General features: G+C 64.2%; 42 protein-coding genes and 6 pseudogenes. 19 read left to right on the top strand and 29 right to left on the bottom strand.

The window, feature by feature from the left end:
- From FUT88_RS05370 to mltG, 6 genes are all read right to left on the bottom strand, one after another.
- Positions 1-556 (bottom strand): ankyrin repeat domain-containing protein (locus tag FUT88_RS05370; RefSeq protein WP_147214128.1); only part of this gene is annotated, 556 nt, incomplete at its 3' end.
- On the bottom strand, positions 540-1,343 hold the full coding sequence (locus tag FUT88_RS05365; RefSeq protein ID WP_147214127.1) for a TatD family hydrolase: 804 nt from the start codon (positions 1,341-1,343) through the stop codon (positions 540-542). The genes FUT88_RS05370 and FUT88_RS05365, both read right to left, overlap by 17 nt.
- Positions 1,344-1,395: 52 nt before the next feature.
- Positions 1,396-1,815 carry a PilZ domain-containing protein gene (locus FUT88_RS05360; RefSeq protein WP_027681441.1) on the bottom strand — a complete coding sequence of 140 codons (420 nt, stop codon included), beginning with the start codon at positions 1,813-1,815 and terminating at the stop codon, positions 1,396-1,398.
- Positions 1,816-1,857: 42 nt separating this feature from the next.
- Positions 1,858-2,868: a DNA polymerase III subunit delta' gene (locus tag FUT88_RS05355; RefSeq protein WP_147214126.1), complete on the bottom strand. Its 1,011-nt coding sequence runs from the start codon at positions 2,866-2,868 to the stop codon at positions 1,858-1,860.
- A gap of 81 nt (positions 2,869-2,949) precedes the next feature.
- Complete coding sequence (tmk, locus tag FUT88_RS05350; RefSeq protein WP_147214125.1) at positions 2,950-3,567, bottom strand: dTMP kinase; 618 nt, start codon at positions 3,565-3,567, stop codon at positions 2,950-2,952.
- A complete protein-coding gene (gene mltG, locus FUT88_RS05345) occupies positions 3,564-4,562 on the bottom strand; it encodes an endolytic transglycosylase MltG (protein WP_147214124.1) in 999 nt (332 codons plus the stop codon). The genes tmk and mltG overlap by 4 nt, the downstream gene beginning before the upstream one ends.
- Before the next feature lie 132 nt (positions 4,563-4,694).
- On the opposite strand from mltG, the gene FUT88_RS05340 reads away from it, so the two are divergent.
- The 3 genes from FUT88_RS05340 (at position 4,695) to FUT88_RS05330 (ending at position 6,983) form a co-directional block, all read left to right on the top strand.
- Positions 4,695-5,735, top strand: coding sequence for a YgfZ/GcvT domain-containing protein (locus tag FUT88_RS05340; RefSeq protein ID WP_147214123.1), 1,041 nt, complete (start codon positions 4,695-4,697; stop codon positions 5,733-5,735).
- A 13-nt stretch (positions 5,736-5,748) separates the two neighbouring features.
- Complete coding sequence (locus FUT88_RS05335) at positions 5,749-6,039, top strand: DUF4936 family protein (RefSeq protein WP_147214122.1); 291 nt, start codon at positions 5,749-5,751, stop codon at positions 6,037-6,039.
- 128 nt (positions 6,040-6,167) lie between these two features.
- The gene (locus tag FUT88_RS05330) at positions 6,168-6,983 is read left to right on the top strand and encodes an NRDE family protein (RefSeq protein ID WP_147214121.1); all 816 of its coding nucleotides are present in this window, start codon (positions 6,168-6,170) and stop codon (positions 6,981-6,983) included.
- 12 nt (positions 6,984-6,995) lie between these two features.
- Here FUT88_RS05330 and FUT88_RS05325 read toward each other — a convergent pair whose 3' ends face one another.
- Positions 6,996-7,898 carry a sterol desaturase family protein gene (locus FUT88_RS05325; RefSeq protein ID WP_147214120.1) on the bottom strand — a complete coding sequence of 301 codons (903 nt, stop codon included), beginning with the start codon at positions 7,896-7,898 and terminating at the stop codon, positions 6,996-6,998.
- 100 nt (positions 7,899-7,998) lie between these two features.
- Between FUT88_RS05325 and FUT88_RS05320 the strand changes: the two genes are divergently transcribed.
- Positions 7,999-8,904 (top strand): LysR family transcriptional regulator, encoded by a 906-nt coding sequence (locus tag FUT88_RS05320; RefSeq protein WP_147214119.1) that lies wholly within the window; start codon positions 7,999-8,001, stop codon positions 8,902-8,904.
- Here the strand turns inward: FUT88_RS05320 and FUT88_RS05315 are convergent.
- From FUT88_RS05315 to FUT88_RS05305, 3 genes are read right to left on the bottom strand one after another with little or no spacing between them, the layout of a single operon-like run.
- On the bottom strand, positions 8,894-9,346 hold the full coding sequence (locus FUT88_RS05315; protein ID WP_147214118.1) for a GNAT family N-acetyltransferase: 453 nt from the start codon (positions 9,344-9,346) through the stop codon (positions 8,894-8,896). The genes FUT88_RS05320 and FUT88_RS05315 overlap by 11 nt on opposite strands.
- A 9-nt stretch (positions 9,347-9,355) precedes the next feature.
- Positions 9,356-9,793 (bottom strand): acyl-CoA thioesterase, encoded by a 438-nt coding sequence (locus tag FUT88_RS05310; RefSeq protein ID WP_147214117.1) that lies wholly within the window; start codon positions 9,791-9,793, stop codon positions 9,356-9,358.
- Positions 9,794-9,816: 23 nt separating this feature from the next.
- Positions 9,817-10,797, bottom strand: a complete 981-nt coding sequence (locus FUT88_RS05305) for an alpha/beta hydrolase (RefSeq protein WP_147214116.1) — start codon at positions 10,795-10,797, stop codon at positions 9,817-9,819.
- Between the two features lie 110 nt (positions 10,798-10,907).
- Here FUT88_RS05305 and FUT88_RS05300 point away from each other — a divergent pair, with 110 nt between their 5' ends.
- On the top strand, positions 10,908-12,056 hold the full coding sequence (locus FUT88_RS05300; RefSeq protein ID WP_024975654.1) for an iron-containing alcohol dehydrogenase: 1,149 nt from the start codon (positions 10,908-10,910) through the stop codon (positions 12,054-12,056).
- Positions 12,057-12,066: 10 nt separating this feature from the next.
- On the opposite strand, the pseudogene FUT88_RS05295 reads toward FUT88_RS05300, so the two are convergent.
- The 12 genes and pseudogenes from FUT88_RS05295 to FUT88_RS05240 form a co-directional block, all read right to left on the bottom strand.
- Positions 12,067-12,992, bottom strand: a pseudogene (locus tag FUT88_RS05295) (alpha/beta fold hydrolase).
- Between the two features lie 36 nt (positions 12,993-13,028).
- Positions 13,029-13,931, bottom strand: a complete 903-nt coding sequence (locus FUT88_RS05290; protein ID WP_147214115.1) for an SDR family oxidoreductase — start codon at positions 13,929-13,931, stop codon at positions 13,029-13,031.
- Between the two features lie 54 nt (positions 13,932-13,985).
- Positions 13,986-14,947, bottom strand: a pseudogene (locus FUT88_RS05285) (glutathione S-transferase family protein).
- Between the two features lie 27 nt (positions 14,948-14,974).
- A complete protein-coding gene (locus FUT88_RS05280) occupies positions 14,975-15,823 on the bottom strand; it encodes a class II aldolase/adducin family protein (protein WP_147214114.1) in 849 nt (282 codons plus the stop codon).
- Between the two features lie 96 nt (positions 15,824-15,919).
- Positions 15,920-16,930: an NADP-dependent oxidoreductase gene (locus FUT88_RS05275; protein ID WP_147214113.1), complete on the bottom strand. Its 1,011-nt coding sequence runs from the start codon at positions 16,928-16,930 to the stop codon at positions 15,920-15,922.
- Positions 16,931-16,974: 44 nt separating this feature from the next.
- Positions 16,975-18,378, bottom strand: coding sequence for a serine hydrolase domain-containing protein (locus FUT88_RS05270; protein WP_147214112.1), 1,404 nt, complete (start codon positions 18,376-18,378; stop codon positions 16,975-16,977).
- 89 nt (positions 18,379-18,467) lie between these two features.
- The gene (locus FUT88_RS05265; RefSeq protein ID WP_012762007.1) at positions 18,468-18,902 is read right to left on the bottom strand and encodes a PaaI family thioesterase; all 435 of its coding nucleotides are present in this window, start codon (positions 18,900-18,902) and stop codon (positions 18,468-18,470) included.
- Positions 18,903-18,934: 32 nt separating this feature from the next.
- Complete coding sequence (locus FUT88_RS05260) at positions 18,935-19,717, bottom strand: SDR family oxidoreductase (RefSeq protein WP_012762008.1); 783 nt, start codon at positions 19,715-19,717, stop codon at positions 18,935-18,937.
- 25 nt (positions 19,718-19,742) lie between these two features.
- Positions 19,743-21,611: an acyl-CoA dehydrogenase gene (locus tag FUT88_RS05255; RefSeq protein WP_147214111.1), complete on the bottom strand. Its 1,869-nt coding sequence runs from the start codon at positions 21,609-21,611 to the stop codon at positions 19,743-19,745.
- Positions 21,612-21,773: 162 nt separating this feature from the next.
- A complete protein-coding gene (locus FUT88_RS05250) occupies positions 21,774-22,952 on the bottom strand; it encodes an acetyl-CoA C-acyltransferase (RefSeq protein WP_147214110.1) in 1,179 nt (392 codons plus the stop codon).
- Positions 22,953-23,010: 58 nt separating this feature from the next.
- Positions 23,011-23,652 (bottom strand): bifunctional nicotinamidase/pyrazinamidase, encoded by a 642-nt coding sequence (pncA, locus tag FUT88_RS05245; protein WP_147214109.1) that lies wholly within the window; start codon positions 23,650-23,652, stop codon positions 23,011-23,013.
- A gap of 39 nt (positions 23,653-23,691) precedes the next feature.
- A pseudogene (locus tag FUT88_RS05240) lies at positions 23,692-25,771 on the bottom strand (3-hydroxyacyl-CoA dehydrogenase NAD-binding domain-containing protein).
- Positions 25,772-26,129: 358 nt separating this feature from the next.
- Here FUT88_RS05240 and FUT88_RS05235 point away from each other — a divergent pair.
- Entirely contained in the window at positions 26,130-27,665 is a 1,536-nt protein-coding gene (locus tag FUT88_RS05235; RefSeq protein WP_147214108.1) for an amino acid permease, read from the top strand.
- Positions 27,666-27,743: 78 nt separating this feature from the next.
- Positions 27,744-29,270 (top strand): amino acid permease, encoded by a 1,527-nt coding sequence (locus tag FUT88_RS05230; RefSeq protein ID WP_147214107.1) that lies wholly within the window; start codon positions 27,744-27,746, stop codon positions 29,268-29,270.
- A 68-nt stretch (positions 29,271-29,338) separates the two neighbouring features.
- On the opposite strand, the gene FUT88_RS05225 is transcribed toward FUT88_RS05230, so the two are convergent.
- From FUT88_RS05225 to FUT88_RS05200, 6 genes and pseudogenes are all read right to left on the bottom strand, one after another.
- Entirely contained in the window at positions 29,339-30,058 is a 720-nt protein-coding gene (locus tag FUT88_RS05225; protein ID WP_012435575.1) for an ABC transporter ATP-binding protein, read from the bottom strand.
- Positions 30,058-30,846, bottom strand: coding sequence for an ABC transporter ATP-binding protein (locus tag FUT88_RS05220; protein ID WP_027681415.1), 789 nt, complete (start codon positions 30,844-30,846; stop codon positions 30,058-30,060). The genes FUT88_RS05225 and FUT88_RS05220 overlap by 1 nt, the downstream gene beginning before the upstream one ends.
- Entirely contained in the window at positions 30,843-32,177 is a 1,335-nt protein-coding gene (locus tag FUT88_RS05215; RefSeq protein ID WP_147214106.1) for a branched-chain amino acid ABC transporter permease, read from the bottom strand. The genes FUT88_RS05220 and FUT88_RS05215 overlap by 4 nt, the downstream gene beginning before the upstream one ends.
- Positions 32,178-33,125, bottom strand: a complete 948-nt coding sequence (locus tag FUT88_RS05210; RefSeq protein WP_147214105.1) for a branched-chain amino acid ABC transporter permease — start codon at positions 33,123-33,125, stop codon at positions 32,178-32,180. It lies immediately after the preceding gene.
- Positions 33,126-33,252: 127 nt separating this feature from the next.
- Positions 33,253-34,509: a branched-chain amino acid ABC transporter substrate-binding protein gene (locus FUT88_RS05205; protein ID WP_147214104.1), complete on the bottom strand. Its 1,257-nt coding sequence runs from the start codon at positions 34,507-34,509 to the stop codon at positions 33,253-33,255.
- Between the two features lie 218 nt (positions 34,510-34,727).
- A pseudogene (locus FUT88_RS05200) lies at positions 34,728-36,353 on the bottom strand (3-(methylthio)propionyl-CoA ligase).
- A 342-nt stretch (positions 36,354-36,695) separates the two neighbouring features.
- Here FUT88_RS05200 and FUT88_RS05195 point away from each other — a divergent pair.
- The 9 genes and pseudogenes from FUT88_RS05195 to FUT88_RS05155 all read left to right on the top strand — a co-directional run bounded on the left by FUT88_RS05195 (position 36,696) and on the right by FUT88_RS05155 (position 44,868).
- A pseudogene (locus FUT88_RS05195) lies at positions 36,696-38,284 on the top strand (protein adenylyltransferase SelO).
- Positions 38,285-38,442: 158 nt separating this feature from the next.
- Positions 38,443-38,829 (top strand): peptide-methionine (R)-S-oxide reductase MsrB, encoded by a 387-nt coding sequence (gene msrB / locus FUT88_RS05190; RefSeq protein ID WP_027681409.1) that lies wholly within the window; start codon positions 38,443-38,445, stop codon positions 38,827-38,829.
- A 43-nt stretch (positions 38,830-38,872) separates the two neighbouring features.
- Entirely contained in the window at positions 38,873-39,445 is a 573-nt protein-coding gene (locus FUT88_RS05185) for a septation protein A (RefSeq protein WP_147214103.1), read from the top strand.
- Positions 39,445-39,717, top strand: coding sequence for a BolA family protein (locus FUT88_RS05180; protein ID WP_065855099.1), 273 nt, complete (start codon positions 39,445-39,447; stop codon positions 39,715-39,717). The genes FUT88_RS05185 and FUT88_RS05180 overlap by 1 nt, the downstream gene beginning before the upstream one ends.
- Before the next feature lie 42 nt (positions 39,718-39,759).
- A complete protein-coding gene (locus FUT88_RS05175; RefSeq protein ID WP_147214102.1) occupies positions 39,760-40,557 on the top strand; it encodes a peptidylprolyl isomerase in 798 nt (265 codons plus the stop codon).
- Between the two features lie 290 nt (positions 40,558-40,847).
- Positions 40,848-41,828, top strand: coding sequence for an ABC transporter substrate-binding protein (locus FUT88_RS05170; RefSeq protein ID WP_147214101.1), 981 nt, complete (start codon positions 40,848-40,850; stop codon positions 41,826-41,828).
- Between the two features lie 175 nt (positions 41,829-42,003).
- A complete protein-coding gene (locus FUT88_RS05165) occupies positions 42,004-42,912 on the top strand; it encodes an ABC transporter permease (RefSeq protein WP_004626972.1) in 909 nt (302 codons plus the stop codon).
- A gap of 1 nt (position 42,913) precedes the next feature.
- Complete coding sequence (locus FUT88_RS05160) at positions 42,914-43,708, top strand: ABC transporter ATP-binding protein (RefSeq protein ID WP_102067261.1); 795 nt, start codon at positions 42,914-42,916, stop codon at positions 43,706-43,708.
- 59 nt (positions 43,709-43,767) lie between these two features.
- On the top strand, positions 43,768-44,868 hold the full coding sequence (locus FUT88_RS05155) for a J domain-containing protein (protein ID WP_147214100.1): 1,101 nt from the start codon (positions 43,768-43,770) through the stop codon (positions 44,866-44,868).
- Positions 44,869-44,944: 76 nt separating this feature from the next.
- Here the strand turns inward: FUT88_RS05155 and FUT88_RS05150 are convergent, their stop codons facing one another.
- Positions 44,945-46,018: a porin gene (locus tag FUT88_RS05150; RefSeq protein WP_102079821.1), complete on the bottom strand. Its 1,074-nt coding sequence runs from the start codon at positions 46,016-46,018 to the stop codon at positions 44,945-44,947.
- Positions 46,019-46,226: 208 nt separating this feature from the next.
- Here FUT88_RS05150 and FUT88_RS05145 point away from each other — a divergent pair, with 208 nt between their 5' ends.
- The 3 genes and pseudogenes from FUT88_RS05145 to FUT88_RS05135 all read left to right on the top strand — a co-directional run.
- Positions 46,227-46,907, top strand: a complete 681-nt coding sequence (locus FUT88_RS05145; protein ID WP_027681402.1) for a response regulator — start codon at positions 46,227-46,229, stop codon at positions 46,905-46,907.
- A pseudogene (locus FUT88_RS05140) lies at positions 46,904-48,321 on the top strand (sensor histidine kinase). Before FUT88_RS05145 ends, FUT88_RS05140 begins: the two are co-directional and overlap by 4 nt.
- A 518-nt stretch (positions 48,322-48,839) precedes the next feature.
- The coding region (locus tag FUT88_RS05135) for an ABC transporter ATP-binding protein (protein WP_147214099.1) at positions 48,840-49,663 on the top strand (824 nt) is incomplete at its 3' end.

Here is a 49,663-nt window from a genome sequence, read left to right as displayed (position 1 = left end):
CCTCGTCCAGCAGCAGCTTGACGGTCGTGATGTGCCCGCCCATGGCCGCCATCATCAGCGGCGTGGTCGCGTTGGGGCTTTCGGCATCGATATAGGCCGCGTGGTCGAGCAGGTATTTGACGATGTCGTCATAGCCGTTGGTGGCGGCGTAATGCAGCGCGGTCCAGCCGGTCTTGTTGACCTCCACGTCGTACGTTTCCACCATCAGCTTCACCATGGGCAGCAGACCCTGGTAGGCAGCCATCATCAGCGCGTTTTCGCCTGCGGCATTGGTGCGCTCGAAATCGATGTTCTTGGCGCGGATCAGCGCCTCGGCCACCTCGATGTTCTTCTCCTTGAGCGCATCCACCAGCAGCGGCGTGCCATCGCGGGTCTTCAGGTTCGGGTCGACGCCCTGCGCGACATATTTCTGCACCAGCGCCGGACGGTTGTATTCGACGGCGTTGCGCAGATCGTCCTGCGGCGTGGCGAGTGCGACACCCGACAACGCCATCGTCAACGCACCAGCGAGGCCGATTTTGTTCATTGCTTGCTTCAAGTTATCGCGGTATCGCATTGAATAGATTGAAGAAATTCTCGGTGGTAACGCCGGCAATCCGGTCCAGCGGTTCGCCGCGCAGCGTTGCCAGGAATTCGCCCACGTGGCGCACGTACGCCGGCTCGTTCGTCTTGCCGCGGAACGGCACCGGCGCCAGGTACGGCGAGTCGGTCTCGATCAGCATGCGGTCCAGCGGCACCTTCTTGGCGGTTTCCTGCAGATCGACGGCATTCTTGAACGTCACGATGCCCGAGAACGAGATATAGAAACCGAGGTCCAGCGCGGCCTTGGCCACGTCCCAGGTCTCTGTAAAGCAGTGCATGACACCGCGCGCGGCCTCGGCGCCTTCTTCGCGCATGATCGCCAGCGTGTCGTCGGCCGACGAGCGCGTGTGGATCACCAGCGGCTTGCCGGTCTGCTTCGACGCGCGAATATGCGTACGAAAGCGATCGCGCTGCCACTCCATGTCGGCCACGGTGCGGTCGCCCAGGCGGTAGTAATCGAGCCCGGTTTCACCAATGCCGACCACGCGCGGGTGGTCAGCCAGCGTCAGCAGGCGCTCGAGCGTGGGCTCTTCAATGGACCGGCCTTCTTCAACGTCCGCCTCGGCATCGGGATGCACGCCCACGGTGGCGTACACGTTCGGCTCCTGCTCTGCGATCTCCAGCACGCTCGGGAAGTCTTCGAGCGTGACGGAAATGCACAGCGCGTGGGTGACGCGGTTCTCGCGCATGCGCGTCAGCAGCTCAGGCAGGCGCGCGCGCAAGTCAGGGAAATTGATGTGGCAGTGGGAATCGACAAACATCGAATAATCAGAAAGTTACGGCGCAAACTTCGTGCGCCGTATCAGGTAAAAATCAGAGGGTTTGGGTCGGGCGCTGCGAGTTGATCTGCTTGCCCAGCACTTCTTCGATCACACGGCGCAGGACGCGGCACTGCTCATCTTCGCCAAGATGTACGCCAATGCCCGGCGTCTTGGCCGGCGTGCCTACGGGCGTGATCCAGGCCACCTTGCCGGCCACCTGATACTTCTGCGGGCGGTCCAGCAGCGAGAGCACGAGGAAGACTTCCTCGCCGATCCGGTAAGGGCGCTGCGTCGGCACGAAGATGCCGCCGTTCTTGAGGAACGGCATATACGCGGCATGCAGGCCGGCTTCATCCTTGATGGCCAGCGAGACGATGCCCGGACGGGTCGGTGCGCCCGGGGCCGTGCCGGCTGCAGCGGGTGTGCCAGGGGTGACGGGAGTGCCGGGCGTACGAAGAGGTGCAGTGCTCACAGGGTGTCCACAAAGTGCAAACGTTCAGGTGCAGGTTGGAATTCAGGCAGCGGGAAACAGCTGCCGGTAATCCATTAACAAGCTTTCGATGACAAGTCGCGCGGCAAGCGGATGCTGCTCGGTGCGGCGCCGCTCCGGCAAGGCACGCGCAAAACGTTCCAAGCGATCCAGCGGGATGCTGTTCGCGCAACGTTGCAGCGCATCGCGTTGCCCCGGGAAATAACGCGGACGCCCCGCCAGCCGTGCCGCCATCAGGTCAAAGACCCACCGGTGCATGGTACTGAGAACGGCAGGCACCGACAATTTCTGTAAATGATCTGCCGTGGCGAGTGCGTCCAGCTTTGCGCCCTGGCCCAGTTGTTCGAGCAGGAATTGCAGCAGCGGGCGGTCTTCGGATTCAGCGGCGGCCAGCGCGGCCAGCGGCGCATTGCCGAACTCGGCCAGCAGGTTTTGCGCATGCGGCACGCCTTGCTGCTCCAGCCACTGGCGCGCCGCCTCGGGCTGGGGCGGCTGCAGCGGAAACTGCCTGCAGCGCGACAGGATGGTCGGCAGGATGCGGTCGATGCGATCCGTCACCAGCAGGAAGACGGTGTTCTGCGGCGGCTCTTCCAGCGTCTTGAGCAGCGCGTTGGCGCCTTCGGTCTGCAACGCGTCGAGCGGATACAGCACGACCACCCGCAACCCGGCGCGGTGCGTGCCGACCCCCACCCCTTCGATGAGGTTGCGGACCTGCTCCATGCGGATGATCTTGCTCGGCGCCTTCTTCTTGCCGTCGGCGTCCTTCTCTGTCTCGGGCGCGTCTTCCATTGCTTCAGGGCGCACGAGATGGAAATCCGGATGGTTGCCCTGCGCAAACCAGTTGCACGCGGCGCACGTGCCGCACGGCTGGCCGTCGGCCGCCGGCGTATCGCACAGCAGGCTTTGCGCGAAATGCATGGCGAAATCGCGCTTGCCGGTACCAGCCTGGCCGTTGAGCAGAATCGCATGCGGTAACTTGGCCCGCATTGCTTGCAGACGAGACCAGTCAGCGGATTGCCAGGGATAAAGCATCATGAATCAATGGGTTACGTTAGATTGTTGATGCAGAGACTCGCCGTGAAACCATTATTTCCGTATCCGAAATTGCCTGCAGAATCAGAGCGTTGCAAGCACATTCTCTAAGTCTTTCTGGATATCGGTGCGCTCGCGGTTGGCGTTGAGCACGACAAAGCGATCCGGCTCCGCCGCTGCGCGGCGCAGGTATTCGGCACGCGTGCGGAGGAAAAACTGCGCGGACTCAGCTTCGAACTTGTCTGGCGTACGGGCATCGGCCAGGCGTGCAGCGGCAATTTCGGGTGCCAAGTCGAAGAGGATGGTCTTGGTCGGCTGCAGACCCTGCTGCACCCAGTGCTCCAGCACCTCCAGCCGGTCGATCGCCAAGCCCCTGCCCCCGCCCTGATAGGCGAACGTGGCATCGGTGAAGCGGTCGGAGATGACCCAATCGCCGGCGTCCAGGGCCGGTTGAATCACTTCGGCGATGTGCTCGCGGCGGCCGGCAAACATCAGCAGCGCTTCCGTTTCCAGGTGCATGCGTTCGTGCAGCAGCACTTCGCGCAGCCGCTCGCCTAGCGGCGTGCCGCCCGGCTCGCGGGTGACGACCACTTTTTTGCCCAGGGGCGCGAGCTTCGCCTGCAGTTGCTGTGCAAACCACGCGAGGTGCGTGCTCTTGCCTGCCCCGTCGATCCCTTCGAATGTGATGAACTTGCCGGTCATGGTTGGCCGCGCTGATATTTGTTGACGGCCCGGTTGTGGTCCGTCAGGTTGGTCGAAAACTGGCTGCTGCCGTCGCCGCGCGCCACGAAATACAGCGCGTCCGACGGTGCCGGGTTCAGCGCCGCCTGCAGCGAGGCCATGCCCGGCAGCGCGATGGGCGTGGGTGGCAGGCCCGTGCGCGTGTAGGTGTTGTACGGCGTGTCGGTCTGCAGGTCGCGCTTGCGCAAATTGCCGTCAAAGCCGGCCCCAAGGCCATAGATGACCGTCGGATCGGTCTGCAGGAGCATGTTCTTGCGCAGCCGGTTGACGAACACGGCGGCGATCATCGGGCGCTCCAGCTTCTGGCCGGTCTCCTTTTCGATGATCGAAGCCATGGTCAGCGCCTCGTACGGCGTCTTGTATGGCAGATCCTGCGAGCGCTTGGCCCAGGCATCGTTCAGGCGCTTCTGCATGGCCTGGTAGGCGTGGCGATAGAGCTCCACATCACTGCTGCCGCGCGCAAAGAGGTAGGTGTCGGGAAAGAACAGGCCTTCGGGGTTGGCCTCCGGCGCGCCGATCTTGCGCATCAGGTCCGCATCCGACATGCCCGCCGTGTCGTGCTTGAGCGCAGGCTCGGCGTCGACCACCGCCCGCATCTGCCGCATCGACCAGCCCTCGATGACGGTGACGACGTAATGCGTGACGTCGCCGCGCGCCATCTTGTCCAGGATCGACATGGGCGTCGCGCCGGTTTCCAGCGCATAGCCGCCGGCTTTCAGGCTCTTGGCGTTGCCCGTGGCGCGCGCCAGCAGCGAAAACAACTGCGGCTGCACGCCGACACCGGCATTGGCAAGCTGCTTGCCAACCGAGATCACGCTCGAGTTCGGTTTGATCACCACCTCCAGCGGCGACGCCGCCAGGCTCACCGGTTGCTGGGCCCACCACACCACGCCACCTGCCGCCGCCAGCACAATCAGGATGGCCAGCAGGACCAGGCGTTTGAGAAAAGAGAGCATTCTGTTGCGAATCTGCGTGAGGAACCGGCCGACACCGGCGATTTCCGCACTCTTGAAATGGATAGACAGGGCACAAGCTGCCCTTCAGACAGCCCAATATAATACCGGGTCAATCTCAGGCCGCCCCGCACCATGAACGATGTCTTCCACGATTTTGTCGATACGCTGAGCTTTCCCCCGCTCGACGTGCAATTTGACGCCGCCACGCGCGGCAGCGTGCTCTGCGCGCCGACCGATCTGGCCCGCATCGCCGTCGAAGGCGCCGATGCCGCCGAGTTCCTCCATAACCAGCTGACCAACGCCGTCACGGGCCTGGGCCTGAACCAGGCGCGTCTGGCGGGCTACTGCTCGCCCAAGGGTCGGCTGCTTGCCACGCTGCTGGTGTGGCGTCAGGCCGATACGTTCGTGCTGCAGACCGACAAGGCCATCGCGCCGGCACTGACCAAGCGCCTGTCGATGTTCGTGCTGCGCGCCAAGGCCAAGCTCCGCCCGATGGACGAGTTCATCGCCATCGGCGTCGCCGGGCCGGACGCGGCGGACGCGCTGCGTGAGGCCGGTGCCGTGTTGCCGGAGCCGGATGCCGTCAACGCGGTGGCACAGCAGCCCGCCACGGTCGGCCAGCAAGTCGGTGCCGTCGTCCGCCTGCCGGATGCCGGCGGCCGCCCCCGCTATCAATGGATGGTGCATGCCGAGCACTTCCAGGACGCCTGGAAGACGCTGTCGTCGCGCCTGTCGCTGGTCGGCACCGAGGTGTGGGATTGGCTGAGCCTGCAGGCAGGTGTGCCGCACATCACCCTCCCCACCCAGGAACAGTTCGTCCCGCAGATGGTGAACCTGGAGCTGCTCGGCGGCGTCGATTTCCGCAAGGGTTGCTACCCCGGGCAGGAAGTCGTGGCGCGCAGCCAGTATCGCGGCACGCTCAAGCGGCGCATGCACCGCGCCCACGTCAATGCCCCCACCTCGGCCGGCGCCGAGGTCTACAGCGCCGCCGATCCGAACCAACCGTGCGGCATGGTGGTCAACGCAGCCATGGCGCCCGATGGCGGGACCGACCTGCTCGTCGAATTGAAGCTGGACGCGCTCGACACCGCGATCCATCTCGCCACGCCGGACGGCCCGGCGCTGACGTTGCAAGCGCTGCCGTACGTCATTCCCGTTTCAGAAAACGCCTGACACCGCCCCCATCATGGCCGACCACCTGTTCGTCTACTTCCGCATCGCCGAGCGTGACGCTGCCGCCGCCCTGCCGCGCTGGCAGCGTTGGCTCGAGACTGTGGAAGAAGCGACCGGCGTGGCCGGCGCGTTGATGCGCCGCCCCGAAACACGCGACGGCCAGGCCACGTGGATGGAGTCTTACGACGACGTCCCGCCCGCATTTGCCGCCACGCTGGCGGCGCTGTGGGAAACCGGCGGCCCGCGCGAATTGGTCGCGGGTGAACGCCACGCCGAGCTGTTTGTCGATCTGGAAAACAGCTGACGGCGCCCTGCCGCAATCCTCATCGCAAAAATCCGGCAGGCTGCTATGCTTGGCCGAAGCCCGCGCGACACAGGTCGTCACATTGACCATTTGCCGTTCGTTGCGCGGCATGTTCAAAGGAAGTGCTCATGTGTTTGATTCTCACGGCCTGGCACGCCCACCCCGCCTACGCGCTGGTGGTGGCCGCCAACCGGGACGAATTCTATGACCGCCCTGCCGCGCCCTTGGCGTGGTGGAGCGACGCGCCCAATGTGCTGGCCGGGCGTGACATGGCCCAGGTGGTCGGTCACGCAGGCACGTGGATGGGCATGACGCGCGACGGCCGCTTTGCCGCGCTGACGAATTACCGCGCGCCGTCCGAGCGCCGGCCCGATGCACGCTCGCGCGGGGAGCTCGTCTCCAATTTCCTGATGGCGGACGACATGTCGGTGCCCGCCTATCTCGATAGCCTCACTGCACGCGACCGCGCCTACAACGGCTACAACCTGCTGACCGCCACGCGCGACGAACTCTGGTGGACGAGCAACCGCGCCGAAGCGCCCCGCAAGCTCGCGCCGGGCCTCTACGGGCTGTCCAACGCATTGCTCGATACGCCGTGGTTCAAGGTGCGGCATCGCATGGCCGCCTTTGCCGAAGCGCTGGCCGCAGATACGGGCCGGCACGGCAACGCGCTGGACGTGGCGCGCTATCTCGATCTGCTGTCGGAAACGCGCGAAGCACCGACCGGCGCCCTGCCCGCCACCGGCGTGGCGCCCGAGTGGGAGAAGCTGCTTTCCGCCGCCTTCATCCGCTCGCCGCGCTACGGCACACGCGCCAGCACCATCCTGCGCATCCGCCACGACGGCTGCTTCGACGTGACCGAACGCCGCTTCGATGCCCAGGGCCAGATTGGCGAGACGCGCTACCTCGGCGTGCTCGATACCGTCACGCACGCCGATACGTAAGCGCTGGGCCGCTCAGGCCGCTTCCTGCCTAGCGCTGGCTGCCTGATCCACTTCCATTTCGGTGATGGCCGCGCCGCCCGGGCGCAACGCCGAATGTTCGCGCTTGGACTGCACCAGCGGATAGAACATCTGCGCCGTCCACGGCTCGGCGCCGAACAGCACGTCGTCCTGCAGACCAATCTTCGCGGGATATTTGCGCGTGATATGCGCGGTGCCGAACAGCACATCCCAGAAGAACAGCAGGTTGCCGAAATTGCCCTTGTAGTGGCCGATGCCGTCGGCGTTGGTGAGTGCGTGATGCGCCCAGTGCGTGGCGGGCGTGGAAATCGTCCGCTCGATTACCCACATCAGCGGGCGCAGCACGCGAATGCGGTACAGCGGCGCATCCCAGGGCCAGGCGCAATGCGCGCCAACAATGACGGTGAGCTTGACGACCAAGTACGCGGCATAGACGGGCCCAAAGCCCAGGTACACGGCCACGCCGCCAATCCACAGCCCCGGCATCATCAGGTAGTAGAAGAAGTTGTTGCGGTACGTCACGCGCACGCTCATGTACGACGCGCTGTGGTGCGCACGGTGCAGCGGCCACAGCAGCGGTGTGTGCGAGGCGCGGTGCCAGAGGTATTGCGTCAGGTCATCGCCAATGAGCAGCAACCCGGTCATCGCCCACCAGGGCAGATCGGCCCAGGCGTTGTGCTGCGCCGGAATGAGCCAGTTGCACAATGCGTTGCTGCCCAGCAGCGCGATCGGCTGGGTGACGGCGACGAGGCTGATGAACATCAGCACTTCCAGCCAGGCATCGTTGGCGGTCGCGCGGCCGCGCACGCTGACCTGATAGCGCCGCGTCACGAACTCCATGGCGGCAAATCCGAGGATGCAGGCGACGATCAGCGCGTGCTCCATGTGCGAACTCATTGGTGTCTCCTCGCTTTTGTTGTGCAGACAAGCCTAGGAGTGCCAGGTCAATGCGTCCAATGCATAATGAACATCCGTTCAATGCGCAGGACGCAACATCATGGATTTGCGACGCCTCAGCCACGTTGTTGCCCTCGCCGACACGCTGCACTTCGCGCGGGCCGCGCAGGCGGTGCATCTGAGCCAGCCCGCATTCAGCCGCAGCATCCAGGCGATCGAAGACGATCTCGGCATCCGCCTGTTCGATCGCGAAACCGGCGACGTGCGTCCCACCCCGGCCGGCGAATTCGTCATCGAACGTGCGCGGCGCCTGTTGTTCGAAGCGCGCTGCCTGCAACGCGATGTCGATCTGTATCGCGACAGCCAGCTTGGCGACACGGCATTCGGCGTCGGGCCGCTGCTGACGGCCACGCTGATGCCGCAAGCACTGCAGGAACTGCGGCAGCAGCATCCCCAGGTTGCTCTGCGCATGGAAGTCGGCAATTGGGTGCAACTGCTGGAGAGCCTGCGCAGCGAGAGCATCGAGTTCTTCGCCGCCGACGTGCGCGACATGCCGAAAGACGCTGCGCTGGATATCCAACCGATCGGCGGCCAGCCCCCTCACCTGTACGTGCGGGCCGGCCATCCGCTGGCGGGGCACACGCACACGCTGCGCGAGGTCTGGGAATACGGCATTGCCGTACCGAAGCTCCTGAGCCCGTCAAAGGTGGAGCTGGCGATGCTGCTTGGGTTACCGGCAGGCCAGGAAGCCAGCATCGCGTTGGAATGCGACAACTACGGCGTATTGAAGACGGTGGCACTCACAACGGACACCGTGCTTGGCGCCACGAACGCAGCGGTGCGGGAGGAGCTGGAAACCGGCGCGCTGGTGCGGCTGGCGGTGAAGGGCTGGCTGTCGCCGCCCTCGACCACGGGGATTGTGCGCCTGCACGGCAGAACCGCGTCGCCGGCAGCGCAGGCGGCCATCGCAGCCATTGTGCGGGCCGCCCACGGCATCAACGTGTAAGCAGACGGCGCATGGTTCGGTGCGGAATGCCGGCCTCCTCGAACTCCTCGCCCTCGGCCGTAAAGCCCGCGCGCACGTAGAACGGCATGGCGTGCGTTTGCGCGTTCAGGATCAGCTCGGGGTAACCCAGCGACTGCGCCTTGTCGATCAGGGCCTCCAGCACGCGCGCCCCGACGCCCGTGCCCCGCGCCTCCTTGCGCACCGCCATGCGGCCGATATGTCCGTCGGGCAGCAGGCGGCCGGTGGCGACGGCACGCCCGGCCGTGTCGTGTGCCAGCGCATGCCAGCACTGGTCATCCCATTCGTCCCATTCCAATTCAACGGGCACGCCTTGTTCGGTGACAAACACGTCGTAGCGGATGGCGCGGGCTTCTTCGCGCACGGCGTCCCAGCGGGCAACTTCAACACCAGCAAGCGGGCGGACAGATTCAGGGGCAGTCATGCTCGGTTCTCACACTTCAGGCTTCAGGACTTCGAAATTGAGGATGCGCTCGCGCAGCGCGTCGGGAATCGGCGCGGAGGTCTGCGTGGCAGGGTCGGCGCACACGTAAATCACTTCGCCGGTCACGAGGTGTTCGTCTGCGCGATACATCTCGATGATAAAGCGGATGCTGGAGCGGCCCAGGCGCGCCACGCGGCAGCGCAAGTCCAGCTCGTCGTCAAAGCGCGCGGAGGCGTGGTATTCGAGCGTGGATTTGACCACGTAGAAATCCACGCCGAAGGTGTCGACCACATCGACCGGATACCGCACGCCGATGCTGCGCCAGTATTCGGTGATGCACACATCGGCGTACAGCAGGTAGTGGCCGTTGAAGACGATGCTCTGCGCATCGACTTCGGCCCAGCGTACGCGCAGGGGTGTGCTGTGGCGGAAATCCTCGATCGCCATGTGGTCTCCTTTTTTTGCTCTGGTTATGGGGATTCGGTCTCGGTGCCGAAGGCGCGGCGTAGCGCGTTGGCGGCGTCGCGGTGTGCGTCTTCGACGGCCGGCACGAAGCGCCCGATCTTAAAGAAGTCGTGAATCATGTCTTCGTACAGTTTCAGCTCGACTGGCACCTCGGCTGCGCGCAGCTTGTTGGCGTAGCCGATGCCGGCATCGCGGATCGGGTCGAAGCCCGCCACCGCAATCCACGCGGGGCATACGCCTGTCACATCCGCGCCGTGGCCGCCTGCATCGAGCGGGGCGAAACGCCAGTCGTCGCGGTCGGCATCGCTGCGCAGGTATTGCGAGAAGAACCAGCGGATCATCTCGTGCGTCAGCAGGTAGCCCTCGGCAAACTCGCGATGCGACGGCGTGGATTCGCGTGCGGTGGTGCCCGGATAGATCAGCAGTTGCAGCACCGGCGCCAGGCCGCGGTTGCGTGCCTCGATGGCAGTCACGGCCGCCAAGGTTCCGCCCGCGCTGTCGCCACCGAACGCGATGCGCGCCGCATCGGCGCCAATGGTGGCGGCTTCGTCGAACACCCACTGCAGCACGTCGAATGCGTCGTTCGCTGCCGTGGGGAATTTCCACTCGGGCCCAAGCCGGTAGTCCACCGACAACACCATCGCGCCCGATTTGGCCGCCAGCGACCGGCAAAGCTGGTCGTGCGTCTTGATGCTGCCCACGGTAAAACCGCCGCCGTGGAAATACACCAGCAACGGCAGCGGATCGGCCCAACTGGCCTCACGCGCCGCGTACGTGCGGATAGGAATGGCATGGCCGTCGCGCGCCGGCACCGTCAGGTCGTGCACGGCCTCCAGCGGGATGGCCGGGATGTCGACGATGGGGCTGCTTTTTTCGTAGGCGATCTTGGCGTCGGCTGGGTCAAGGGCGTTCAGCGGCGGACGCTTGGCACGCGCCACCAGATCGAGCAACTGGGCAACGTGCGGGTCGAGAGATGGGTGCTGCATGCGGGGCGGGAACTGAACGATCGTTCTAATTTGGCTATCATCGGAGTATCCATTGAACCACGCCCGCGCGACAAGACGGGCGACGCAGGCAAACACCCTCCGGAGACAGCATGGCCCTCATCTTTTACCTCACCCACGTTCACCTCGGTTTCGGCACCGTCAACGAACTGAAAAGCGAATGCGCACGCGTCGGCATCCGCCGGCCGATGATCGTGACCGACAAGGGCGTCGCGGCAGCAGGCTTGGCGCAGCGCGCCATTGACGCTACAGGCGGCTTGCCCGTCACCGTGTTCGACGAAACGCCTTCCAACCCGACCGAGGCGATGGTGCTGAAGGCCACGGCGCAGTACAAGGACGCCGGCTGCGACGGGCTGATCGCCATTGGCGGCGGTTCGTCGATTGACCTGGCCAAGGGCATCGCCATTGCGGCCACGCACCCGGAACCGCTTACCACCTACGCGACCATCGAGGGCGGCAGCACGAAGATCACGGAAGCGGCGGCGCCGCTGATTGCGATTCCCACCACGGCCGGCACCGGCAGCGAGGTCGCACGCGGCGCGATCATCATCCTGGAAGACGGCCGCAAGCTCGGTTTCCACTCTTGGCATCTGCTGCCCAAGTCGGCCATCTGCGATGCGGAGCTGACGCTGGGCCTGCCGCCCGCGCTGACGGCCGCCACCGGCATGGATGCGATCGCGCATTGCATCGAGACCTTCCTCGCGCCGGCGTTCAACCCGCCTGCGGACGGCATCGCCCTGGATGGTTTGGAGCGCGCATGGGCCAACATCGAACGTGCCACGCGCGATGGCGCCGACCGCGATGCGCGCCTGAACATGATGAGCGCGTCGATGCAGGGTGCGATGGCGTTTCAGAAGGGCTTGGGGTGCGTGCATTCGTTGTCGCACCCGCTGGGCGGCGTGAAGGTCGACGGCAAGACGGGGCTGCATCACGGCACGCTGAATGCCGTGGTACTGCCTGCGGTGCTGCGCTTCAACGAAACGGCCGAGACGGTGGTGCGCGACAACCGCTACGCCCGCATGCGCCGCGTGATGAACCTGCCGGCGGGCGCTGACCTCGCCCAGGCCGTGCATGACCTGACGGCGCGTCTGGGCCTGCCGACCGGCCTGCGCCAGATGGGCGTACCCGAAGATGCGCTGGAACATGTCGTGGAAGGCGCCCTGCTCGACCACTGCCACAAGACCAACCCGCGCATTGCCACGGCGGACGACTACCGCCGCATGCTGGCGGAATCGATGTAACGCGGGCGGGTCAGGAAACGAACGACCGGATCAGCGCCGTAACGCGCTTCGGTTGTTCGTGCACGACCCAGTGCGTGCCGTCGGGAATGCGCTCCAGGCGCATGTCCGGAATGAACCGCTCTAGCCCGTTGAGCAGGCTTTTTGGCAGCGCCATGTCCATCTCGCCCCAGATCACGAGCGTGGGCACCTTGACGACGAACGCCTCGGGCGGCATCTGGTCGATGCGCAGCGGCGCCGTGCCCTCCGCGGGCGGGTGCAGCGGCGAGGCGCGGTAATAGTTCACGCCGCCTGTCAGGCCATGCGAGCCGCCCTCGCCCGGCTGGCTCCAGGCCGCGTGATAGCGCGCCCGCACCTCGGGCGTGAACCAGTCGGCCACGGGCTGGCCCATGCCGCTGAAGAAGCCTTCGAGCTTTTCGAAGTCGTTGGCGGCCAGCGCCTGCTCCGACCCTGGCTGGCGCAACCAGTTCATATACGCCGATGAAGCCTGCTGCGCCGGATCGCTCAGCAGCGCATTCGCAAACACCCAAGGGTGCGGCGAATTGACGATCACCAGTCGCTCGACCAACTCCGGATGCTGAATGGCAAGGTTCCAGCAGATCGCCCCGCCCCAGTCATGCGCGACCACAATCGCACGCTCATAGCCCAGCGCCGTGATGAACTGCGTCAGATCCTGCACCAGCAGTTTCGGGCGATACGCATCCACCGCAGCTGGCTTGCTCGACAGGTTGTAGCCGCGCATGTCGGGCGCTACGGCGAAGTGCGTGTCGCCAAACGCAGCCAGCTGCGCTTCCCACTCGTACCAGAACTCCGGAAAGCCGTGCACGAACAGCATCAGCGGCGCGCCACGCTTGCCGCGCTGGCGTAATGCAGCCGCGTGCCGTTGGGCAGATCGGCGAATTGCGATTCCGTGATGGCGGCAGCCGTTGCAGTGTTCATGGCGATCTCGGCGTTGTGGCAGTCGTGGAGGTGGAATTACCCGCGCAGCGCATCAACCAGACGCGCGCGCACGTCCGGCTTGCCTTCAAACGGATCGGACGGATTGCGTTGCGAGATGATGTCTTCAAAGCGATGCTGCACGGGCGCCAGCGCGTGCGGATGCGAGTAGATGTAGAAGCCCGCGTTGCGGATCGCATCGAAGGTCATCTGACCGACCTGCTCGGCGGTGACCTTGCCGGAGCTGACCGCCTTTTCCGACATGGCGCGCGAAACGAGCTGCGACTTGGTGGGCGGCGCCGTGTTCGCCAGATCTTGCGGGCGATTGCGGTCAGACTGCGTGATGCCGGTCGGCACGAAGTACGGACACAGCACCGAGCAATGAATCTGTTCGGTCACCAGGCTCAAGTCCTGGTACAGCGATTCGGACAGCGCCACCACCGCGTGCTTTGACACGTTATAGATGCCCATGGCCGGCGCATTCAGCAGCCCCGCCATCGACGCCGTATTGACGATATGGCCCTCGTACGACGGATCTTTCTTGGCGGCTTCGAGCATCAGCGGGGTGAAGATGCGGACGCCGTGGATCACGCCGTGCAGGTTCACGCCGAGCACCCAGTCCCAGTCGCGCTCGGTGTTCTCCCAGATCAGGCCGCCTGCGCCCACTCCGGCGTTGTTGAACAGCAGGTTGACCTTGCCGAACGTCTTGATGGCGAGGTCCGCCAGCGCCTGCACGTCTTCCACCTTCGACACGTCGACGCGCAGGCCGATCACTTCCACGCCCTGCGCCGAGAACTCGGCCACAGCGGCATCCAGCGCATCCTGCTGAATATCGGCCAGCACCAGCTTCATGCCCAACCCCGCGCCGATCTTGGCGAATTCCTTGCCGAAACCCGACGCACCGCCCGTGATGACGGCCACACCGCCTGCGAATTGCTTCATACGTGTCTCACTGATGTCGTTGTAGTAGGAAAGGCGATCGAGATGGGAGGCGTATCAGCCTGCCGCTTCGACCTTGCGCACGGCATAACCCACGCGCGGAAAATGCACCACCACCTGGCCGACGCGCGGGTCCTCGCGCAGCACGCCGACGCTGTCGCGCGTGGAGACGACGAGGTCCCCTTCGACCGGGTCGACGCCGTAGTCGACTGCCGCCACCGTCACGCGCGTGCCTTTGGGCAGGCCGTGGCTGTCGTCGAAGGTGGCCTTCGCTTCAGGTTCCGTCAGCGCATGCGGTGTGGCGGCCTTGGCAATGTCCAGCGCCTCGGCCGACGTCATCGGTTGCGCTTGCGAGTGGCCGAACGCAGCAACGCGATGCATCCACGCCACGACTTCGGGGTGCGCATCGAGAATGCCCGCCACCGCCGTCGCGCGGCGGATGAACCACAGGCAGTGGTAGACGGAAAAGTCGGCCACGGTCGGCTGCTCGCCAAACAAGAAGATGCGTTCACCCGTGGCCAGTTGGCGCTGCAGTTGTGCCAGGAAGACATTCAGCGTGGAGGTGGCTTCCGGCAGTGGCGTGCGCAAGCCGGTGCCGCCCACACGCATCGCCTTGCGATCTTCCACGAAGGCTTTGACGAAGGCTTCCGGCGCATCACCGAACAGGCTTTGAAAGCCCGCCGGCTGCGTCACGAATGTCGCCGTGGCCCAGAACAGCGTCGTATCGGCCCACTGCGCCATGGCAAACACCGCCGCTGCATGTTCGGACGGCACGAGCCGCGGCAGCGATGAATCGATTCGAGCGCCTGCGCGATCAGCGCGGTGTCGCAATAGATGTCCGCGCCGATCTGCAGGAACGGTGTGCGCCGGTAGCCGCCAGTGAGCGGCATTACGTCCGGCTTGGGCAGGATCACGGGCACCGTGACGGACTTCCACGGCTGGTCCTTGTAGCCGAGGATCAAACGCACCTTCTCAGAAAACGGCGAGGTGGCGTAGTGATGCAGGATCAGGTCCGTCATGCGGGCTCCAGAAATGTGCGTTGCCGATCAGTCGAGCAGATCGGGTTGTTCTTTGACGATGCGCGCATACAGCGGCTGGAACTGGAACCACCCCGCCTGCGCCGATCCGACGATCGAGTACGCCTGGCGGGCAGCGGCATCAGAAATCGTGCGCGGTGCATCGCCGGTGCGGGCGGCAGCGGCTTCGGCCAGCAACTGCACCTGGCAGGAGCGCTCCATCGTGATGAACCACCACGCGGCCTCGTCGACCGTCTTGCCAACCGTCAGCAGGCCGTGGTTCTGCAGGATGGCGGCCTTGTTGTCGCCCAGCGCTTCTGCAATGCGCTGGCCTTCGTCCAGCTCGACCACCACGCCGCCGAAATCGTCGTACACGGCGTGGTCTTCGTAGAACGCGCAGACGTCCTGCGTAAGCGGATCGAGCTTGCGGCCGAGTGTCGACCACGCGCGGCCATACGTGCTGTGCGAGTGCGCAGCGGCCACCGCATCGGGCCGTGCCTGATGCACGCGCGAGTGAATCGCAAACGCGGCGGCGTTGACCGGGTAATCGCCTTCCACCACGTTGCCGTGGTGATCGCAGCGAATCAGGTTCGACACCGTCACCTGGCTGAAATGCACGCCGAACGGGTTGACCCAGAAGCTGTCCTGATGCTCGGGATCGCGCGCCGTGATGTGCCCGGCCACGCCTTCGTCGAAACCGAATTTGGAGAACAGCCGGAACGCTGCCGCCAGGCGCTGTTTGCGATGCAGGCGCTCTTCGGCCACGGTGGCAAATTGCGGCGGACGCGGCAGGTTGCGATAGCGCGCAGCGGCCTCGGGGCTGAGGCTGGCGGCCATGCTGTCGGGCCGCTTGGCTTGCGTGGTTTCAGGTGCGTTCATGGTGTCTCCTTCACGCGTTTGTTGTGGGTGGGGCCATTCTGTGGCGGCCCTCGCCCAGCGGACTGTCAAGCGATTGACAGTCCGCGTGCGCTCAGCTCAAACCAGCTTGACGAGCTGCTTGCCGAAGTTCTTGCCTTTGAGCAGGCCCATGAATGCTTCCGGTGCGCTCGCCAGGCCCTGCGCCACGCTCTCGCGGAACTTCAGCTTGCCCTGCGCCACGAAGCCGCCCAGCTCGCGCAGTGCTTCTGGCCACACGTCCATGTGCTCGGAGACGATGAAGCCCTCGATGGTCAGGCGCGACACCAGGATCAACTGCGGGTTCTGCAGCGGCAGCGGCTGACCGTCGTAGCCGGCGATCATGCCGCACATGGCGATGCGGCCGAACGCGTTCATGCGCGACAGCACCGCATCGAGGATCGCGCCGCCGACGTTCTCGAAGTACGAATCGATGCCATCAGGCGTCGCTTCCTTGAGCATCTTGTACAGCTCCTTCGGGTCCTTGGCGGCCTTGTAGTCGATGCAGGCATCAAAGCCGAGTTCGTTGACCACGTAATCGCACTTGTCCTTGCCGCCGGCAAAGCCCACCACGCGGCAGCCTTTGAGTTTGGCGAGCTGGCCGACCACGCTGCCCACCGCGCCCGAAGCGGCGCTTACCGCCACGGTCTGGCCGGGCTTCGGATGCATGATCTTGTTCAGGCCGTACCACGCCGTCACGCCCGGCATACCGACCGAACCGAGATACGCCGACAGCGGAATGTGGCGCGTATCGACCTTCTGAATGCCGCGCCCGTCCGACACGCCCACTTCCTGCCAGCCGAACATGCCGACCACCGCATCGCCCACGGCAAACGACGGGTTCTTGGACACTTCCACCACGCCCACCGTGCCGCCGATCATCACTTCATCCAGCGGCTGCGGTTGCGCATACGACTTGCTGTCGTTCATGCGGCCGCGCATGTACGGATCGAGCGACAGGAAATGGTTGCGCACCAGCACCTGGCCGTCCTGCAGCTCGGGGAGGTCCACCGTCTCCAGGCGGAAATTGTCGGGCGTCACGGCCCCTTGCGGGCGCGAAGCCAGAACGATGCGCTGATAGGTCTTCGACATGAAAAACGCTCCTGAATATCGGATATCGGTGTTGGGTCGGGTTGTTACTTGTGTTGCATGAAGTACTCGGCCAGCGCCGCATAGGCGCGATGCGTGACCGGATCATTGGCCGCATTGGCAGCGATGGGGTGCGAGGCATAGCGCACGATCGTCATCTGGGCCACCGGATCAATATAGATGCGCTGGCCATGGATGCCGCGCGCTTCGAACGTGTGGTGGTCATTGCCCGAAACCCACCACATGTTGCGATACGAATAGCCGGGCAGCGTCGCGTAGCCTGCCTTGGCAAACTTGGCCGGGTCGCCGCCGCGGCGAATGTCGTCGATCACGCTCTTGGGCAGGATCTGCTTGCCGTTGAAGCGGCCATCGTTGCGGATCATCTCGCCAAAGCGCGCCAGGTCGCGCAGCGTGGTGTTCAGGCCACCGCCGCCCGATTCCGTACCGATGCTGTCCACTGAGAAGTACGCATCGTCCTGCGCGCCCATCGGTTGCCAGATGCGCTCGGACAGCAGCGCTGCCAGCGATTTGTTCGACGCACGGCGCACGATCCACGCCAGTGTTTCAGCGTTGACGGTCTTGTACGAGAACTCCGCGTCGTGCTCGCCTTCCTTGCGCAGCGTCGTCAGGTAGTCGTAGAAATTGTCCGGGCCCTTGTAACCAGCCGGACGCGGCAGCATGCCGCCGGCGCGGGCGTAGGCCCAGACATCGGCGTTCGGGTCGGCATAGTTTTCGGAATAACGCACGCCCACGGTCATGTCCATGACTTGGCGCACCGTGGCGTCCCCGTAGGCGGTGTCCTTCAGCTCCGGCACGTATTGCGTCACGGGCGCTGCAGGGTCGAGCTTGCCGTCCGCCACCAGCATGGCGGCCAGCGTGCCGACAAACGATTTCGTGACCGACATGGCGATGTGCTGCGTGTGCGCGTCGAGCGCGCCAAAGTAGCGCTCGTAGATCACCTTGCCCTTGTGCATGACGAGAATGCCGTCGGTGTAGGTCAGCTTGAGCGCCTCGGCAAACGTACGGCGCGTGCCGTTCGGATCGGTAAACAGCACGCCGCTGATATCGCGCTCGGCACGCGGCAACTTGCTGACCGGGCCGTCGCCGTGCCAGACCACGCGCGTCGGCACGAACTCGCGCACGTGGCTGTAGCCGTAGCGCGTGCGCGGGAACATGTTGCCCGCCAGGTCAAAGCGGATCGTGCGATCGGGCGGCGGCGGGAAGCCCTGCATCCAGCCCATCTTGTTCGGGTCGGATTCATCGGCCGTCAGCGGCTTCTGCATCGGCGGTGTCGGGGCGGGCGGCGCCTGCACCGTGGTTTTCGTGTCAGCGGCCGGCGCGGCAGCAGGCGCGGAGCTGGAGGCGCATCCTTCCAAGGTCATGATCAGTCCGGTGCAGCAAAGCAGAGTGACGGCAAGGGCGGACGCCGTCCGCCGCGCAGGTTGTTGCATGGTTGTCTCCGTGGTTGCTCTTCTTGTGTGCCGGACGCTGTCCGGTGTGCAACTGGGTACTTGGGTACAGCAATTGCGGTGTTGACGCGTCAGCCGTCCGCACCGGGTTCGGGCGTGCGCGGCGGTGGCATGCGCTTGACGAACTTGAACGTGCCTGAGCCGCGTGCGACGAGCTTGTCATCTGCATCGCGCACCTCGCCTTCGCAGAACGCCATGGTCGTGGACTGATGCACGCAACGCGCGCTCGCCTTGAGGGTGCCGCGCCCGGGCTGCATGAACGCCGTCTTCATCTCGATCGTCACCACGCCGCGGCCATGCACGTCGGCCGAGCGCCCGGCCATGGCCATGGCGACGTCGAGCATCGTCATCGTCACGCCGCCGTGGGCCATTTCCCAGCTGTTCATGTGCTGCGCTTCGAGGGCGAGTTCGACCACGCCCTCGCCGTCGGCCACCTTCAGGCAGCGCATGCCGAGAAGCTTCAGGAAAGGAATGTCGATTGGAAAACCGTTGTTGTCTGCGTTCATGCTGCGTCGGAAAGAGTGAGAAGCAGCCGAAATTAGACCACGCTCACGCCGCCATCGACGGCGAGGATCTGGCCGGTGATGTGCTTGGACGCATCCGACGCAAACAGCGCGGCCACGCCTTTCAGGTCTTCATCGTCGCCAATGCGGTGCAGCGGCGATTTTTCCGTCAGCTTGTCCACGCCGAGCTTTTCCAGCGAGCCGCGCGTCATCTTCGAGGGGAAGAAGCCCGGCGCAATCGCGTTGACGGTGATGTTGTGCTCGCCCCACTCGCCCGCCAGCGCGCGCGTGAAGTTGACCACCGCGCCCTTGCTGGTGTTGTAGGCGATCGTATCGAGCGAGCCCGGCGGATTGCCCTTCAGGCCGGCAATCGATGCCACGTTGACGATCTTTCCGTACTTGCGCGGGATCATCGAGCGCTTGCCGATCTGCTGCGTGAGCAGGAACAGGCCGCGTATGTTCAGGTTCATCACCTTGTCCCAGGCTTCGACTGGGTGGTCTTCCGCCGGCGCGCCCCACGTCGCGCCCGCGTTGTTGACGAGGATGTCGACGTGGCCGAGCTTGGCCAGCGCCTCATCGGCCAGGCGCTGGATGTCGGCTTCGACGGCGCCGTCGGCAGCAATCCAGTCCGCCTCGATGCCAAGCGACTTCAGGTGCGCCTGCGCCTCCTTCAGCTCATCAGCCTTGCGAGCAGACAAGACGATGCGCGCGCCCTGCTCGCCCAGTGCCTCGGCAATCTGCAGGCCGAGCCCGCGCGAGCCGCCGGTGATCAGCGCCGTCTTGCCGGAAAGATCGAAGAGATGTTTCAGCGTACCCATGGTGTCTCCAGTGTCGTTGTCGTAGTTAGAACCAGGCGTCCTGCATGTCCAGCGTGGTCGTGTCGAGCGAGCCCAGCAGCACGATCTGAGGGTCGATCTTCGGCAGTTCCCACTGGAAGAAATAGCGTGCGGCCTGCAGCTTGCCGCGGTAGAAATCGGCGTCTTCGCCTTGGGCGTTCGGCAATGCCTTGGCGACGGCCAGCGCCTGTTCCAGCCAGATCCACGCGACGACCACGTGGCCGAACGCTTCCAGATAGACGGAGGCATTCGCCAGCGTCACGCGCGGGTCGCCGGCGGCCCACAGCGTCTGCGTGACCTTGGCCAGTTTCTGCGTCGCCATGCCAAGCGCGCGGCCGTAGCCGACCAACGTTTCGTCGTCGGTTTCCAACGCACGGCCGACGGTGGCCTGCACACGCTCACCCAGCGCGGCGAAGGCAGCGCCGTCCTGCATCACGACCTTGCGGCCCAGCAGGTCCAGGCCCTGGATGCCGTGCGTGCCTTCGTGAATCGGGTTCAGGCGGTTGTCGCGGTAAAACTGTTCGACGTTGTATTCGCGCGTGTAGCCGTAACCGCCGTGCACCTGGATCGCCAGGCTGTTGGCCTCCAGGCACCACTGCGACGGCCAGCTCTTGGCAATCGGCGTCAGGATGTCGAGCAGCAGACCGAGTTTGGCGCGTTTGGCCGCGTCGGTTTCACCGCGCTCCTCATCGACGAGCTTGGCGCAATACAGGTTCAGGCCGAGCGCGCCTTCCACGTAGGCCTTTTGTGCCAGCAGCATGCGGCGCACGTCTGCGTGATCGACGATGCGGACCTGCGCAGACGCGGCATCCTTGCCCGACGGCCCGACCGGACGCCCCTGCGGGCGATTGCGCGCGTAGTCCACCGCATGCAGGTAACCGGTGTAGCCGAGCATCGTCGCGCCCATGCCGACGCCGATGCGCGCCTCGTTCATCATGTGGAACATGCATGCGAGGCCCTTATGCGGCTCGCCGACGAGGTAGCCGATGGCGCCGGCCCGCGGCTGCCCATCTGCGCCCTTCGGTCGGAACTGCATGCCTTCGCCAAAGTTCAGCAGGCAGTTGGTCGTGCCGCGATAGCCCATCTTGTGGTTCAGGCCGGCCAGGACCACGTCATTTCGCTCGCCGAGCGAACCATCCGCATTGACGAGGAACTTCGGCACGATGAACAGCGAAATGCCCTTCACGCCGGGAATCAGCTTGCCGTCCGGCCCGGGAATCTTCGCCAGCACGAGGTGGACGATGTTCTCCGACAGTTCATGCTCACCGGCGGAGATCCACATCTTGTTGCCGGTCAAACGATATTGCGCGCCGAGCGGCGATTCGCCCTCGTATTCCGAGCGCGTGACGATGTCCGACAACGACGAACCGGCCTGCGGCTCCGACAGGCACATCGTGCCGTAGAAGCGGCCCTCCATCTCGGGCTGTACAAACGTCTCGATCTGCGCGGGCGTGCCATGCGCGAGCAGCAGATTCGCGTTGCCGATGGTGAGGAACGGGTAGGAGCTGGTGCCGACGTTGGCGGCCTTGAAGAAACCGAAACCGGCTTTCTCGACCACGGTCGGCAGCTGCATGCCGCCGCGCTCAAAGTCCTGCCCGGCTGCCATCAGGCCCGCCTTGTTGAAGGCGTCCAGCGCGACCTTCACTTCCGGGATGATGTGGACCTTGTTGCCGTCGAAGTGCGGTTCTTCTTGGTCGTTTTTCTTGTTATGCGGAGCAAACAGATCCGTTGCGATCCGCTCGCAGGTGTCGAGTGCGGCGTCGAAGGTTTCGCGGGAGTGGTCTGCGTAACGCGGAATACGCGTGAGCGATTCGACGTTGAGCCATTCGTAGAGCAGGAAGCTGAGGTCGCGGCGGGATAGCAGTTTCGAGGACATGATGTTGGTGGTGCATCCTGTGTTTCGTGCCCTGCCTGGGCCCGACTCACTTTCTTTGTCTTGCCAAAGAAAGTAAGCAAAGAAAGGCGCGCCCGAGATGGCGATCAAGCCAGCTCTGGCAGAAACAAAACAGGCTCCCGTTTTGAGCGGGAGCCTGTCTGTTTAGAGCACCTCGAACAGGCCGGCTGCGCCTTGGCCGCCGCCGATGCACATGGTCACGACCACGTACTTGACGCTGCGACGCTTGCCTTCGATCAGCGCGTGGCCGACCAGGCGCGCACCCGACACGCCGTACGGGTGGCCCACGGCGATGGCGCCGCCGTTGACGTTCAGGCGGTCCATCGGGATGCCCAGCTTGTCAGCGCAATACAGCACCTGCACGGCGAACGCTTCGTTCAGTTCCCACAGGCCGATGTCTTCCACCTTCAGGCCGGCCTTCTTCAGCAGCTTGGGCACGGCAAAGACGGGGCCGATGCCCATTTCGTCCGGCTCGCAACCGGCTACGGCAAAGCCGCGGAACACGCCCAGCGGCTGCAGGCCCTTGGCGGCTGCCACCTTGCCATTCATGACCACGGCAGCGGATGCGCCGTCGGAGAATTGGCTGGCGTTGCCGGCAGTGATCACGCCCCCGGGCATGGCCGTGCGGATCTTCGACACGCCTTCGAGCGTGGTGTCAGCGCGGATGCCTTCGTCTGCCGAGATCGTGACTTCGCGCGTCATGAGCTGGCCGGTCTTGGCATCGGCCACGCCCATCACCGTGGTCATCGGGACGATTTCGTCGTTGAACTTGCCGGCCGCAGCAGCAGCGGCTGCACGCTGCTGGCTTTGCACGCCGTATTCGTCCATGCGCTCCTTGGGGATGTTGTAGCGCTTGGCGACGTTCTCGGCGGTCTGCAGCATGCTCCAGTAGATTTCCGGCTTGTGCTTGTTGAGCCAGCCTTCGGTCATCATGTGGCGGTTCATCTCCTGCTGCACGCACGAGATGGATTCCACACCGCCAGCCACGAAGATGTCGCCTTCCTCGGCAATCACGCGCTGCGCGGCCATGGCGATGGTCTGCAGGCCCGACGAGCAGAAGCGGTTGACGGTCGCGCCCGGCACCGTCACGGGGCAGCCGGCACGCAGGGCGATCTGGCGGGCGATGTTGGCGCCCGTCGCGCCTTCCGGATTCGCACAGCCCATCAGGATGTCTTCCACTTCGCCCGGCTCGATCTTGGCGCGCTCGATGGCGTGCTGAACCGCATGGCCGCCCAGCGTGGCGCCATGCGTCATGTTGAAGGCGCCCTTCCAGCTCTTGGCCAGGCCGGTACGTGCGGTGGAAACGATGACTGCTTCGGTCATGGTGTTGCTCCTCGTATCTGGTGGCGGGCGCGGCTCCGGCAGCGCCCGATGTATTCCGTTATCCGTTCAAGACTGTGTGCGACTGCAACCGCGCGATGCCCGCATTCGTCATGCGCTGCCACGCCTGCGCCAGCGAACCGTTGAGGTCGATCGCGCGGCAGGCATCCTCGATGACAGCGACGTCCAGCCCCGCAGCACGCGCATCCAGCGCCGACCATGCCACGCAAAAATCCGTGGCAAGGCCAACGCAGAACACGCGCTTGACCCCAAGCTCGCGCAGGTAGCCCAGCAGCCCCGTCGGCGTTTTGCGATCCGCTTCAAAGAATGCGGAGTAGCTGTCGATGTGCGGGTGATAGCCCTTGCGGACGATCAACTGCGCGTGCGGCACGTCCAGCCCATCGGCCAGCGCGGCGCCCGTGCTGTGCTGCACACAATGCACCGGCCACAGCACCTGCTGCCCATATGGCAGGTCGATCATGCCGAACGGCTGCGTGCCAGGGTGGTTGGCCGCGAACGACACGTGCTCGGCCGGGTGCCAGTCCTGCGTCAGCACAGTACGACCAACGGGCCCGAATGCCTTGGCGAGCCGGTTGACGACGGGGATGACCTGGTCGCCGTTCGGCACGGCCAGCGCACCGCCGGGCAGAAAATCATTCTGCACGTCGATGATCAGCAGGCAATCGGTGGGCGTCAGTTGCATGGTGGTTCAGTCGCGTGATTCGGTTGATTCGCCGTTCATTCAGCCGTTAAAGCCCTTGCCTTCATCGGCCAGCTTCTGCAGCAGCGGGGCAACCTTCCACGCTTCACCGTGGTAGCCCTTGCTGTAGCGGTGCATGGCTTGTGCGACGTTGTACAGGCCGACGGTGTCTGCGTAGAGCATCGGGCCACCGCGGAACAGCGGGAAGCCGTAGCCGGTCAGGTAGACCATGTCGATGTCGGAAGCCTTGGAGGCAATGCCCTCTTCCAGGATCTTCGCGCCTTCGTTGACCAGCGCGAACACGAGGCGCTCCACGATTTCCTCGTCCGAGATCTTGCGACGCGTGATGCCCAGATCCTTCGAGTGCTGGACGATCATGTCGTTGACCTGCTGGTTCGGATACGGCTTGCGGTCACCCGCCTTGTAGTCGTACCAGCCGCCGCCCGTCTTCTGGCCGAAGCGGCCCATCTCGCATAGCAGATCGGCCGTCTTCGAATAGACGATGTCCGGTTTGTCCACGGCGCGGCGCTTGCGGATGGCCCAGCCGATGTCGTTGCCGGCCAGGTCGCCCATGCGGAACGGGCCCATGGCAAAGCCGAACTTTTCGATGGCCTTGTCGACCTGCTCGGGCAGCGCGCCTTCGTCTAGCAGGTAGCCAGCCTGGCGGCTGTATTGCTCGATCATGCGGTTCCCGATGAAGCCGTCGCACACGCCGGAAACGACCGCCGTCTTCTTGATGGCCTTGGCCAGCTTCATGACGGTGGCCAGCACGTCCTTGGCGGTGTCCTTGCCGCGCACGACTTCCAGCAGCTTCATCACGTTGGCCGGGCTGAAGAAGTGCATGCCGACCACGTCTTGCGGGCGCTTGGTGAAGCTGGCGATCTTGTCGACGTCCAGCGTGGAGGTGTTCGACGCCAGGATCGCGCCCTGCTTGACGACTTCGTCCAGCTTCTTGAACACGACTTCCTTGACGCCCATTTCTTCAAAGACGGCCTCGATGACGAGGTCGGCGTCCTTGATGTCGTCGTAGGACAGCGTCGGGGTCAGCAGGGCCATGCGCTGCTCGACCTTCTCTTGTGTGAGCTTGCCCTTCTTGGCGCTGTTCTCGTAGTTCTTGCGGATGGTGGCGACGCCGCGGTCCAGCGCTTCCTGCTTGGTTTCCAGGATCGTCACCGGAATGCCGGCGTTCAGGAAGTTCATCGAGATGCCGCCGCCCATCGTGCCGGCGCCGATCACGGCAACCTTCTCCACCTTGCGCACCGGCGTGTCTTCCGGCACGTCCGGAATCTTGCTCGCAGCGCGTTCGCCAAAGAAGGCGTGGCGCAGTGCACGCGATTCGGACGTATTCACCAGTTCAATGAACAGGTCGCGCTCAAACTTGATGCCGTCGTCAAAGCGCTTTTCCACGGCGGCCTGCACGGCGTCAACGCACTTGCCCGGCGCCGGGAAATTCTTGGCGACGCCGCGACGGTGTTCCGCGCGAATTGCAGGAAACCTTGCGGGTTGTCGTGCTCGACCTTGCGATCGCGCAGCTTCGGCAGCTTGCCCTCGGCCGCGGCCTTCAGTGCGAAATCGATGGCGCCGGCCATCAGGTCGCCTTCGATCATCTGGTCGAACAGGCCGCTCTTGGCCAGCTTTTCCGACGGGATGGCGTTGCCGGAAACGATCATGTTCAGCGCCGGCTCCAGGCCGATGGCGCGCGGCAGACGTTGCGTGCCGCCTGCGCCCGGCAGGATGCCCAGCTTCACTTCCGGCAGCGCGATCTGCGCGCCCGGTGCGGCCACGCGGAAATGGCAGCCCATCGCCAGTTCCAGCCCACCGCCCATCGCCACCGAATGGATGGCCGCCACGACCGGCTTGCTGCTCGACTCGACTGCCTTGATGACAGCGTGCAGCGTCGGCTCTTGCGTGGCCTTGGGGGTGTTGAACTCGCGGATATCGGCGCGCCCGAGAAGGCCTTGCCCGCACCGGTGATGACGATGGCCTTGACGTTGGCGTCGTCGCCCGCTTTCACCATGCCTTCAACGATGCCCAGGCGCGTGGAGTGGCCAAGGCCGTTGACGGGCGGGTTGCTGAGCGTGATGACGGCAACGCCGTCCTGGACCTTGTACTCCGCAGTCATGCTGGTTCCTTTGGTGATGCGAGGGCCGGCAGATCAGGCGCACCGTGCCTCGCGGTTGAACTGTCTCTCAAGTATCGTTTTTTTAACGCGCGGTAAGGCCGCGACTCGACACAGAATACACAAAATAGCACGGTCGTTCAATTTTTATTTTGCGCTGCACGGCGCCGTCTGGCGGGCGATGCGGCACGGCCCGGCGGGTTCAAACGCGTGTGCTGCAGCACGGATTTTTTGCCCGCTACGTGACGGTTTTGATAGAGTCGCGCATTTCGTTCGCCGGGTGCCCATCAGGCGCGGGGACGTCTCGTCACATTTCGTCGATTTGATTCGCGATCCGAGCAAAATCGACCCCTCTGTATCCATGCCAGAACACGCTACCCCGTCCTCAGAGACGCCGGGCTTGCGCCGCACCTTGCGCGCGCGCCATCTCACCATGATCGCCATCGGCGGGTCGATCGGCACCGGGCTCTTCGTGGCCTCGGGCGCGTCGGTCTCGCAGGCCGGCCCCGGAGGCGCCCTTGCCGCCTACATCCTGATCGGGGCGATGGTCTATTTCCTGATGACCAGCCTGGGCGAGCTTGCCGCCTACATGCCCGTTTCCGGTTCCTTTGCCACCTACGGCGCGCTGTACGTGGACGAAGGCTTCGGCTTCGCACTCGGCTGGAACTATTGGTACAACTGGGCCGTGACGATTGCCGTGGAGCTGGCGGCCGCGCAGCTCGTCATGCATTACTGGTTTCCCGATGTGCCGGGCGTGCTGTGGAGCGCCGTGTTCCTCGCCATCATGTTCCTGCTCAACGCCATCTCGGTGCGCGGCTTTGGCGAGGCGGAATACTGGTTCGCGCTCATCAAGGTCGTCACGGTCATCTTCTTTATCGGCATTGGCCTGGCGATGATCTTCGGGATCATGAAGGGCGGTCCGCAGTCGGGCCTGCAGAATCTGACGATCGGTGATGCGCCGTTCGTGGGCGGGCTGCCCGCGATGATCGGCGTGGCGATGATCGCGGGGTTCTCGTTTCAGGGGACGGAGCTGATCGGCGTGGCGGCTGGCGAATCGGCCGACCCTGCCCGCACCATTCCGCGTGCGGTCAAGCAGGTGTTCTGGCGCATCCTGCTGTTCTATGTGCTGGCGATCTTCATCATCGGCGTGCTGGTCCCGTACACCGATCCGAATCTGCTGTCGACGGAAGTCACCAACATTGGCGTGAGCCCGTTCACGCTGGTGTTCAAGCATGCCGGCCTGGCGTTTGCCGCCGGGCTGATGAATGCGGTGATCCTGACGGCCGTGCTCTCGGCGGGCAACTCGGGCATGTATGCATCCACGCGCATGCTCTACAACCTCGCCACCGAGGGCCGTGCACCGCGCATCTTTGCGCAACTGACGCGGAACGGTGTGCCGCGCAACGCGCTGCTGGCGACGACGGCCGTCGGCGCGCTGTGTTTCCTGAGTTCGCTGTATGGCGACAAGACGGTCTACCTGTGGCTGCTGAACACCTCGGGCATGACGGGCTTCGTGGCATGGCTTGGCATTGCCATCAGCCACTATCGGTTCCGCAAGGGGCTTGTGGCGCAGGGGCATGATCCGGCGCAGTTGCCGTACCGCTCCAAGTTCTTCCCGTATGGTCCGCTGTTCGCGTTCGGGCTGTGCCTGGTCATCACGCTCGGCCAGAACTACCAGGCGTTCACGAGCGGCACCGTCGATTGGCCGGCGGTCATCGCAACCTACATTGGTATCCCGGTCTTCTTCCTGATCTGGATCGGCTATCGGCTGGTGCGTGGCGGCGGCATCGTCCGTTACCAGGACATGCACTTCCCGCGCCCGCCCGTGCTGCGCGATTCGCTGGCCGGCCAAGACCCCGGCCCTGAATTGCCGACCGTCCCGAACCGCACGCAGTAATTACACCCGCTCCGCCTGCCGTTTGCACAGCATCCGGCCGGCGTTTTTATTGGGGCGCCCGCTCCGGCGCCACCGGCTATGCATACACCCATCACCCCCACCGGCCTCGAAGCCCAATCCGAACTGCGCCGACGCCTGCGCTCGCGCCACCTGATGATGATCGCCCTGGGCGGCGCCATCGGCACGGGGCTGTTCGTCGCATCCGGCGCGTCCATTGCGCAAGCTGGCCCCGGCGGCGCACTGCTGACCTACACGCTGATCGGCGTGATGGTCTATTGCCTGATGACGAGTCTTGGCGAGCTGGCGGTGCATCTGCCGGTCTCGGGCTCGTTCGTGACGTACAGCCGCCTGTATGTTGAAGAAGGCTTCGGCTTTGCACTCGGATGGAATTACTGGTTTGCGCTGGCCGTGTCCGTTGCCGTGGAACTGGCCGCCGCGCAACTCGTGATGAAGTACTGGTTCCCGGGCGTGTCGGGCATGGTCTGGAGCGCCGCATTTCTGCTGCTGATGTTTGGCCTCAACGCCTTTTCCGTGCGCGGCTTTGGCGAGGCGGAATACTGGTTCTCGATGATCAAGGTGGTGACCATCGTCGTGTTCCTGCTGATCGGCCTGGCGATGATCTTCGGCATCATGCACGGCGGGCCGCAGTCGGGTTGGCAGAACTTCACCGTGGGCGATGCGCCCTTCGTGGGCGGCGTGCCGGCCATGGTCGGCGTGGCGATGATTGCCGGGTTCTCGTTCCAGGGCGTCGAAACCATCGGCGTGGCCGCCGGCGAGGCAGAGAACCCATCCCGCACGATCCCGCGCGCCATCCGCCAGACGTTCTGGCGCATTCTGCTGTTCTACGTGCTGGCAATTCTGATCATCGGCGTGCTGCTGCCGTACACCGATCCGAACCTGCTGCGCAATGAAGCGACGGACGTCGGTGTCAGCCCGTTCGCGCTGGTGTTCCAGCATGCGGGCCTCGCATTTGCGGCCGGCATGATGAATGCCGTGGTGCTGACCGCGCTGCTGTCTTCCGGCACGTCGAGCCTGTACGTATCGACACGGATTCTGTATGACCTAGCGCTCGAGAACCAAGCCCCGCGCTGGTTTGCCAAGGTATCGGGTAACGGCGTGCCGCACCGCGCGCTCGTCGCCACGTCCGCCGTGGGTGCGCTGTGCTTCTTCAGCTCGTTGTTTGGCGATCAGGTCGTCTACCTGTGGCTGCTGAATACGTCTGCGGTGACGTGCTTCATCGCCTGGTTCGGCATTGCGCTGGCGCACTACCGGTTCCGCAAAGGGTTCACCAGCCAGGGGCATTCCGTGACGCAACTCGCGTATCGGTCGCCGTTCTTCCCGTTCGGGCCGATCATGGTGGCGATCCTGTGCGTGGTGATCATTCTTGGGCAGAACACCAAGGCGCTGTTTGCGCCGATCGACAACTTCGGCACCTTCATCGCAACCTATTGCGGCGTGATCCTGTTCGTGGCGATCTGGCTGGCTTACCGCTGGAAGTTCAAGACGCGGTTCGTGAAGTACTCGGAGATGCAGTTCAGCGCCGCGCATCTCCAACAAGCCGAGGCGACCACGGAAGCCACTGCGGCGCGCACTGTCGTCAACTGACCGCCATAAAAAAGCCCGCACGGTTGTCCATGCGGGCCATCTGTACGCCGTGAATCGACCTGCGGCGCTTAAACCTCCAGCCACTCCTGCCGGACCTTCGCGTCCGCCTTCAACTGCTGGGGCGTTCCTTCAAACACGATCTGCCCGTGGCCCATCACATACACCCGCTGTGAAATGTCGAGGGCAATGGCGAGTTTCTGCTCCACCAGCAGCACGGAGATCCCCCGCTCCTTGAGCGTCTTCAGATACTCGCCCACGAGCGTCACGACCAGCGGCGCAAGACCTTCGGTGGGCTCGTCGATGATGATGAAATCGGGATCGCCCATCAGCGTGCGGCACAGCGTCAGCATCTGCTGTTCGCCGCCCGACAGCACACCGGCGGCCGTGTTCTCGCGCTCTTTCAGGCGCGGGAACATCTGGTACATGTCTTCCACCTGCCAACGCGGCTTGGGCTGACTGGGGTTGCGTTTCTCGCCAAGCAGCAGGTTCTGCCGCACCGTCAGCGTGGGGAAAATATCCCGGTTCTCGGGCACATAGCCGATGCCCTTGTGCGCCACTTCGAAGGTTCGCAGGCCGCTCACGTTCTTGCCGCGCAGCAGAATTTCGCCTTCGTGCCGCACCATGCCCATGATGGACTTGGCCAGTGTTGAACGCCCGACGCCGTTGCGGCCGAGCAGCGCAACGATCTCGCCCTCGCCCACATGCATGTCGACGCCGTGCAGGATGTGGCTCTTGCCGTAGTACGCGTGCAGGTCGCGCACCTCCAACATCGGAGTATTTGTTGCCATCAATGTGCTCCTGCAGGTTCGTCCAGCGTGGTGCCGAGGTAGGCCTCTTTCACGCGACGGTTGTTGCGAATGGCTTCGGGCGTGTCGGTGGCGATCACTTCGCCGTAGACGAGCACCGAGATGCGATCAGCGAGGCCAAACACCACGCTCATGTCGTGCTCAACCATCACCAGCGTCTTGCCAACGGTGACCTTGCGGATGAGGTCCACTGCGTGGTCGGATTCGGAGCGGCTCATGCCGGCGGTCGGTTCATCCAACAGGATCACGTCAGCGCCGCCCGCAATGGTGATGCCGATTTCCAGCGCCCGTTGCTCGGCGTATGTCAGCAGGCCCGCGGCAGCATCACGCCGATGCGTCATGCCGATTTGCTCGAGCACTTCTTCGGCGCGTTCGCGTGCGTCGCGCAATTCGGCCAGCTTGTGCCAGAACGAATACTTGTAGCCGAGGGACCAAAGCACCGCGCAGCGCAGGTTCTCGAACACCGACAAGCGATGAAAGATGTTGGTGATCTGAAAGCTGCGCGACAGGCCCTTGCGGTTGATCTCGAACGGCGCCAGGCCGCTGATCTCCTCCCCATTCAGTCGCACGCTGCCCGAGCTGGCCGGGAAGCGGCCCGAGATCAGGTTGAACGTGGTCGACTTGCCGGCACCGTTCGGGCCGATGAGCGCATGGCGCTCGCCCTTGCCGATGGTGAGGTTGACGCCCCGAATGATTTCAGTCGCGCCAAAGCGCTTGCGAACATCGCGCAACTCAAGCGCTGCGGTCGGACCGGATGTCGGTTGGCTCATGGTTGCGGCTCCTGCAATGCGTTGTCCCAAGCGGCGCGCAGCTTGCCCGCCGCAGCGCGCAGGCCGAAGGCGCCCACGAGCCACAGCACGGCGGCGACGATCCACGGCTTCCAGGTATTCGGTTCAACCGACAGGCCGAACAGCGTCGCCACGCCACCCGAAGCCTCGTCCTGCACGGCGTAGATCATTTCCACGGTGGAGATCAACGCGACCAGCAGGATGGCCGCCGGCACAATCGCTACGCCGTAGGCCGGCAGCAGCGTCTTGAGCTTGCCGCGCCGCAGGATCGGCAGATGCATGACCAGAAGACTGGCGATACCACCCGGCGCGTACATGACCATCAGCACAAAGAACAAGCCCAGATACAGCAGCCATGCCTTCGTGATGCCCGACAGCGCGACGGTGAAGAACACCGTGAGCACCGCGCCGATGATCGGCCCGAAGAAGCTGCCCATGCCGCCAATGAACGCCGCCAGCAGCACCGAGCCCGACCGCACGGCTGACACGTTCTCGGCGGTCACGATCTCGAAGTTGATGCACGACAGCGCGCCCGCAATGCCCGCGAAGAACGCCGACAGAATCACCACTAGGAAGCGCACGCGCTGCGTGTTGTAGCCGATGAATTCCACGCGCTCGGGGTTGTCGCGCACCGCGTTGGCGATGCGGCCCAGCGGCGTCTGCGTCCATGCGTACATCAGCGCCATCGAAATCAGGCACCACGCGGCGATCAGGTAATACACCTGCCTCGCCGGGCCAAACGTCACGCCAAGCAGTCCTTCACCGATGCTGCGGTTGGTCGACACGCCGCCCTCGCCGCCAAAGAAGTCCGGAAACATCAGCGCGCTGGCGAACACCATTTCGCCGATACCCAGCGTGATCATGGCGAACGTCGTGCCGGACTTCTTGGTGGTGACGTAGCCGAAGATCACGCCGAACAGCGCGCCGCCCAGACCGCCGGCAATCGGCAACAGCGCCACGGCGAGCGGGCCGCCGATGCCCAGCGTCTGCACAGCCCCGATCTTGTTGAGCAGGTGCACGGCCATGAAGGCGCCCAGGCCGGCGTACACCGCGTGCCCGAACGACAGCATGCCGGACTGGCCGAGCAGCATGTTGTACGACAGGGCGAAGATGATCATGATGCCCATCTGCGAGAGCAGCGTGATCGCAAAACCCTGCGGCCAGATGAGCGGCAGCACGATCATCACGAGTGCAGTCAGGCCCCAGAGCAGCCAGCGGGCAAGATTGACCGGCTTGAACTTCATCGTCCGCGCACGATCGTTGGCCGGCAGTGCGGCTTGCTGTTGCGCTTGTTGGTGCATGGTGCGTTCCATTTAGCTCTCCCGCGTTCCCATCAGCCCGCGCGGGCGGAAGATCAGCATCAGCACCAGCAGCAGATACGGCAGCACCGGTGCGACTTGCGCAATCGTCAGGTTCCAGACCGAGATGAGCGGCGCGTCGGAGTTGAGCGTGACACCGATCTTCCCGAGCAGGCTGGTCACCGAAATATCGAGCGTGACGGCAAAGGTCTGGATGCAGCCGATCAGCAGCGACGCAATGAATGCGCCTACCAACGACCCCATGCCGCCCACGACCGCCACCACGAAGACAATGGAGCCGACCGCGGCCGCCATCGATGGCTCGGTCACAAAGGCATTGCCGCCGATCACGCCTGCCAGGCCGGCCAGCGCGCAACCACCACCGAACACCAGCATGAACACGCGCGGTACGTTGTGGCCCAGCGCTTCGACCATGTCCGGATGCGTCAGCGCGGCCTGGATGACGAGCCCGATCCGCGTGCGCGTCAGCAGCAGGAAGATGCCCACCAGCATCAGCAGCGACACCAGCATCATGAAGGCGCGGTACTTTGGAAACGACGAGGTGAACAGCGTGAACAGCGGGCCATCCAGTGCGTCCGGCACGCGATACGGCACAGCGGGCAAGCCCCACACCAGCTTCACGCCTTCTTCAATGAGATAGGACAGTCCGAACGTGAACAGGAGTTCGGCAACGTGCCCATAGCGGTGCACCGTGCGCAGGCCGAAGCGCTCGACCACTGCGCCCAGCGCACCCACGAGCAGCGGTGCCACGATCAGCGCCGCCCAGAAGCCCAGATAGCCGCTGACGACATAGGCGAAATACGCGCCCAGCATGTAGAAGCTGGCATGCGCGAAATTGAGGACGCCCATCATGCTGAAGATCAGCGTCAGGCCCGAAGACAGCATGAACAGCAACAGCCCGTAGCTGATGCCGTTCAAGAGATTGATAACTAGAAATTCCACGCTGCAGCCCTTCCAGCAGATTCGGCGGAGCATGGGCCGCACGCATCAAAGCGCGGGCCCATGGACTCCGTTTAAAACATCGCCGCACGATAGCATCGGGCGGCCCTTCGGCACACCACCTGCCGCGTTATTGAGGACGCTTCATCTGGCAGGAGGTCGGCTGCGACGCGACGTACTGATCGAGCACCGCGTCGGTCTTCCAGCCGTAGCCGGTGTTTTCCTGGTCGTACTTGACGTTCTTGCCGTTGGTTTTTTCCCAGGTGGCGATGTAGAGCGGCTGCTGGCCCTGGTGGTCAGACGCGCGCATCTCGAAGGTGCCGTTCAGGCTGTCGACCTTCATGCCTTCGAAGGCCTTGGCCACCTTGGCTGGTTCTGCCGACTTGGTCTGCTTGATGGCCTTGGCCAGCATGGCGATGCCGGTGTACGACGCCATGAGGTAGTAATCGTCGTTGTACTTCTTCTTGTAGCCCTCGACGATATCGGCGCCCTTGTAGCCTTCGTTATTGACGTTCCAGTAGCCGACGTATTTCACGTGGTCGGCGCCGGCGGATCCCATCGCAGTCGGCACCCCGGTTGTGGAGGCGTAGTACGTGTAGAAGTTAGCGTTCAGGCCAGCGTCCTTGCCGGCCTTGATGAGCAGTGCCAGGTCGCTGCCCCAGTTGCCGGTGATGACGGTATCGGCGCCGGACGATTTGATCTTCGACACATACGGCGAAAAGTCTTTCACCTGCGCCAACGGGTGCAGATCTTCGCCCACGATCTCGATATCCGGACGCTTGCGCTTCAGGTATTCCTTTGCCGCACGCGCAACCTGATGCCCGAACGAATAGTTCTGGTTGATCAGGTAGACCTTCTTGACCTTCGGATCCTTCGCCAGGAAGCTCGTCAGCGCTTCCATCTTCATGTCGGAGTTGGCGTCCAGGCGGAAGTGCCAATAGTTGCACTTGCTGTTCGTCATGTCCGGGTCCACCGCGGCGTAATTCAGGTAGATGATTTCCTTGCCCGGATTGCGCTCGTTGTACTTGGCCACGGCGTCTTCCAGCGCCATGCCGACGCTCGAGCCATTGCCCTGCACGATGTAGTGGATGCCCTGATCGGCCACCTGCTTGAGCACGGTCAGGCTCTCCTGCGGGGAGAGCTTGTTGTCGAAGCCCACCACTTCGAACTTGGTGCCGTCGCCGGCCCAGTTCTTCTGCGTGGCGAGATCGGCGATGTACTGCCAGCTGCGCAACTGGTTCTGGCCCAGTGCGCCCATCAGGCCGGACAACGGATCGATCCAGGCGATCTTCACGGTTTCGGCGGCGGACGCTGCAGTAGGCAAAACTGCCCCACCGATCGCCGCAACACATGCAACAGCCACAACCAACGGACGGAACTTCGTCATGCGTGTCTCCTTCATGTGGTGGAGCCGCCGGCGAGTCACTCTCCGCGTGCCTCTGGTGGGCCTGCGGCTGCTTGCGTCTCCAGGTTGCAACGCGCCCGGGCTTCATTCCGCTGCATGAAGGTTCGATGCGTAGCGGCCGGCCCTGATCCGGTTGTCTTACGTCCGCCGTCCTCGTGCCGGAGTGGCTCCCCTGCACGGGCGGCGGTTTCTATGTCTAACTAAGCCTGTACAGCGGGAAACTGATAATCCTTGAACTGCTCGCGCAGCTTGAGCTTTGCATCTTGCCGGTGGCCGTGAGCGGAATTTCGGTGACGAACACCACGTCGTCCGGAATCCACCACTTGGCAACCTTGCCTTCGAAGAACTTGAGCATCTCCTCACGTGTGAGTTCCACGCCGGGCTTCTTCATCACCACCAGCAACGGGCGCTCGTCCCACTTCGGGTGATGGCACGAAATGCATGCGGCCATGTGCACGCCGGGGTGCGCAGCGGCCACGTTTTCCACATCGATGGACGAAATCCATTCGCCGCCCGACTTGATCACGTCCTTGCTGCGATCGGTGATCTGCATGTAGCCGTCGGCATCGATGTTGGCCACGTCGCCTGTCGGGAACCAACCATCCACCAGCGGCGACACCTCGTTGCGGTAATAGCTCTGGATGGTCCAGGGCCCGCGCACGTAGAGATCGCCGAAAGCCTTGCCATCCCACGGCAACTCGTGGCCCTCGGCATCGACGATCTTCATCTCGACACCGTAGATGGCGCGCTTGGCGCTCCAGCACATGCTGCTTGGCCTCATCCGGCAGATCGGCATGCTTGCCCATCAGCTTGCACGTGGTGCCCAGCGGCGACATCTCCGTCATGCCCCACGCGTGGATGACTTCCACGTCCAGCTCGTTGAGCGTGCGGATCATGGCCGGAGGCGCTGCGGAACCACCGATGACCGTGCGGCGGAACGTCGAAAATTTCAGCTTGTTGGCCTGCACGTGTTGCAGCAGACCGAGCCACACCGTTGGCACGCCGGCCGAGAACGTCACCTTTTCCTGCTCGAACAGTTCGAACAGCGAAGCGCCATCCAGTTTCGGCCCCGGGAAGACGAGCTTGGCGCCCACCAGCGGCACCGAATACGGCAACCCCCATGCGTTGACGTGGAACATCGGCACCACCGGCAGGATCACGTCCTGCGCCGAGCACCCCAACGCATCCGGCATGGCCGACGCATACGAGTGCAGCACCGTGGAGCGATGCGAATACAGCGCGCCCTTGGGGTTGCCCGTGGTGCCCGACGTGTAGCACAGGCTGGAAGCGGTGTTCTCGTCGAACTGCGGCCAGGTGTAGTCGGCGCTCTGCGCGTCGAGCAGCTCTTCGTAGCAGAGCATCGGCACGCTGGAGGTCGGCATGTGCGCGCGATCGGTCATCGCCACCCAGCCCTTCACGTTCGGGCAATGCGGCGCGATGCCCTCGACAAGCGGCACGAACGTCAGGTCGAAGAAGACGTACTGATCGTCTGCGTGATTGACGATGTAGGCGATCTGGTCCGGAAACAGCCGCGGGTTGATGGTGTGACACACCGAGCCCGAGCCGGAGACGCCGTAATAGATTTCAAGGTGGCGATAGCCGTTCCAGGCCAGCGTACCGACACGCTCGCCGGGCTGCACGCCCAGTGCGGCCAACGCATTCGCCAGTTGCTTGGAACGGTCTCGCACTTGCCGGTACGTGGTGCGATGGATATCGCCCTCGACACGGCGCGACACGACTTCAGTCGAACCGGAATTGCGCGCTGCATGTTCGATGATGGTCGAGATGAGCAAAGGGGTGCTCATCATTTGTCCCATCAGGGCCATGGTGTCTCCTAGAAAAACTGAACAACCGTTCTATTTTTTGGCCGATTGTTCCCGTGATCGCCAAGCACGTCAACGGGATATTGTTGTGCGCTGCCACATCGGCCCCCATGTTTACCCGGCCATCTGTAAAACCCTGCGAATCGTTGTGGTGCAAGGGTTCGCAGGCTGCAGCTTTCTTTACTCGCAAGTACAATACGCGATAGCGTTGCTGCGTCTCAACATGGCGTTTTCCCCTACGCAGCGTGCGTTTTGCTGCACTGCAAAGCGCACAATATTTGAGGATTCGGCACTGTTTTTGCGCCCTTTCCTGTGCTACCGGCCACTGGCCTGCCGCCCCATCCCATGACTGCCTCCCCCGCCGCCTTGCCTGACGATTCCCTTGCGAGCCATTTCGACTGGCCCGGCCGCCCCGCCACTGCCCCCGGTTTCTCGGCGCTGGGCGAACGCTTTCTGACACGCCTGCCCCCGATGCCCATGCCTTCGGGAGCGATTGGCGAACCGTATCTGGTCGGCTTCTCGCCCGATGCCGCGGCGCCGCTGGGCATCACGCGCGCCGAACTTGATACCGCCGCGGGGCTGGCCGTATTCACCGGTAACGCCGTCGCCGCCTGGAGCGACCCGCTCGCCACCGTCTATTCGGGCCACCAGTTCGGCGTGTGGGCGGGCCAGCTGGGCGACGGCCGCGCGCTGCTGCTGGCGGAATTCCAGACCGCCGATGGCCCGTGCGAAGTGCAGCTCAAAGGTGCCGGCCGTACGCCGTATTCGCGCATGGGCGACGGGCGCGCCGTGCTGCGATCGTCCATCCGCGAATTCCTCTGCTCGGAAGCCATGGCAGGCCTCGGCATTCCGACCACGCGCGCCTTGTGCGTGACTGGCGCCGACGCCCCCGTGCGCCGCGAAGAGATCGAAACCGCCGCCGTCGTCACACGCCTTGCCCCGTCGTTCGTGCGCTTCGGCCACTTCGAGCACTTTGCGGCCAGCGAACAACTGCTCCAGCTTCGCGCACTTGCCGATTACGTCATCGACCGCTTCTACCCCGCCTGCCGCAGCGAGCCGCAACCGTATCTCGCCCTGCTGCGCGAGCTGGCCCGCCGCACGGCTGAGCTGATGGCCGACTGGCAGGCCGTCGGTTTCTGCCACGGCGTGATGAACACCGACAACATGTCGATCCTCGGCCTCACGCTCGACTACGGCCCCTTCGGCTTCCTCGACGGTTTTGACGCCAACCACATCTGCAACCACTCCGACACCGGCGGCCGTTACGCCTACGCGCAGCAGCCCCAGATCGGCTACTGGAACCTGTTCTGCCTCGCGCAGGCGTTGCTGCCGCTGTTTGGCGAAGATCCCGACGTTTTCGTCAATTTGAGCGACGAAGCGCAGGCCCAACCCGCCATCGATGCTGCGCAAAACGTATTGCTGACCTACCGCGACGTCTACGGCGCAGCGTTCTACGCACGTTATCGCGCCAAGCTCGGCCTCTCCACCGCTCAGGACGCAGACGAGGCGCTCTTCGGCGACTTGTTCAAGCTGCTGCACAACCAGCGCGCCGACTACACATTGTTCTTCCGCCACCTCGCCGAGGTACGCCGCGACGACACGCCCGCCGCGGCGGAAGCGCGCACCGTCCGCGATTTCTTCTTCGACCGCGCCGCCGCAGACGTATGGCTTGCCGCTTATCGCCAGCGCTTGCAGGCCGAACCGCAATCCGATGACGAGCGCGCGGCCGCCATGTACCGCGTCAACCCGAAATACGTGCTGCGCAACCACCTCGCCGAAATCGCCATCCGCCGCGCCAAGGAAAAGGATTTTTCCGAAGTCGAAAACCTGCGCGCCGTGCTGGCCCGCCCGTTTGACGATCACCCCGGCTTCGAGCACTACGCACAGCCGCGCCGGACTGGGCATCGTCATTGGAAGTGAGCTGCTCGTCGTGATCCGGTATGTCGAGATGCGGGCACGCGTGATGTGCCGGAACTGACACCGTGCTCTAATCCGCGCCTGTCAGGATTGCCGCCGCAGCGCGACAAACAACATCAGCCGCCCAGACGTTCTCACCTTGCGGTGGCCGAATCCAACAAGGAGTCTCATCACCATGACCGTCAAGAAATCCGACGCCGAATGGCGCGACCAACTCTCCGACATCGAATACCGCGTCACCCGCGAAGCGGCCACCGAACGCCCCTTCACCGGCAAGTACTGGGACCACTGGGAGCGCGGCGTCTACAACTGCGTCTGCTGCGGCACACCGCTGTTTGAATCGTCGACCAAGTTTGATGCCGGTTGCGGCTGGCCGAGCTATTTCCAGCCCATCAACGGCGAGGTGATCGCCGAGAAGACCGACCGCTCGCACGGCATGTTGCGTATTGAAGTGCAGTGCAAGAACTGCGGCGCGCACCTTGGCCACGTGTTCGAAGATGGCCCTGCACCTACCGGGCTGCGGTATTGCATCAACTCGGCTGCGCTAAAATTCGGCGATTGATCTCTCTAATGGCCCGCAAAGGCCCGCACAAGCGCGTTCCCGCATGAAATTCCTGTTCGATCTGTTCCCGGTCATCCTGTTCTTTGCTGCCTTCAAGGTGGCCGGTATTTATGTGGCGACCACCGTCGCGATGGTCGCCACCGTGCTGCAGATCGCCTGGGTGTGGTTCAAGCACCGTAAGGTCGACGCCATGCAGTGGCTGTCGTTGCTCATCATCGGTGTGTTCGGCGGCGCCACGCTCATCTTCCACAACGAGACCTTCATCAAGTGGAAGCCGACGGTCCTGTACTGGCTGTTTGGCGTGGTGCTGCTGGGCAGCGTGGTGTTCGTTCGCAAGAACCTCATCCGCGCCATGATGGAGCAGCAGGTATCGCTGCCCGAGCCGATGTGGGGCCGCCTGAACCTGGTGTGGGCGCTCTTCTTCCTGATCATGGGCTGCCTGAACCTCTACGTGGCCTACAACTTCGACACCGACGTGTGGGTCAACTTCAAGCTGTTCGGCTCGATGGGCCTGATGGTGGTGTTCATCCTTGCGCAAAGTGTCTGGCTGGCTCGCCACATGCAGGAGCGCCCTGCCAGCGCGGCCAACGACGCCAACATCGGAGACGACCGCTGATGGCTGCAGATCCGCGAGAAATCGAACGCCTCCTGCGCGAGGCCTTCCAGCCCGCCCACCTCGTCGTTGAAGACGACAGCGCCAAGCATGCCGGACACGCCGGCGCAGCCTCCGGCGGTGGGCATTACAACGTCGAAATCGTCAGCGCAGCCTTTGCCGGCAAGAACCGTTTGGCGCGTCATCGCATGGTGTATGATGCGCTGCACACGCTGTGGCCAGCGGCAATTCATGCCCTGGCGATCCGCGCGGTCACTCCCGAAGAAAACACGTAAGCGCATTCCACGCTCACTCGTCCTTCCCTCGAACGCAATCCCATGAAGATTTCCAGCCTCACTGCCAGCCTGCTGGCTGTTGCCTTTGCTGCGACCGTTGCTCCCGCCATGGCGCAGAATGCCGCGGTGGTCAACGGCAAAGCCATTCCGAGCGCCAAGGTGGACGCGCTGATCAAGAAGTCGGGCCAGCCCGAATCGCCTGAGCTGCGTGCCAAGGCCCGCGACATGCTGGTCGACCGTGAACTGATCGAGCAGGACGCCGCCAAGCGCGGTCTACTGGAGCGCGACGACGTTCAGGAGCAGCTGGCTTCCGCACGCCTGAACGTGCTGGTGGCCGCCGAGTTCGAGGACTACGTCAAGAACAGCCCCGCCACCGAAGACGAACTGCACAAGCAGTACGACAAGATCAAGGCGCAGTTCGGCAACGGCAAGGAATACCACGCCCACCACATCCTCGTGGACAAGGAAGCCGACGCCAAGGCCATCATCGCCAAGCTGAAGGCCGGCGCGAAGTTTGAAGACATCGCCAAGGCGCAATCGAAGGACAAGGGATCGGGCGCGAACGGCGGCGATCTGGACTGGGCAAATCCGGGCACCTACGTGCCGGAATTCTCGGCCGCGCTCACCGGCCTGAAGAAGGGCCAGATCACGCAGACGCCGGTCAAGACGCAATTCGGCTGGCACGTGATCCGCCTGGATGACACGCGCGACGCCAAGATCCCGTCGTACGAAGACGTCAAGCCGCAGCTGCTCGAGATGATGATGGGCGACCAGAACTGGCAACGCAGCAAGTTCCAGGCGATGCTGAAAGAGCTGCGCGAAAAAGCAAAGATCCAGTAAGCAGCCGCCCGTTGGGGCAGTGAAAAAAGGGGCCGCGTGCCCCTTTTTGATTTGATGGCCGGGTTGCATCGCACGCAACCGGAATACCCCACCGGCACCCCCCGAGTTCTTTTGAAGTGTTTGCTGAAAAGCAGTGCGATTTGTCCCATAATGTGCGCCCACGTGCGCCGACATTGCACTGCTTCGGTGCACTCACGCATCAACAGAGTCTGAAAAACCAACCACGCCGGCACGGGCACATCCCGCTCGCCGCCAGAGCGAAACCACCCAAAAGGAAACAGGAGATCCTTATGTCCACGTTCAAGCACGCTTTGCGCATTGCGGCGCTCGCCGCCATTCCGATGGCCCTGCTGCAGGCTGCACCGGCACTGGCCCAGGCCACCAAGTCGGTCGAAGTGCTGGCCATCGTTGAGCACCCGGCGCTGGACGCCATCCGCGACGGCGCCAAGGAGCAGCTCAAGGCCGAAGGCTTCGACGCAGGCAAGAACCTGAAGTGGGAATACCAGAGCGCGCAAGGCAGCACGGCCACCGCTGCGCAGATCGCCCGCAAGTTCATCGGCGACAAGCCGGACGCCATCGTTGCCATCGCCACGCCGTCGGCGCAGGCCGTTGTGGCTGCCACCAAGTCGATCCCCGTCGTGTATTCGGGCGTGACGGATCCTGTCGCCGCACAACTGGTCAAGAGCTGGGAGCCGACCGGCACCAACGTGACCGGCGTGTCGGACAAGCTGCCGCTGGACAAGCAGATCGCCCTGATCAAGCGCGTGGTGCCGAATGCCAAGCGCGTGGGCATGGTCTACAACCCGGGCGAAGCCAATTCGGTTGTGGTGGTCACCGAGCTGAAGAAGCTGCTGTCGGCGCAAGGCATGACGCTGGTGGAGTCGGCGGCTCCGCGTACGGTGGATATCGCGCCGGCCGCCAAGAACCTGATCGGCAAAGTCGACGTGATCTACACGAACACCGACAACAACGTGGTGTCAGCGTACGAATCGCTGGTGAAGGTGGCCAACGAAGCGAAGATCCCGTTGGTGGCCGGCGATACCGACAGCGTCAAGCGCGGCGCCATCGCTGCGCTGGGCATCAACTATTACAAGCTGGGCCAGCAGACCGGCAAGGTCGTCGCCCGCATCCTGAAGGGTGAGAAGCCGGGCGCGATTGCCTCGGCCGGCAGCACCGACCTGGAGCTGTTCGTGAACGAAGGCGCGGCCAAGAAGCAAGGCGCGACCCTGTCGGCCGATCTGCTGAAGGACGCCAAGGAAGTCATCAAGTAACTCGCAAGGCGCCGGGCCGGCCTCCGCCCGACGGAGCCGTCCTGGCGCGGGTCTGGCTGCCCGAGCCGCAACGTGGCTATCCGCCGCATAATGGCCGGGCGCTTACGCTCCTACCCGAAAGCGTCCCCGTTCATTGCACACCGGCCGGTGCCCGACCACCGCGCCCTACTCTGTCATGTCACTGTTTTCATTGCTCGGCGCCCTGGAGATCGGTCTGATCTTCAGTCTCGTGGCGCTCGGGGTGCTGATCTCCTTCCGCATCCTCAATTTCCCTGACCTCACAGTCGACGGCAGCTTCCCGATGGGGGGCGCCGTGGCAGCCACGCTCATCGCCGGCGGACACGATCCGTTCATGTCGACGCTGGGCGGCACGCTGGCCGGTGCGGTTGCCGGTTTCATCACCGGCTGGCTCAACGTGCGCCTGAAGATCATGGATCTGCTCGCCAGTATCCTGATGATGATTGCGCTCTACTCGGTCAACCTGCGCATCATGGGCAAACCGAACGTGCCGCTCATCTCCGAGCCGACGATCTTCTCGCTGCTGCAGCCGGAGTGGATGCCCGACTACGTGTTCCGCCCGGTGCTGCTGGGTGTGGTCGTGGTGGTCGTCAAGCTGCTGGTGGACTGGTTCTTCTCGACGCAGATCGGCCTGTCGCTGCGCGCGACCGGCGCCAACCCGCGCATGGCCCGCGCGCAGGGCGTCGCCACTGGCGCGGCCACGCTGGCCGGCATGGCGCTGTCCAACGCACTGGTGGCGCTTGCTGGTGCGCTGTACGCGCAAACGCAGGGCGGCGCGGATGTGTCGATGGGCATTGGCACCATCGTCATCGGCTTGGCCGCCGTCATCATCGGCGAGACCGTGCTGCCGGCACGCCGCCTGGTGCTGACCACGCTGGCCGTGGTGGTGGGCGCGATCCTGTATCGCTTCTTCATCGCCCTGGCGCTCAACAGCGATTTCATCGGCCTGCAGGCGCAAGACCTGAACATGGTGACCGCCGCGCTGGTGGTGATCGCGCTCGTGCTTCCCGGTGTGCGCCGTAAGGTGTTCGGCAAGCTCGCCAAGAACGGTACCAAGGGGAACTGACATGCTGAGCGCACAAGGACTCACCCTCACCTTCAACCCGGGCACGCCCATCGAGACGCGCGCGCTGCGCGGTCTGTCGCTGGACATTCCGGCGGGCCAGTTCGTCGCCGTGATCGGCTCGAACGGCGCCGGCAAGTCGACGTTCCTGAACTCCATCAGCGGCGACCAGCTGGTCGACTCCGGCCGCATCACGATCGACGGTGAAGACGTCACGCGCAAGACCGCGTGGCAACGTGCCGACAAGGTCGCCCGCGTGTTCCAGGACCCGATGGCCGGCACCTGCGAAAACCTGACCATCGAAGAGAACATGTCGCTGGCCATGTGCCGCGGGCAACGTCGCGGTTTCTCGTTTGCGACAAACCGCAAGTGGCGCGAGATCTTCCGCGAGCAACTGCGCCGACTGGACCTCGGCCTGGAAAACCGCCTGACCGACCGCATCGGCCTGCTCTCGGGTGGCCAGCGCCAGGCCGTGAGCCTACTGATGGCCTCGCTGCAGCCGTCGCGCATCCTGCTGCTGGATGAGCACACCGCCGCGCTCGACCCGAAAACGGCCGCCTTCGTGCTGGAGCTGACCGCCAAGATCGTCTCGGAGAGCAAGCTGACGACGATGATGGTGACGCACTCCATGCGCCAGGCGCTCGACTACGGCGATCGCACGGTGATGCTGCACCAGGGCAACGTGATCCTCGACGTGCAAGGCGAGGAACGCCGCGGTCTGGACGTGCCGCACCTGCTGCAGAAGTTCGAGGAAACGCGCGGCGCCAAGGTGGACGACGACGCGCTGTTGCTGGGCTGATCCATCGCACCAACATCACATCGACGCTCCCTTAGCGGAGCCCGCGACATTTCCGCTCCATGACCAAGGCCAACCGCCCTGCCATCAGCATCGCGCCCAATCCGCACGCGGACGATTCGCCGACGCTGTCAAAAGGCCAGCGAGCCTTCAACGCGCTGATCAAGCAGATCGAGAATCGGCGCAAGCGGCTGGCGGACTGGGAGACGGCTACCGTTCAGTTCCAGGGCCGATACGCCGGCGAATTCTTGCCGCTGGAGCGTAGCCGCATCGCATTGCAGGTCCGCTTGGTGCGCAGCCTGGACCAGGTCTACGAGCACGATGCCTTCAGCAAGGCCGAGCGCCGCAAGATCTCCGCGCTCATCATCGATCTCGCACGAGACTTGATCGATGAAGACGCGAGCCTGAAGGCGCTCTACAACAAGTACAGCGGCACGGACTTCGACCGGGAAGCCGCAATGCAAGCCGCGGAGATGAAGGCAAGGCTGGAGGCCGCACTCGGCGTCGGCCTGGGCGACGACGCGGATGTGCATTCGGAAGAGGCGCTACTGCAACGCGCCCGCGAGCACCTCGCGCAACGGGCTGAGAAAAAGGCCGCCGCCGCAACCAAGCGTGAAGCCCGCCGGGCCGCGCGAAAGAAATCTCCGAAGCAGCGTGCGGCAGAAGCGCGGGAAGAAGACGAACAGACGCAGATCAGCCTGTCCATCCGCGAGGTCTATCGCAAGCTGGCCAGCGCCCTGCACCCCGACCGCGAAACCGATCCGCAGGAGCGGGACCGGAAGACGCGGCTCATGCAGCGCGTCAACGAGGCCTACGACAAGAACAACCTGCTGCAACTACTGGAATTGCAGCTTGAGCTGGAGCACATCGACCAGCACTCGATCAACCGGATCAGCGGAGCGCGGCTGACGCACTACAACCAGATCCTGAAAGACCAGGTGCGCGAGCTGGACCGCCAGATCCATCGTATCGAAACGACGTTCCGATACACGTACGGGTATCAGCGGTTCGAAGCGCTGCCGCCGGACGCCGTCTTGCAAAAGCTGGATGTCGACATCGCAGCGTTGCGCCAACAGGTGCGCAACATCGAGCAGGACCTTGCCGCCTTTGACGATTTCCGCGACGTGCGGCGCATGCTGAAATCCCGCACGACGCTCGACTGACGGCCGGCCGAGCCGCGCGCCGATCCAACAAAACGGGCACCCGAAGGTGCCCGTGTTTTTGACTGCGATCGGCCGATCAGAAGCGGTGTTGCAGGCCCGCCGTCACACCGACCTGGTTGTTGCCATAACCCACCACGTCGCGCGACAGGCTCACGTTCTGGCCGTTCTTGGCCTTGGCATAACCCGCGGACAGGTACGCCGTGGTGCGCTTGGACAGTGCGTACTGGCCGCGCACGGAGAACAGGATCGGATCGGCATCCGTGCCGTCCTTGATGTTCTGCTTGTACACCGCGCCATACAGCGTGAAGGCCGGCGTCACGTCGTAGCTGGCGCCCGCCCAATACATATCGCTGCGCAGGCTGGCGGTGGCCGTGGTGAACGCCCGCTTGTAGTTGCGGTAGCCCGCGAACAGCTTCAGTGCGCCGAAGTCGTAGCTGGCGCCGGCGTGAATGCCCTGGATGTAATCGGTCGTGTCTGCCGGCGTGGTGCTGGTGCCTGCGCCGTTCTGGCGATCCCAGGTGACGGCTGCCGAGAAGCCGCCCACGCTGTAGCCGACGCCCAGGTCGTACTTGGAGCTGCTCTTGAAGTTGCCCGCTGCCTCGCCAAAGCCCACGGTGGCACCGAGCTTCAGGCCGCCAAACGTGCCGTCATAACGCACGGCGTTGGAAGCGCGCGAGAACAGACCGTCCTTGCGGTCACCCGTTGCCGTGGACGACGTCGCCCACGAGTAGTTCGGCGCGTAACCCATCGGGTCGTACGGCAGCATGAAGTCGTACGTCGTGGTGAAGGTGCGACCGGCGACCACCTGGCCGAAGCCGCCCGCCAGCCCCACCACCGCGCGGCGGTCGAACAGCGTGTTGTCGGTGTCGAGCTTGCCGGTGTCGATGGCGATGCCGCTTTCCAGGTTGAAGACAGCCTTCAGGCCGCCACCCAGGTCTTCGGTGCCGCGCATGCCCCAGCGCGATGTGTTCTTGCCGCCCGAGACGAGGCGCGTGGCGCTGCCGCCGTTCGGACCGGCGTGGTTCACGTACTCGATGCCCGAATCCATGATCCCGTACAGGGTCACGTTGGAGGATTGTGCGGCGGCCGTGCCAGCCGTCGTCGCGGTGGCGAGCGCAACCACCGCCAGCGCCATCGAAGTCTTGTTCATCTGGTCTCCCTTATTCGTTGTCCTTGCGCAAAAGCCTCAGTCACAGGGCCGTTGGGCGGGACGGATCGTATGAGGGGCGCACTTTCAGTTCACTTTCGATTGACAGGAATTTGCCGGGCTGTGTCGCGGCGTTCTCGGGGGTTTCCCTAGCTTCAAAACATGCGGCGATGTCTGTATTCCTCTGCGGCTGATTGAGAGACGTCCCGATATGCGCATCCTGTTGGTGGAAGACAACCTGAAGCTGGCCAGCACGCTGGAAGAAGCCCTAGGCCAGGCAGGCTTCACGGTCGATTGCGTACATGACGGCCACGCGGCCGACTTGCTGCTCACCACGCAGGACTACGCGCTGGCCATTCTCGACATTGGCCTGCCCCGCCTGGACGGGCTGGAAGTGCTGCGCCGCCTGCGCGCCCGCAAGAACCCGCTGCCGGTGATGATCCTGACCGCACACGGCGCCGTGGAAGAACGCGTGCGCGGCCTCAACCTCGGGGCTGACGATTACCTTGCGAAACCGTTCGACCTGACTGAAGTCGAAGCCCGCGCCCGCGCGCTCATCCGACGCAGCCACGGCCACGAAAGCACGCAGCTGCAATGCGGCCCGCTGCACTACGACGGCATCAGCGGCGCCTTTACGCTCCATGGCGAACTGCTCGCCCTCACCGGCCGCGAACGCGCCGTGCTGGAAGTCCTGATGCTGCGCGACGGCCGCGCCGTGAACAAGGCCGCCATTTCGGAAAAGATCTTCAGCATCAACGAATCCGTCAACGCCGACGCCATCGAGATCTACGTGCACCGCCTGCGCAAGAAGCTCGACGGCAGCGGCGTGGCCATCGTCATGCTGCGCGGCCTCGGGTATCTGCTGGAAGCCACGGAAGGCGCTGCGCCATGAACCCGTCGAGCCTGCGCCGGCAGCTTTCGTTCTGGCTGCTGCTGCCGCTGCTGGGGTTGCTCGCGCTCGATGCGTGGCTGACTTACACGCGCGCCATGACGGCCGCCAACGCCGCGTTCGACCGCACGCTCGAAGCCTCGCTCAAGGCCATGCGCGAAGGCGTGCGACTGCGCAACAAGCAATTCGCCATCGACCTGCCTTACCTCGCGCTGGACATCCTCGAATCGGAAACGGGCAGCAGCATCTTCTACCGGATCGTCGATGCCGGCGGCGGCACGCTCACCGGCTACGACGATCTGCCCATGCCGGGCGGCCGCGCCCCACGCCGTATCGCACCGTCTTTTACGACGCGCTGTTTCGCGGCATGCAGGTGCGCATGGCCGCGCAACCGCTGCCCGTGCGCGATGCGCAGTCGGCCGAAACGCAGGTCGTCTGGCTGCTGGTGGGCGAAACGCTGGAGCCGCGCGAGGCGCTGGCGCACGAGATCCTGGCGGGCTCATTGCAGCAGGAAGTACTGCTGGTGGTGCTGGCCGTGGGCATCGTCTGGCTGGGCGTGCGACGCGGCTTGCGGCCGCTGCGGCAGTTGAGCGAAACCGTGGCCGGCCGCGGCACCGATGAGCTGGCCCCGCTGCCGCAGCAGGGCCTGCCGGCAGAGGTCGCGCCGCTGGTCGAGGCCATCAATCAATACGTGGCGCGCCTGCTGCGCATGGTGCAGGCCCGCAAGCGCTTCTTTGCCGACGCCGCGCATCAATTGAAGACGCCGCTGGCCGTGATCCAGGCGCAGTCCGAACTGGCCCTGCGCGAGCCCGATGGAGAACGCATCCGCCGCCACCTTGAGCCGCTGCACGGCACCGTGCGCCAGGCCGCGCGCGGCGTGCAGCAACTGCTGTCGCTCTCGCGCCTGGAGACCGACAGCGGCTACGCCCCGCAACTCCAGCCGCTGCGCCTCGACACCCTGGCCGGCGATGTCGCGCTGGAACTGGCACCCGTTGCGCGCCGATCCGGCGTGGACCTCGGCTTTGAAGGCGAACCCGTGACGGTGGCCGGCGAATCCCAATGGCTCCAGGAGCTGATCGGCAACCTGCTCGACAACGCCATCCTGTATGCAGGCAACGGGGCGCGCGTCACGCTGCGGGTCAAGCGGCAGGCGATGGCGATGCTCGGCGAACAGGCCGTGCTGCAAGTGGAAGACGACGGCCCCGGCATTGCCGTGCCCGAGCGCGATGCGGTCTTCGGCCGTTTCTATCGTGGCGCGGCATCGGAAGGCCACGACGGCAGCGGCCTTGGCCTGGCGATCGTCCGCGAGATTGCCCGCCTGCATGGCGGCACGGTGGCGCTGTCGGAAACGCCCGGCGGCGGGCTGACCGTCTCCGTCTACCTGGCGCTGGCCTTGATTGAAGAGCCGACAGCCTGAAAACGGGTTGCTGCACGACAACATCGTCGTGTAGCGGTCGCGCGTGCCCCCAAGGTGATGCACCGTTTGCGTGAAGACGCGGCGCACCATTTCCGCGCGGCTCGAATGGGCTGCTGTTCCGGCCAAATTGGTTCCATCCGGGCTCTGTTATGCCCGCCGCACGCGGGCTGGCGCACGACCTACACTCAAACAGTTCACAACGACCACACGATCGGCCGCCGAGCTTGCTCGGGCAAGGCATCCGGGGTTTTCCCTATTGTGGTGCCGCGGGCCCGCACGCCCGTGGGATGTGCCTGCGCGGTGGCGGTAAATGGCTCCATCAAATAACCAGGATTGGGTCCACTTTGCAGAACAATGAGCCGCTATAGTCCATCAACAATTCGTCACAACACGGCATGTTGACCGACCCGGGTGGATCGGAGAACGGCGCGACGGGCAGCGTGGGCGCAAGCCAGCGAATGCCGCCTGCAGCGGCAGGGCTCAGGCTCGATGACCGACATGGTATGGAGGAAGCAGCAATGAAGACCGACGACGTGATCGTCAGCTTTCGCGGTGTACGCAAGACGTATGACGGCGAGACCCTCGTGGTCAAACACCTGGACCTGGACATCTACCAGGGCGAGTTCCTCACCCTGCTCGGCCCCTCCGGCTCGGGCAAGACCACATGCCTGATGATGCTGGCCGGGTTCGAATTCCCGACCGGCGGCGAGATCCGCCTCGAAGGCGCGCTGCTCAACAACGTGCCGCCGCACAAGCGCAACATCGGCATGGTGTTCCAGAACTACGCGCTGTTTCCGCACATGACAGTGGCGCAGAACGTGGAATACCCGCTGACCGTGCGCAAGCTGCCCGCCGCCGAACGTGCCGAGCGCGTGCACAAGGCCCTGCAGATGGTCCGCATGGAAGGCTTTGCCAAGCGCTACCCCGCGCAGCTCTCGGGCGGCCAGCAGCAGCGCATTGCACTGGCCCGCGCGCTGGTGTTCGAGCCCAAGCTCGTGCTGATGGACGAACCGCTCGGCGCGCTCGACAAGCAACTGCGTGAACACATGCAGTACGAGTTGAAATCGCTGCACGAAAAGCTCGGCGTGACCTTCGTCTACGTGACGCACGACCAGGGCGAGGCGCTCACCATGTCCGACCGCGTGGCCGTATTCGACAAGGGCATCGTGCAGCAGCTCGACACGGTCGACAGCCTCTACGAGCGCCCCTGCAACGAGTTCGTCGCCAACTTCATCGGCGACAGCAACACGCTGCGCGGCACCGTGACCCGCGTTGACGGCGAGTACTGCGAACTGCAACTCAACGACGGCGCCCGCGTGGTCGGCCGCAACGTGGCGGGCGC

It is taken from the genome of Ralstonia sp. TCR112, from assembly GCF_007997035.1.
Lineage (GTDB): Bacteria > Pseudomonadota > Gammaproteobacteria > Burkholderiales > Burkholderiaceae > Ralstonia > Ralstonia edaphi.
The sequence above is the reverse complement of the archived record's forward strand: the minus strand, read 5'-3'. Positions and strand labels throughout refer to the sequence as shown.

Coding starts and splice junctions, on each gene's coding strand:
- FUT88_RS05365 (WP_147214127.1), bottom strand. CDS start 1,343: ATGTTTGTCGATTCCCACTGCCACATCAATTTCCCTGACTTGCGCGCG.
- FUT88_RS05355 (WP_147214126.1), bottom strand. CDS start 2,868: ATGATGCTTTATCCCTGGCAATCCGCTGACTGGTCTCGTCTGCAAGCA.
- tmk (WP_147214125.1), bottom strand. CDS start 3,567: ATGACCGGCAAGTTCATCACATTCGAAGGGATCGACGGGGCAGGCAAG.
- mltG (WP_147214124.1), bottom strand. CDS start 4,562: ATGCTCTCTTTTCTCAAACGCCTGGTCCTGCTGGCCATCCTGATTGTG.
- FUT88_RS05340 (WP_147214123.1), top strand. CDS start 4,695: ATGAACGATGTCTTCCACGATTTTGTCGATACGCTGAGCTTTCCCCCG.
- FUT88_RS05335 (WP_147214122.1), top strand. CDS start 5,749: ATGGCCGACCACCTGTTCGTCTACTTCCGCATCGCCGAGCGTGACGCT.
- FUT88_RS05330 (WP_147214121.1), top strand. CDS start 6,168: ATGTGTTTGATTCTCACGGCCTGGCACGCCCACCCCGCCTACGCGCTG.
- FUT88_RS05325 (WP_147214120.1), bottom strand. CDS start 7,898: ATGAGTTCGCACATGGAGCACGCGCTGATCGTCGCCTGCATCCTCGGA.
- FUT88_RS05320 (WP_147214119.1), top strand. CDS start 7,999: ATGGATTTGCGACGCCTCAGCCACGTTGTTGCCCTCGCCGACACGCTG.
- FUT88_RS05315 (WP_147214118.1), bottom strand. CDS start 9,346: ATGACTGCCCCTGAATCTGTCCGCCCGCTTGCTGGTGTTGAAGTTGCC.
- FUT88_RS05310 (WP_147214117.1), bottom strand. CDS start 9,793: ATGGCGATCGAGGATTTCCGCCACAGCACACCCCTGCGCGTACGCTGG.
- FUT88_RS05305 (WP_147214116.1), bottom strand. CDS start 10,797: ATGCAGCACCCATCTCTCGACCCGCACGTTGCCCAGTTGCTCGATCTG.
- FUT88_RS05300 (WP_024975654.1), top strand. CDS start 10,908: ATGGCCCTCATCTTTTACCTCACCCACGTTCACCTCGGTTTCGGCACC.
- FUT88_RS05290 (WP_147214115.1), bottom strand. CDS start 13,931: ATGAAGCAATTCGCAGGCGGTGTGGCCGTCATCACGGGCGGTGCGTCG.
- FUT88_RS05280 (WP_147214114.1), bottom strand. CDS start 15,823: ATGAACGCACCTGAAACCACGCAAGCCAAGCGGCCCGACAGCATGGCC.
- FUT88_RS05275 (WP_147214113.1), bottom strand. CDS start 16,930: ATGTCGAAGACCTATCAGCGCATCGTTCTGGCTTCGCGCCCGCAAGGG.
- FUT88_RS05270 (WP_147214112.1), bottom strand. CDS start 18,378: ATGCAACAACCTGCGCGGCGGACGGCGTCCGCCCTTGCCGTCACTCTG.
- FUT88_RS05265 (WP_012762007.1), bottom strand. CDS start 18,902: ATGAACGCAGACAACAACGGTTTTCCAATCGACATTCCTTTCCTGAAG.
- FUT88_RS05260 (WP_012762008.1), bottom strand. CDS start 19,717: ATGGGTACGCTGAAACATCTCTTCGATCTTTCCGGCAAGACGGCGCTG.
- FUT88_RS05255 (WP_147214111.1), bottom strand. CDS start 21,611: ATGTCCTCGAAACTGCTATCCCGCCGCGACCTCAGCTTCCTGCTCTAC.
- FUT88_RS05250 (WP_147214110.1), bottom strand. CDS start 22,952: ATGACCGAAGCAGTCATCGTTTCCACCGCACGTACCGGCCTGGCCAAG.
- pncA (WP_147214109.1), bottom strand. CDS start 23,652: ATGCAACTGACGCCCACCGATTGCCTGCTGATCATCGACGTGCAGAAT.
- FUT88_RS05235 (WP_147214108.1), top strand. CDS start 26,130: ATGCCAGAACACGCTACCCCGTCCTCAGAGACGCCGGGCTTGCGCCGC.
- FUT88_RS05230 (WP_147214107.1), top strand. CDS start 27,744: ATGCATACACCCATCACCCCCACCGGCCTCGAAGCCCAATCCGAACTG.
- FUT88_RS05225 (WP_012435575.1), bottom strand. CDS start 30,058: ATGGCAACAAATACTCCGATGTTGGAGGTGCGCGACCTGCACGCGTAC.
- FUT88_RS05220 (WP_027681415.1), bottom strand. CDS start 30,846: ATGAGCCAACCGACATCCGGTCCGACCGCAGCGCTTGAGTTGCGCGAT.
- FUT88_RS05215 (WP_147214106.1), bottom strand. CDS start 32,177: ATGGAACGCACCATGCACCAACAAGCGCAACAGCAAGCCGCACTGCCG.
- FUT88_RS05205 (WP_147214104.1), bottom strand. CDS start 34,509: ATGACGAAGTTCCGTCCGTTGGTTGTGGCTGTTGCATGTGTTGCGGCG.
- msrB (WP_027681409.1), top strand. CDS start 38,443: ATGACCGTCAAGAAATCCGACGCCGAATGGCGCGACCAACTCTCCGAC.
- FUT88_RS05185 (WP_147214103.1), top strand. CDS start 38,873: ATGAAATTCCTGTTCGATCTGTTCCCGGTCATCCTGTTCTTTGCTGCC.
- FUT88_RS05180 (WP_065855099.1), top strand. CDS start 39,445: ATGGCTGCAGATCCGCGAGAAATCGAACGCCTCCTGCGCGAGGCCTTC.
- FUT88_RS05175 (WP_147214102.1), top strand. CDS start 39,760: ATGAAGATTTCCAGCCTCACTGCCAGCCTGCTGGCTGTTGCCTTTGCT.
- FUT88_RS05170 (WP_147214101.1), top strand. CDS start 40,848: ATGTCCACGTTCAAGCACGCTTTGCGCATTGCGGCGCTCGCCGCCATT.
- FUT88_RS05165 (WP_004626972.1), top strand. CDS start 42,004: ATGTCACTGTTTTCATTGCTCGGCGCCCTGGAGATCGGTCTGATCTTC.
- FUT88_RS05160 (WP_102067261.1), top strand. CDS start 42,914: ATGCTGAGCGCACAAGGACTCACCCTCACCTTCAACCCGGGCACGCCC.
- FUT88_RS05155 (WP_147214100.1), top strand. CDS start 43,768: ATGACCAAGGCCAACCGCCCTGCCATCAGCATCGCGCCCAATCCGCAC.
- FUT88_RS05150 (WP_102079821.1), bottom strand. CDS start 46,018: ATGAACAAGACTTCGATGGCGCTGGCGGTGGTTGCGCTCGCCACCGCG.
- FUT88_RS05145 (WP_027681402.1), top strand. CDS start 46,227: ATGCGCATCCTGTTGGTGGAAGACAACCTGAAGCTGGCCAGCACGCTG.